Here is a 45,887-nt window from a genome sequence, read left to right on the forward strand (position 1 = left end):
AAACTAATAAAACGGAGAGCCTATGGCTTGAGAAACTTTCGGAATTTTTGGGTTAGAAGTATGTTGTCTTGGCATCTTGTCTGTTGATTTAGCATAAAGAGTAACGAAGAGCCCGATAACTTGGGAGTTAATCACACTATTAAAAACAAATTTGGCTCTTCTAGGTTCTGTGTGATAAGTTTAACTTACATAGGATCGATCGATCTTCGTGTCCTTTGTGTCTTTGTGGTTCGTTCCACGCACTCGCCAGCAGCACTGTATCTTAGAATACATTTTACCCACCAAACCGAAGGGAGTCGGTCTTCGGTCGGCGATGGCAAATTAGGTTAGACTTCATCTTGATGAGAAAGGCTGTAAATATTCCACATTTGTTGATAAGCAGTTTCTAAATCTCTGGTAAATTGTTTGGCATTCCAGAGGGGAGATGTATGACGAGATTGACGTAATTGATAACGGACTTCTTCCCGCAAATTTTTATCCAATCCTAGCTTAATTCCCCACTGCACATATTCCTCATCACTCCAAGCTATACCCTGACTAATGCCAGCATTTTTCATAAAAGTATAGCTATTGCGGGCTGCGAATTGTTCACCAACCCTAGTGACTAAAGGAATCCCCATCCAGAGGGTTTCTAGGGTTGTGGTAGCACCATTATAGGGATAGGTATCGAGAACTATATCAGCAATTCCTAGATTAGCGCGATGGGTTTCCTCATGCAAATCATTGGGCAAAAATCTTAATCTATCTTGACTAATTCCCAATTCGTCAGCACTTTTGAGAAATAATTCTCGAATGGTTTCTTTGTCGGCAAAACCTTTGATTAAAAGATAGCTATTAGGAACCTGTTGGAGAATCTGCAATTGCAGATAAATCATGTTTAAGGTGCGTTTTAATCCCGATTGCACGGTCAGATAAATAATAGCATCATCGGGAATATTTAAATCAGTTCTTCTCCTGGTGGGAACACCCACTTCAAAACCATCCACGGATAAATAAGAGTTAGGAAGTCGGATGATTTTTTCTGAATAAATTTCTTCAGCATTTTCGGGTAAAACGTAGTTATCGGCAATAAAATAATCAATCGCAGGGATTCCCGACGCATCTAATCCTAACCAAGTTACCTGTATCGGTGCGGGTTTTAATGCCATTACTAGATAAGTTGTATTATTAGTTAAGCTATCAATATCCACTAAAATATCTAATTTGTCTTGACGAATTTGGGTAGTTATTTGTTCAATTTTTGCGGGCAAGTTATAGCTATAATCTGAGTTATTTATAAACCATTTTTCAGTAATTTCGTCTGCTCCTTGGTTGACAAAATAGGTGTAAATTTCAAATTTATCTCGATTATGATAGTGAAATAACCAGCGACTTAACCAACCCACAGAATGGCGACGGAGAGTATAGGCAATATAACCAATTTTTATTTTTCTTGCTGGAGATTTTGGAGAATAAACAGGAGCAATATAGTTATAGCGGGTTCTTACATCTGCTTGAAAAATTTCTGCTAGTTTACTTTGTAAATAGCGATTAATTTTCGGATTATCTTGATAGTAGGGAAGACAGCTAGTAACGCCTAAAATAGAGTCGATAATAAAGGGACGTGCATTAAATTGTTCGGCATTAATTTGTCGCTCGATTAGTTGTGTTAATTCATCGATAAATTTAGGTAAATTTCCCCAGTCTCCCTTAGCTTGTAAAATACCAATCACTAGAGAAATTCCGAACAGCTTTTCAGTATTTGTTTGGCAATTTTTATAAAAATTATCGGCGATTTCTAGAGCTTTTTTATAGTCAAAAGTGGTGGTTTTATAAAGATTAAACAAACTATTTTGTAAGTATAAATCCTCTGGTAGAAAGCGCAAACAAAGTTCTACTAAATTAATGGCAAATACACTTTGTTTTTGTTGATAACCATAATTGACAATTGCTGAGATAACTTTGGCCGCAATTATTTCTGGATTATTGATATGTAAGGCTGCTAATTCTAAAAAGTGGATGGTATTAGTGCAGGGGTAGATTAAAACTTTTTCCGTCACTCGCAGCAGTAAATCAAGATTAATTGCTGCTGTAGCTGTATTCTCTAACAGTTCAAATACACACCAATCATTGCACTTTTCCATAGCAAAATTTTGGAATTGTATTTCTAATTCCATCAGATGCAGGAGATTATTTAAAAAACTAGGATTAAGATTTTGTAGCTGCCATCGAATTAGATAACTTGTCTCTAGTCTTTGGGAATTTTCTTGTCTGGTTGCCTCTGCATCTAAGATTTGAGTTAAAGTTTCTATCCACCCCGATAATTCTGATTCAGCTGCTTGACTCAACACCAGTAACCAAGTAGCTTGTGCGTCTTCTTCTCTATCTTGTAAAAGATAGGCTAATCCTAGATAAAAATAATCCTCAATTACAGGAGAATTGTTTTCAGTTAATTGTTCATAAAACTGCAATACCAGTTGATAATTGTTGTCGTTTAAGTGTGTTTGTATGTCTTGATGCCATTGCATAGTTTTTATCCGCTAAGATTGACAATAAATATTCCACATTTGCCGATAAGCAGTTTCTAAATCTCTGGTAAATTGTCTGGCATTCCAGAGGGGAGATGTATGACGAGACTTTCGGAGTTTCCAACGGACTTCTTCTCTTAAATTTCTATCCAATCCTAACTTAATTCCCCACTGCACATATTCCTCATCACTCCAAGATATACCCTCAGTTATTCCCGCATTCATCATTAAAGTATAACCGTTGCGTGATGACCATTGTTGCCCCACTTTAACCACGAGAGGAATTCCCATCCAGAGGGTTTCTAAGGTGGTTGTACCACCATTAAAGGGATAGGTGTCCAAAACCACATCAGCGATGGCTAAATTTGCCCTGTAGGTTTCCGTTTTATAGAGAGGAAGCATCTTAATTCGATTAGTTTCTACCCCAACTTCTGCGGCAATTTGACAGAATAAATCCCAGAGAGAATTATCATCAGCAACTCCTTGAATCAGGAAATAACTATTAGCTACGGATTTGAGGATTTGCATTTGTAAGCGAATCATCGCAGGATTACGCTTAATTGCTGTTTGAGAACTTAGATAAATAACCGCATCGTTATTAATATCTAAATCTTCTCTTCGCAGAGTAGGAACGGCTATTTCAAACCCATCTACAGCGACAAAAGCATCAGGTAAACGCCAGATTTTTTCTTGATAATATTCTTGGGCATTTTCTGGTAGTACATAAGGGTCCGCTAAAAGATAATCCACTGCGGGTAAACCGGAACCATCAAAACCTAACCAGTTAACTTGAATAGGGGCAGGTTTTAAGGCAATAACTTGGGCAACGATTGCCCCAGTACCACTATCTAAATCCACAAGAATATCGATGTTATCTTCTTTAATTTTGCGGTAGGTTGCCAGGGAATCAGCAGTAGCATGATAGATTTTATCTGCGGGATTAGAAAACCATTTTTTAGTTATTTCATCCACAGGTTGACTCACCATATAAAGGTGAATATCAAACTGCTCACGATTGTGATAATTAATAGTCCAACGACTCAATAAACCTACGGGATGACGTTTTAAGCTTTGGGCAATGTAACCAATTTTAAGTTTTTTGTTGGGATTATTTTCTCTGGGTTTGTCAAAACTTTCCTCCTGAAAACCCAGCATTGCTTTGTAGGTTTCTTGGAAAAAACTGCCAATCTGATTTAAAAGCGTTCGATTCTCTTTCGGGTTATCTTCATAGTAAGAAATCGGATTCATAACTGTTAGTAAAGCTTCTCTAACTAAGGGATGTATGTCTTGGGGCTTTTTTTCTATAAATTCTTTAATTAAGTGTTTATACTCTTGACAAATACTAGGAATGTTATTCCATTTTGAGGCTCGCAAAGAAGCATTAAAAAGGAGAGATTGACTAAACATTTTTAAATCAATCGTTTGACTTTTCTCTTTCAACTTATTGACTAAATTTATTGCTTTTTCATAGTCAGGTACAGCAACATAAAACCAGAATAAATTAACGGCTAAGTACCAACTTTCTGGATAAAGGGAAAGAAAAGCTTCCGCTAAGTCAACGGAATAAATAGGTTGATATTTCTCAAAAGCAAAGTGTCGGGTGACAGTGATGACGTGATTAAGTAATTCTAGAGAATTGCCAAGATAGGATAAACTTAACCGAACTAATTCTATGGTATATTTATGAGCGTAAGGTATGACGGCAATTACTACCTGTTCCAATAATTGAGAGTTAACTGAACCCTGAGTAATTAATTCTAGTATTTGCCATTCTTGCAGTTGTTGAGGATGAAATCTATTTAATTTAATTTCAATGAGGGTTAAATGCAGTAAATTATCGAGATAACTGGGATTAATTTCCTGTAGATGTTTACGAATTAACCAAGAGATTTCTAGATTTTCTAACTCTAATTGTCGGTTAGCTTCGTCAGCTAAAATATTGCTTAATTCTAGCAGCCATGACTCGGTTTCCTGTTCTTCTCCTTGAGTGAAAACAAATAACCAAGTAGCTTGTGCTTCTTCTTCTCTTCCTTGTAAAAGATAGGCTAATCCTAAATACCAATAATGACTAATTTCTAGGGTTTCTCTTTCTATCAGTTCTTCGTAAAACTGACTAACAATATCGTATTGATTGTTTTCTAAAGCGGTTTTTACTTCATTTTGCCAAGACATGATTTAATTCTCCCTAATTAACTTTCACAATAGATTTGCCACATTTGACGATAGGCGCTTTCCACATCTTTAGTAAACTGACGTGCATTCCAAAGCGGGGAAGTTTGTCTAGATTCATCTAATTTAGCGATAACTTTGCGTCTCAGGTTTTCATCCTTACCTAACTTAATTCCCCAATCGATATACTCCTCATCACTCCAAGCGATACCCTCACTAATTCCCGCATTAACCATTAAAGTATAACTATTTCTCGATGACCATTGTTGACCAACTTTTGTCACTACAGGAATACCCATCCAAAGAGTTTCTAGAGTAGTGGTTGCACCACTATAGGGATAGGTATCGATTACCACATCGGCAATTTGGAGATTAGCGCGATGAATTTCTTCGTTAGCAACTCCTGAGAGAAAGCGCAATCTATTTTCATCGATTCCTTCCTCTTTAGCAATGCTGATAAATAAATCTTTGATAAGCTTTTCACTCCCCGCACCTTTGATTAATAAATAACTGTTGGGTACTGCTTTAATAATCTGCATTTGTAAGCGAATTGTGGCAGGATTTCTTTTTAATCCCACTTGCAAAGTTAAATAAGTAATTGCGTCTGCTGGTATGTTTAAATCCTGTCGGGTTAGCGTTGGTGTTCCGATTTCAAATCCATCCACGGCAAGATAACAATTAGGTAAGCGCCAAAGCTTCTCTTGATAAAACTCCTGAGCATTTTTTTCTAAAACTAAATTATCTACAAGGAAGTAATCAATAGCAGGTATTCCCGTGGCATCTAATCCTAACCATGTTATTTGAATCGGTGCAGGTTTAAGGGCCATAACTCGACAGGTGCTATCACGAGTTATACTATCTAAATCTACTAAAATATCGATGTTATCTTGATTAATTTTATCGGCAATAATTTGGTGGTTTGCTGGTAAATTATTATACTTATGCGCCTTATTTTTAAACCATTGTTCCGTAATATCGTCCTCGACTTGATTGACTAGGTAGAGATGAATATTAAAGTTATCTCGTTGATGATAATGAATTAACCAGCGACTTAGAAACCCGACAGAATGTCGCCGTAAAGTATGGGCAATATAGCCAATATTTAGCTTTTTATTGACATCTTTAGGTTTCTGAGACTCGATAGTAACTTGATTAAATTTTTTTCTAACTGCCTCTTGAAAAAGTTTGGCTAACTGATTAGTTAACCTGCGATTACCTACTAAGTCATCTTTTAAATAAGCTAAGGGAGAAGTGATAGACATAACCTCAGCTTGATTTATCATGGGACATTGACACCGTTCTAAATTATTTTGAATTGCTTGATAATATTCTTGGGTTTTATTGTCAATATTTAACCAATTACCTGCTAAAAGTTCCGTATAGAGGAGCAGATAAATACCAGCTATTTTTGATACTTTATCACTGGATAAATTCTTGATTTTATTAGCAGTTTCTAAGGCCAACTCAAAGTTACCAGTCTCGATATAGTATTGATGAATTTTGTACAAAAGTAGTAAGCGATCGGGTATAATATCTAGACAGCTAAGAGTCAAAATAACAGCATTAGTTTTATCGGTATAATAAATTTTGTCAATATGTTGTTCGATAATTTCCAATATCGCTGATTGTTGTGACTCTATTTTTAAAATGGTTATGATAATATCTAAAACTTCTTGCGCTGGCCAATCTAGAAGTTTATAGATCGTGTGTAGGAGTAAATTTATATCGAAATTTTCTAACTTGTCCGAATTAATTAAATTAACTATTTGCCAATCTTTAAGTTTTTGGGGATAAAAATATTCTAGCTTAATTTCTAACAGCACTAGATATAATAAATTTTCTAGGTTATCTGGATTTATCTGGTAGATATGCTGACGAATTACCCAGCTTAATTGCCAATTTTTTAGCTTAACTTGTCTTCGCGCTTCCCCATCCAAAATATTGACTAAATCTGCTGTCCACAGCATCACCTCCTGTTCATCCCCTTGACTGAGGACGAATAACCATGTGGTTTGTGCTTCTTCTTCCCTAGCTTCCAAAAGATAGGCTAATCCTAAATACCAATAATAACTAATTTCTGTGGCTTCTCTTTCTATCAGTTCTTCGTAAAACTGACTAACAATATCGTATTGATTGTTTTCTAAAGCGGTTTTAACTTCATTTTGCCAAGACATGATTTAATTCTCCCTGATTAACTTTCACAATAGATTTGCCACATTTGACGATAGGCATTTTCCACATTTTTAGTAAACTGACGTGCATTCCAAATCGGGGAAGTTTGTCTAGATTCATCTAATTTAGCGATAACTTTGCGTCTCAGGTTTTCATCCTTACCTAACTTAATCCCCCAGTCGATATACTCCTCATCACTCCAAGCAATACCCTCACTAATTCCCACATTAACCATTAAAGTATAACTATTTCTCGATGACCATTGTTGACCAACTTTTGTAACTAAAGGAATTCCCATCCACAGCACATCTAAAGTCGTCATTCCTCCCGTAAAAGGATAGGTATCTAAAACCACATCAGCTATTCTTAAATTTGCTCGATAAATTCCTGTGGGATAGAGGGGTAATATTTTTAATCTCTCATAATTAATTCCTTCTTCCTCGGCAACTTTGAAAAATAATTTTTCCACTGATTTAGCATCACTTAACCCTTGAATACTCAAATAACTATTAGGAACTGCCTTTAAAATTTGTAGCTGAAGTCGAATAGTTTCAGGGTTACGTTTAACCCCCGTTTGTACGGTTAAGTAATTAATTGCATCCTCTGGAATCCCTAAATCATCCCTTCGGAGAGAGGGGTAAGCAACCTCGACACCATCCACACAAATATAGGAATTAGGTAAGCGCCAAATTTTTTCTCGGTAATATTCCTGTGCATCTGCTGGTAAAACGTAATTATCAGCAAGATAGTAATCAATTGCGGGAATTCCTGACGCATCAAAACCTAACCAAGTCACTTGTATTGGTGCGGGTTTAAGTGCCATGACTTGACAAGTTGTGTTATTAGTGATACTGTCTAAATCTACCAAAATATCAATATTATCTTGACTAATTCTTTCAGCAATCATTTGAGGATCGACAGGTAAATTATAGCAAGCATTTACCTGATTTCTAAAACTATTTTCAGTGATAAGGTCTTCTTTTTGAGATACTAGGTATAAAGATACATGAAACTGGTTATAATCATGATACTTCATTAACCACCTAGAGATTAATCCGATAGAATGATTATATAATGTATGGGCAATATAGCCAATTTTAAGAACCTTATTGGTATCTTTAATAGTCGATTTTTGATAGTAATTATAGTTAGAGTTATTGCGAACATACTCCTGAAAAAGTTGACCAATACAATTATTAATGTAACGGTTTTTTTTGGGGTTATCTTCTAGGTAAACTAGAGCAGATAAAATTGTTAGGGATGGTTTCTCCAAAAATCTGGGACATTCTCGATTAGCGATACTTTTTTGCAAGGATTCTGCATATTCTTCAATATCTGTCTTAATATCGATCCAATTACCACTGAATAATTTGACATAAAGAGCAATATAATCAGCGACAGCTTGAGAAGGCAAACCTCGACAAATTGTTTTTAATTGATTAGCTACTTGCATAGCAGCGGGAAAATCTCGATTATCAAAATAACATTGATAAAGTTCAGCTAACAGATAAATTTGCCCCGGTTCTACTGCTAAACAAGTATTAATAATATCAATAGCCAATGGTTTATTATTAATGACTAGAGAAGTTACTTTAGCTTCTACTACTTTGATAAAAGTTTGTCGCTGACAGTTAGATTGAAATATTGCCTCTAAGTAAGGGACGGTTTCTGGTATCTGATAATCGATAAATTTTCCGAAAACTTCTGCTAATAAACTTAACTCTAGACTCTGGAAATTATTTGTTTTTAACACATCAACAAATAACCAAGATTGTAACTGCTCCTGCTCGAAATAATTCAAATTAATTGCTAATAAAATAAACCGCAGTAAATTATCAACATTATCGGGACTAATCTCGCGAATATGTCCTCGAATTAACCAACTGGTTTCTAAATTGCCTAACTCTAATTGTCTTCGCGCTTCCCCATCCAAAATATTGACTAAATCTGCTGTCCACCCCATCACTTCCCCTTCATCCCTTTGACTGAGGACGAATAACCATGTGGTTTGCGCTTCTTCTTCCCTAGCTTCCAAAAGATAGGCTAATCCTAAATACCAATAATGACTAATTTCTAAGGGTTCCTTTTCTATTAATTCTTGATAAAATTGGCTAACTTGCCAGAAATCCCCTTGGATAATTGCCGATTCAACTTGGGAATGCCAAGACATAAGTATTTATGGTTAAGTGTTTCTACTAGCGTACCCAAATAGAAGCAAAATTTTTCTATATAAGTAAAATTTATCAGTTTCTCAGGGGTTGGGTTTTGGGGTGGTCACTGCGTGCGCGTTGCGGGGGGTGTTGGGGTTTTAGTTGAAATTCCCCATTCCCCCATTCCCCCACTTCCCACCTGTCACTCTCCACCCAGTTTCAACGCGTCCTAAGTAGGTGGGTGGAATTAAATATAAGATGAACGTAGGTTGGGTTGAAGCATGAAACCCAACGCCCGCATGGGTTACGCTACCGCTAACCCATCCTACAAATAATTGTGCCTCCCTACTTAGCTTATCATCAATCTCAGCCAAGAGTCAGTCCCGATGAAAAAGTTTTCACCCCCACAGATGAAAGAGGTTTCCTTCCCTACACCCCACACCCCACACCCTACACCCCACACCCTCTTTCAAGTCAGTTTTTTGAAAGATTTTCTAAATAAACCAATAAATCAGCCATAGCTTGAGGATCGGGCTGAAATTTGGGCATTGGCGGGGTTTTCCCACTAATTACCTGTTCAATCAGACTAATTCTCGATTTGCGATGGGAAACGTCCTCTAAACTTGGTCCGACGATGCCATCAGCAAACTGACCGTGACAAGCAGCACAGTTAATCTGAAAGATTTCGTAACCGCGACTGACATTACCTTGTCGGGATAACACCTCTTTAATGTAGGGATCCGACATCTTAGCCAGATGAAAGGTGATTAAAAAGGTGCTAATCAGGAACAAAACCACGATTATAACCATTGAGAATCGATAAATCCCGAATTTGGGTTTAACTAACTGACTATTCACGAAGGCCGCCGAAGAAAAGATGAGTTTCTCTTTACATTTTGCAACTTTTTGCCCGAAAATTCCACCGCCGCTGCTAGAGATAGGCAAATGGAGAATAATATAAGACAAAACTGCATCTTTTTCTAACCCTCTAGCAATGAACCTATTAACCAGACTGGAAGATTGGCCCTATATTATCCTACCTATCACCATCATCCTCAGTTTCCTGCTGTTGGGATGGCTCGTAGAAAAGCGCGTTGTCAGTCAACTTTTATCGATTGCCAGAGAAAAAAACCTGCGTTTCTCGGAAGGGGTTTTACGTTCCCTTCGTGGATTAAGCATACTTTGGTTCGGACTTTTGGGGTTAAATATTGCCCTCTCCCTTCCCAATCTTCCCCTCTTTCCCTCCCTGATTCTCCTGAGCAAAACATTTCTGCTAGTGGCTTTTTTAGCTTCGGCTACTTGGGTTGTTGCTCAATTATCCGTGGAAATATTACGAGTTTATACCACGGGAGATGATGGCATTTCTTCCCTAACTTCCCTATTTGAATTTCTCGCCAAAGTTCTGATTTTTAGCTGCGGTTTTTTGCTGATTTTAAGCTCGATTGGCATTTCGATAACTCCCCTGCTTACTGCCTTTGGTATTGGGGGTGTTTCCCTCGGTTTAGCTCTCCAAAATACCCTAGCTAATTTAATGTCAGGTATTAATATTATCACTTCTAAAAAAGTTAGACCGGGAGATTATATTGAACTGAGAACGGGAGAAGCTGGTTATGTGCGAGATGTGGATTTAAGATGCACAGTCATCGAAGAAATTACCAATAATCTTTTGGTTATTCCCAATGCTCAGATCATTTCTTCTAGTTTCCGTAACTATAGTTTACCAGATAACTCCCTCCTGGTTCCCGTGGAAGTGGGCATTAGTTACGATAGTGACTTAGAAAAAGTCGAAAAAGTTACCCTAGAAGTCATGCAAGAAATCGCCCAGTTATTGCAACCTAACCTCGGTGACTATCAACCCTTGATCCTTTATCGTAAATTCGATTACTATAGTATCCTGCTGACGGTTTATCTCAAGGTGGTAGAAGAAGAATTTTTTCAACACCTCACCATTAAACACGAATTTATTAAACTCCTACACCGACGCTATCAGCAAGAAGGAATTAAAATTCCCTATCCGATTTTTTTTCCCTATCCCCCCAGTAATCCCCCTAGTTAACCTCAATTTGCTATCGCAACCAACAATTGAAATGCGCGGACAACTTACAATTGATAATTCTCCTCAAAAAACTTACGAGTCATCGGTTGGGCAACTTCAATACCGTGGCCTTCTCCTAGTAATTCTAGGGGTTTTCCTTCCACTTGAATCCAGACTTTGGCATTGGGATCCTCGGTAGTAGTAGTATAGATGATTTGTGCCAAACGACCGATCAACATATCAGGACCATCATCAGTGCCAAACTCCCGCGAGAGATTAACTTTAATTCCCGTTTTATCTACTTTTAAATCAAGTAATTTAGTCCCGGGGGGAATAGTAGTCATATCCTGAGGATTACTTGGACCTGCTAATAGAGTTTGCAATACTGCTGTTAACTCTCGGTCGTCGCTATCCGCTTTTTGAACGGTAATTTCTTGGGTGACTAATTGATTACCCCTATCGGTCACTTTTAACCAATAAACCTGTCGAGTTTCCCTAACAGGAATAGCTGCAGGAGTTGCTGTCGGACTTGTCTTCACTGGACCGGGAGAAATCGGTTCAACAATTGGCGATTGACTTATCGGCGCCGGACTGGGAGATTCAATCGGGTTTTCGCTGGTTTTCTGGGAGAAAGATAGGTGATGGACGGCAAACCAAGCAGTGGCACCACCAGCAGTAAATAAAGCGAGGCCGATACCAATTATCCAAGGCAAAGAGATTTGATCACTAGAGCGAGAACTAGGCATAATTCAGTTATCAGTTATCAGTTATCAGTTATCAGTTATCAGTTATCAGTTATCAGTTATTAGTTATCAGTTATCAGTTATCAGTTATTAGTTATCAGTTATCAGTTATCAGTTATTAGATTTGAGTTTTAAGTGAGCAGTATTAAATAGCAGTTTCCCAGTGTCTTTTCACTTTTTACCGATCACTGAAAGAGAAATTGCCGTTTTCTTTTCACTGATTACTGATTACTGATCACTGATCACTGAAATATCTCCTCTTTTCTGACCGTTAAATTTAATTGGGGTTCCCCGATCGAGGTTCAATTCTGCCAAAGGCGGCTATACTCAGCTTATCATCGTCGATCTGCAATTGGAGAAGGCGGGCGATAATTCCTTGTTTCTCGAAGTTTTTTAAATCTAACTGGGTGGATATACCCTCAGCAAACCCCTTGAGAAGGCGCGAGGAGATGCGACGACCATTAAGAGTAGCTGTGGGGTCAATAAGCTCGATTTTTCGCCCCTGCACTAGCTTAAATCCCACTTCTAAGCTCAGATCGAGGCTGGCTGCCGGTTCGTCTGGCCGTTGGGTCTCTAGCTGCAGGCTGAGGGCGACTCGATTATTATTAAGAAAGTTAAAATTTGCTTGACTAAGTTGATATTTTGTGCTACCAAATTCTTCCCTAGAGGGAATCAGATTATTAATCAGGGTCTGAATTTGTTCTTTGACCGCTGCCGATTGTAAAGCTTGATTAACATTAGTTTCCGTGAGGACAAGATGCAATGCTCCCGCAGCCGGTCGGCGCAGTGCGGCGGCTAAACTGCTGTTTTTCTGCTGTAATTGCCGCAAATCGAGGCTAATTGGCTCAGTTTCTAGCTCGATCTTCTCAATGCGAACATCAGCAAGGGGATAAATTCCCCGTGCAGAAATGCGAACTCGATCGATTTTGCCTTGCAGAACCTGATAATTGGGAGTATTATCGACCCTCACGGATAATTGTTCCACTTTTTGGACTTGAGAGCGAAGGGTATGGGCTAAAACCGTATCAATAATTGCCCCTGCGGGAGTTAACAGGGTCAAAACACTAGCGAGAGTGATTGTTAGCCATTCCATCGCTCAATTACACCCATCCAGCTAAATTTTGCCAAGCATTAGTCAAAAGCTGACTTAACCAACGTCGTTGCACTTGATCTAAAATCGGGTCTTCTGCGAGAATTTCTTCAGTCAGATCATCGAGAGATTGACCCTGAGCGCGGGCCATTCTAATAATTCCCGCAATCACGGCAGCGATCATCTCCTCATCGACGGGACGCTGTCGGAGGGCGGCAATTTCTTCGGGGGTAGTCGGGATGGGATAATTCATAATCAGATGGTCCTGGCTGTGTATTAATCTAGGTATGTAAAGTTTTTTAAACTTTTTTCAGAAAAAACTTTTTGTGTAGTCTAGCGTAATCAGACGATTTTTAGGTGTAATAGCTAAATCAAGATGAGAGAAATACTTTACAGAGAAATTCCGACTCCTGACTCGATCGCCGTTTGTCAGTGGTTACAATCCGATTGGCAACCCGCAAACGGTGTCAAGACAAATACACCTAACGGGGTGAGATTGCGCTTATCGGAGGCGATCGAATTGTCGATTTTTGTCTGGACGCTGCAACGGACTACTTATTTAAAAGTTTTCCGCTGGGGTGAGCGATCGCATGATCAAGAAACATCCCTGACTCGGCAGCTCGATCGAGCTTTACAAAAGCGTTTTCCGCCGCAGTTTAGCACGATACCAAACATCGATCAAAAAAATCACTCAATTTTTACAGATTTAGAAGCGGACTATCCCCTAACGGTTCACTACTTCCGCAAAATGCCCCAAGGAGAGGCAGACTTAGAACGTTTGTATTGGTGGGAAAAACGTTGGCGCGACAGTGCCAAAAATCCCCAACAACCGCAGCCAGTAATTTTCTCTAGTAGTGAGGAAAATGATCATCCCATCACCTACGACTTAATTTATATTGGTGGTGCCTTGGGGGCAATTCATGCGGCACAGATGGCCAAATTAGGTTATCGAGTCCTCTTAGTAGAAAGACTGCCTTTCGGACGGATGAATCGGGAATGGAATATCTCTCGATCGGAGTTTCAAAGTTTAATTAATTTAGGCCTATTTACCGCCGAAGAATTCGAGGAATTAATCTTCCAAGAATACATCGATGGCTTTAATAAGTTTTTTGATGGCAATAATCCCCCCCATTTGAAGGCGGAGATTCTCCATACTCCCACGGTTTTAAATATCGCCATTAATTCCGATAAATTGCTGCAATCCTGCGGTAAAAAAATACAGGATCATGGCGGTAAAATTCTCGATCAAACGGAATTTATCAAGGCTGATATTACTGCCAATAGTGTTACTGTCACCCTTAATCATGGTGGAGAAATTCAACAGATAAAAGGCCGTTTATTGATTGATGCTATGGGTTCCGCCTCCCCCATTGCCTGGCAATTAAACGGAGTGCGTGCCTTTGATAGTGTCTGTCCGACGGTGGGAGCAGTAGTAGAAGGATTCGATCCGGTGGTGTGGGATTCTCACTATGGTGATGTCTTAAATTCCCATGGCGATATTTCTAAAGGCAGACAACTAATTTGGGAATTATTTCCGGGGGAAGGAAAAGAATTAACCTTTTATCTATTTCACTATCATCAAGTCCATCCCGATAATCCCGGTTCTCTGTTAGAAATGTACGAAGATTTCTTTACTATTTTGCCCGAATATCGACAGTGTGACCCAGAAAAATTAACTTGGAAAAAACCCACATTTGGTTATATACCGGGGCATTTTAGCGCAGGAAAAAAAGATCGAATTGTCTCCTTTAATCGCATTTTAGCTATTGGGGATGCCGCCTCCCTGCAATCACCGTTAATCTTTACTGGATTCGGTTCTTTGGTGCGTAATTTAGAGCGCTTAACCGATCTTTTGGATACGGCATTGAAACACGATTTACTAACAGCTAAAGACCTAGAAAACGTGCGGGCCTATCAAAGTAATGTGGCGGTAACTTGGTTATTTTCTAAAGGAATGATGGTGGCCACGGGAAAAACTTTACCACCCCAAAGAATTAACGCCATGTTAAACACATTTTTCGGTTTATTGGCCGACGAACCGCCGGAGGTTTCTGAAACTTTTATTAAGGATAAAACCGATTGGTTGACTTTTAGCCGTTTAGCAATTAAAGCGGCCAGAAAAAACCCCGCTTTACTGTTGTGGATAGCAGAAATGGCCGGCAGTAAGGATTTAATACGTTGGTTGGGTTCCTATCTCGATTTTAGCCTTGATGGAGTCAAAAATCTGCTTTTTGGTTCCTGGTTTCCCCAATGGTTAGAAAACTCCCAAAGCTGGCTAGAAAAAGACAATCCTCGCCTCTGGTTAAAGTTATTGAGTTTTAATTATAGCTTAAGAAATTAGAGGATATTTATCAGGTAAACTTTGATATAAAGGAGAGTGAGAACTGAGAAGTGGGTTTTTAAAGTTCGATTGGAAGTTAATCACACTATTAAACGGGGGAATATTCGGTAGCAGTTAAATAATCATAACAAAAACCACTCCAGACACAGAGGACACAGTAGCCGCTCTTCTAGGGTGCGTTAGTGATAGCGTAACGCACCCATTTTCTTAAGATGGTGCGTTACGACGCAATAATAATTTAATTATTAACAAATTTCTTTTAAATACGCGCAAACACGCACCCTACAAGCTGATTTAAGAGAAGTAGAATCCTTTATTTAGTCAATAAGTTAACATATAATTGAGTTAAGACATTCTCATTCAACAATTTTCCCTATGGCACAAGCTCAGGAACCGAACGATAAAAATTATGAAGTGGAGCGTCAATTGAGGAGTCTTAATCGGCGCCTGGAGCGTCTGGAAGATACCCAAGTGACAGGAAGAGAGCTAAACCGGAGTTTTGATCGGGTCTATGAGGAAATTGATCATCTTGAAGATAAAGTTGATCGGCTTCAATCGAATTTTGAAGAGTTTCGTGATGAGATTAACCAAAAATTAGATACGATTTTACAACATATTACGGGCATCAATTAAATTGACAGCGATCATCAATAAAGTATTATCGTAGGTTGGGTTGAACGATAGTGAAACCCAACACTTTTAAATAATTAGATTGGGTTGAGGAACGAAACCCAATCTACAGATTACTAAAAATTGTTGATAAGTAACAATTTTAGTTATTCCAAATTGTTGCAAAATTAATAAATCTTGATCGCCTGTAATTAAAAAGTCGGCTTGACTATCTTTGGCTAAGGCTAAAAGGTAGTTATCTTTAGCATCTCTACAGATATTAATTTTTGATTTAGTCTCAATACATAACCCAATTATGCTTAAAAGTTCAAGTAATTCTTGAACTTTACTTTGGGAAAAATGCTTTTGTAATTTTGGTCTTTTGGTAACAAGGTTAATCTCATTAAGTAGCTGTGGAGAAAAAATCGGCACAAGAGTTTTTTCAATCAGTAGATATTTTAAACCAGCTAACTGTTTACCAATAAGAAAGCTAATCCAAAGGTTAGTATCAATAATAACTTTAATCGGTGGCTTGTTGTCCATAAATTTCAGCCCTAACTTCCTCCACTTCTTCGGTAATTGTCTCTAGGGAAAGCTCATCAGTTTTAAAGGTTTCTAAAAGTTGGGTTAATTTGTGATTTAAAGTTTCTTTTTCGAGTTCTTTACTGAGTTTTATTTTGTCACTTTCTGGGAGTTGTTTAACCAAATCTAAAATCTGGTCAAAGTTTAAGGTTAGTTGGTAAGTTTTTTGGTTCATTTTCTCAAATTATTGTTTATTGATAAAGTTTAATTGCTCGCAGTGCATACTCAAAACAACGTTCCCGAATATCTATTTGTTTCTTCTATTCTTTTTGATAATTCACTTTTTGGGACATCTATTACTACTCTTTGCGAATTGTTTCTAGGTTTATCATTGTCATTGTTTAAATGCGCGACAGCTTATTCTCATTGCAGCAAATTACTGAAACAATTAAGCTAAAACTAATTCTAATTACTAATAACTTTTTCTCATTAATCTTCTCTTTCATAGTTCATATATCTAACCGACAGAAGCTAGGAGATTGATACCAATTCAGCAGTGGTGTCTTCTGAAATAAATTTTCGGAAGTCTAAGACTTCGATAAGAACTAGCATATCGTCATTAGAATAGTGCAAGATAACCTGTCCATTGTCTTCTGCATAACTGATAGGTTTATCCGATAACTCAATTAACAGGATATCAACATCTTTACTGTATTTAATCTTTTTCATATCTATTTGTCCTTCCAGGGTATAAAGTAATGATCAAGATAAAAGCACTAAATTCTCGACAAATAACTCGTAGAACTAAGTTTTCATTTAATCTCCTTTGAAAGATGACTTTGGATTCTGGCAATATTTCTATTTTATCAGGATTACAAATCGTATCAATAATAAATTCTGGAGAAATATTTAGTTCGTGATTAGCAAGGATGTCGATTTTAAATTTCGCATGATCGCTAAATCGAATCTCTTTCATAATTCATAATTCATAATTTATCTATCGAGTTCCTGAAAAGCTGATGTTTCCGTGAGCAAAACCCCTAAAATTAGACTTAACAAAAGACCTGAGATCGCTATATTCTACAGGTTACAAGCCTTGGCACGAGAGAGCCACGCCCCAGGCAGCAATTATATCATTCATTCTACCTAAATAGCAAACAGGAACTAGAAACCTGTTACTAGGGAGAGATTGCTACGGGGGGATATTGATTGAGAGATCAAGGTTAACTCTGGTATCATACCATATAAAGCTTTTGTCGGGTGCGTTAGTAATAGCGTAACGCAGCAATTTTCTTAAGATGGTGCGTTACGGCGCGATCATAATTTAATTATTAACAAATTTCCTTTAAGTACTCGCAAACACGCACCCTACAAGCTATCAAAAGAGTCAGGCTTATCCAAAGAATGGACGATTTTATGGATTGGATTAGGGAAAAAATCTATAAACTTCTCTTCTGTGTAAGAATCGACTAAAGATCAGTTCATCGTTAATAATTGCAACACCAATGCGATAATCTCCTATTTTGATACGATAAAAACCCTGATAACCTTTAAGCTTTTTGAGGTTTTTTATATCATCCAGTGTTTGAGCTAATTTGCATTCATTGACAACAGTTTTGATCTCAGATAATAGTTTTTGATCTTTAATTTTTCTTAAGTCTTTGGAGAATTTAGCTACAAATTGAATTTTCATTCAGCTTCTCCATTGAGAATAGCAAAAACTTCTTCTTCTGGAACAAATTCACCATTTAATCCTTCCGTAATAGCATTAGCTAAACCAATATCTTCTAAGGCTTCGATAACAATTTCATAAAATAGTTCCCGTTTGTTTTGCATCATTTCAATGAGGATTTCGGTTAGGATTTCTTTGGTTTTTTCTTCGGTAATGATCGATGACATTGCGGTTAGTCCTTTGAATTATGAATTATGAATTATGAATTATGAATTATGAATGGGGAGCGAGGTAACAGGTAACAAGCCAGAAAATCGGCGTACTTCATGACTTTGAATACCGCTATATATATTACAGGTTACAGTAACCCACCATGTCAAGTTGGCTGGTGCGTTACATTAATATTAACGCACCTTACGAGATCGGTGATCGCTGCTTGTTTGAGTTGATCGATGAGAGCATTATCATTCACAGATTCACTATGTAATAAAACTAGGTTCGTTGTCGAGGCTCTAGCCCGATTTTCCCCAGAAGTTGGCGAATTCAGCGCAACTACGAACCTTAACTTAACCTACAGATTACTACCTCAATTTTTTCAAAAAAAATCGACCCGCCGCTAGGCGGGAAAAAGAGAAAAATTGAAAAAAGTAAAAAAGGGTAAAAAGGGTAAAAAGAAAATAAGGGTTACAGAGTCCTCCCAGCACTGCACACCACCCGAAAACCGTTGTTGACGGTGTCGTCGCTGTTGCGGCGGTAGTGGGGGTTGCGGTAAGCGGAACGGCAGTCAGAAGGAAAGTTGAACCAAGAACCGCCCCGCAGTATTCGATCATCATTATCATTTGTCAGCCAAGCACTGCCATCCCTTGGTGCATTCTCATAGTTATAGTGCCAATTGTCTTCGCACCACTCCCAAACATTGCCACTCATGTCATAAAGCCCCCAAGCATTTGGCTTTTTCTGACCAACAGGATGAGTTGTATACTGAGAATTTCCGTCATACCAAGCATAATCTCCTAACTGATTGGCATGATCACCAAAATAAAAGCGAGTGGTTGTCCCTGCACGACAGGCATATTCCCATTCCGCTTCTGTGGGGAGGCGATAGGTTTTCCCGGTTATTTGACTCAATTTTTTACAAAAGGCTTGAGCATCGTTCCAATAAACCCATTCTACCGGATTTTGGGGATTGTTTTTAAAATTAGAGGGATTTTTTCCCATTACTGCTTCATATTGTGCCTGAGTCACCGGATATTTGCCAATCGCAAAACTGTTTACTTTAACTAGATGTTGAGGCTTTTCAGACTTGTCAGCATCGGGATCACTGTCAGGAGATCCCATGAGAAATTGACCTGCTGGTAAGCCTACCATCTCCAGTGTTACTCCCTTGGGTAGTTTCTCTGTAAATGGAGTTAGATTTATCGGTTGAGGACGAAATTGAGTAATAGACTGACATGAAGAAACAACACTAGCGACACTCCCGGCTGTAACTAACCCCAACTGTTTTAAAACTTTACGGCGCGACCATCTTTTTGACATTTTTTCAAGCCTCCCAAATTTTTGAAGTGGGTGAACTATGGGAATCTTAAGAATTAGTAAAGTGTAGGGTGGATTAGGCGGTTACAAATCCGGTCAAAAAACCAAAATTAACAATCCGCCGTAACGCACCAATTCTATCATTAATTCTACCTGAATATCAAACAGGAACTAGAAGCCTGTTCCCCAGCAGTGGGAGTTAGGGGTTGCTAACAGGGGGAACAGTGATGACAAAGCGGATAACAGTTCCGATAACTGCTGTTGCCAAGATGGTGATTAATGCCCAAATTTGGGCTTTCTGGGAGCCTTTAATCTCTTTTAAATCACCTTGTAAGGTGTTGAATTCTCCCTGTAATGCCTTGAGATCTCCCTTGACTTCGGCCTCGAATCTGACTTGAACAATCCTGATCTCTGTGACATCTTTCTGGAGCGCGTCTAGCTTCTGACTGGTCTCTTTAAGATTCTGATTAATCTGGTCTAGGATTTTTCCTAAATCGGTTTCGATGGTGGGGCCGCTCATGGATTAGACTCCTAATTAATTGGTGCGCTCACCAATGATTGTAGATTGTAGAGTGCGTGTTTGCGGTTAGTAATTCGGTCAAAAAAATAAAATTAACAATCCACGCACTAGGTACTAATTATATCACTAATTGTCCCTGAATATCAAACACAGGAACTACAAGCCTATTCCACTCGAACTTTAAAAACCCACTTGCCACTCTCCTATACTTTTTAAACAGTATTTAGCATCACTCCCTCATAATGACATTCAATAAACTAGATAGCATAGCGACTTTTTCTGGAATTATCAAAGTGAGCAAGCGTAATTTTTTTGGCGAAGATAGAAGTTTTTCGAGGCAAAAAAACATAACGTTGCCGGAAATATTCGCCAAAATATTGACGGTAGAGAGGACAACTGACTCGGCAAAACTTACCTTGTCGGTGAATTAGTCCGAGACTTTCTAGGTGAAAAGCTGCCATTAAATCAATTTCTATGTCTTTTTCTGCCATCACCACCTTAGCAAAGATAGCCGCTAAATTGCCCTTTAAGTATTGCAGATGCCAAAGTAAACGTTTAAGATGCCCTGCAAAAATATTACTTTCCTCGTCGATAGAAGTAGCCAAAATGCTTTCTAGGGTACAATTGCCTCGATCAATATGATAGCAAGCAAGACGAATTAAATAGGGATTACCCCCTAGAAATATCCGTAATTTTTCGCAGTCAAAATTCTGATCTAATCCCTGTCTTTGACTTAATTCTCGTACTTGTGCGCTGGTAAAATTAGGCAATTCGATCGGTAAACCAAGACTAAAAGGAGATTGATAGATATCTGAGGTTTTATCAAGCTCCTGTGCAGGGGAATAGGCAACAATTAAACGTAATTTTTGCCAGAGGGGTTTGTTTTTGCCTTCCTCGTGCCAGAGGTGCAGAATACTGAAAAATTCTTCCCTTAGCTGTGGATAAGGGAAAAGATATTCAAGATCATCAAAGGCAATCACTAAAGGTCGATCGAGATGGGAGAGAATATGCTTTTCTAGATAGATTTTACAGTTAATTTTACCCCCTAAGAATTCATCCCAATCCTGTGGGAGATGATTATCTAAATCTAACTGGCGACTAATACTAACACAAAGCCAACGCAGCCAGTGATTTAAGTCTTGAAAAATTGATCTTTCTGCTAACCGAAAACTGAAATAAAGTGTATGATATTGCTGTTGTTGTGCATGATTAATAATTCTGGTTATCAGGGAAGTTTTTCCCATTTTTCTGGCCGCATTAATCCGGATCAGACTGCCCCCGCGCAAAATCTCTTGATAACAAGTCTGTTCCAGATTATTTCTGTTGATATAAAAGGGGGAATCGAGAGGGACTTGTCCCTCTGGTAACTCAGGCAATAGTTGAGGATTAATAGTATCAGTTTCTGGTAAGTTAGGACGATAATAATCGCTATTTTCTAAAGTTAAATTAAAAGCTTGAAAACAATGTTTTAGGGTTTGTTTATCCACTCCCGATTCACAAGCAAATACCTTCATCAGAGTATCTACCCCTAAAAGAGTTTTCTCGCTGAGGACTTCTAGGGTGAAACGATAACCACGATTATCCCGATATTCCGCTTCTTGTTTAGCAGTAAGTAATTTTTCTAGTCCCGTGGGGGTGAGGATAATCCCGCGTCTGCGGCGCTGTTTTTCTGGTTTTTTCATGATAGTTTTTCCCTGTCCTGAACTCAAACTCTACACCCCTAGAGGTTTTGAGTTTCCTATAGACTTCTCCTCAACAGGGAAACAATCGATTCCGTAATTTTTGCCGACATTCCGCACATCTTCATATACTTGTATATATTTTTACATTCCCCAAGATGTTTTAACGAAAAACCTTCATTGTAGAAACTACTATTGAGAACATTTTCAATAATTGATTTTTTCTGATAAAAAAGTTTACAATCCTTTACATTGACAGAAATCGATGATTGTAGCTATAATCCTTACTGGCAAAGGGTTGTAAGCAATATTTGAGTAAAATCATTAATTGAATGTTAAGAAGTGCGGAAAGTGGGTCACTGGTTTAGCGATGGAGAGGATCGGGACAATAACCAGACCACTTATTTTCTTCCCCGTCTAAGTTATTTCTGGGATAGGGGTAAATCTTAGCCTACTTGCTGACGATAGCTATTCATTTCTAGGCTATCTTCCCCATAAAGATCCTCAATGTGTTCATGACAACAATCGATCGCAAATTGCTCAAATTCTCCCGGTTCAATTTGATACATTTTGGCAAAAATATCGGGTTGAACACGACAAAATTCTGGTCTCTGGTCATAAATGGTACAGAGACGGGTTTGGCGATCAAAGTTTATACACCAACCTTCTTCCCCCACCATGCTGAGATATTGACTTAATTGTGCGGGAGTCAGATATTCTTCTAAGTCAGGACGCTCATCGGGATTTAGTTGACAACAAGCTCCACAATTTTTAATACATTTCCAATTGGCCATATATAGCGTTTTTCAGTCTGCTGAGGTACAAAAGTTATGGGTTTTAGGCAAAAGGCCAGAGGCAAAAGGCAAAGGGGAAGAAAAACAGGTGTACCTCACTAGCTTAGGAAACGCTATAACTGGTGTGCCACGATGAATTAATCCTAGTACCTACTGACTAGCTTACTAGCAAATAGTCGCAATTTTGCCTTCCAGCAGCAATTACCCTCAATAGTTTTAATCTAAACCGGCGATCGGGAGTGAGAGCTTGACTAGGCAAGGATCGAATAAAATGGGCGTTGTAAGGGTCGAACTTACGGCATCCTGCTTGTAAGGCAGGCGCTCTACCACTGAGCTAAACGCCCGAATCAATTTCGTACTTTCTCAGTATAACATATATTTTCAAAAAAGTATATTATTTTTTTGAGCGAGTTAATTTTTTTCCGATGCCCTCTGGTCGAACTCACGATCGCATTACCCTAATTCTGCTGCCACCGATTGCGGGGGCGAGTTTTTTGGTCAGTGGCAGTGGGAAATTAACCCTGTTACTGTTGGCCAGTTATTTGTTTAGCGGATTTCTGTTTGGACCGGATCTTGACATCCACTCGGTACAATACAAACGTTGGGGTTATCTGCGCTGGTTGTGGCTACCCTACCGTTCCATGATCCGTCATCGCGGTTGGTTATCCCACGGTTTATTGATCGGCACAATTTTTCGGTTATTTTACTTCGGTAGTTTTCTTTTACTAGCGGCGATCGTCATCATTCCGATCCTGCAAAGTTTCTGGGGTATAGACTGGGATTGGCGACTGTGGCCGCAGCAAGCGATCGCATTATGGCAACAGTATCCCCGGGTAGCGATCGCTATTTTCCTAGGTTTAGAATTAGGGGCGATGAGTCATAGTTGTAGTGATTGGATCGGATCGGCCTACAAACGTTCTCGAAAAGTGGCTCAAAAACCGGTAAAAAAGAAAAAACGTTAATAGTCCCCGTCCACAATTTCTCATTAGGGTTTGCGGCAAAAAGTTGTTCGTGGGGGCAGGGTGTGGGGTGTGGGGTGTGGGGTGTAGGGTGTAGGGTTTTAGCGATTTTGAGGGGGTCAATTACCTAATTTTCAGGGAAAAAGTACCTGAAGCCGATCACTCCCAGATCTGGTACTTTTTGATTGACAAAAAGTCTAAAAGTCTTACCCAACAAGGTTTTTAGATTTATTCAGCAAGCCCTAATTAGCCTTACTTTTATATTCTTGCCAAGTTTTCGGACTGATAAAGAGAGTTCCTTTTTCTTGCTTGTCGGGAAACTGGATATAATTTTTCTCTAAATAATCCTTGAGTTTTGGTGATTGCAGAAATTCCTTTTCAAATCGATAGAGAAAAACCAAATCGGGCTGTCTTTTTTCGATGACTTCTAGGATAAAATCCCCATCAAGATTCTGATTGATAAATCTCTTTCTGGTGATGACAGCAGTTTCTGGGGGTGTTTTCAAGAAATATTTATATATGTAGTGAGGATTATCGGTTAACAGAAGTTTATCGGAGTTTTTAAATTTTTCAAACACAGCTTCTGCTAAAAGAGGTTTATACTTTTTATTATATTGAACGTAGGCATTAATTGCTGGATCACGATTGCTGATTATTCTCAAGGTATTAAAGAGAAATTGACCAGAAAGGGGGAGAAAAATCAGCATTTTGAGAACTAATTCCTGGGTTATTTTTCGATTTTGCCTAAATTCCCCGAGACTATCACTAATTTTTAACTGTTCGACAAATAAGGCAATTATCCAAACGGCAGGAATGATTAAATGGATATAATAATAGTGCCAAATTGGGGCGACCGTGGCGAATCTGAATAGATTAGAACCTAACCAGACCAAGGGCGGTAAAAGTGGTATTATATTGCGAGTAAAAACCATCGCTATAATAGCGATCGCTGTGAATATTATATAAATTGGTTCGTGCTTCAGTCCGATTTGTAAGAGATTCAATAAGGTGAGATTTTCTTCAGCGAAACTAGCGGCAACACTGACATGAGATTTAATAATATTTGCGTAGGAAAAAGGAAAAATAGTCAGGGAACCCAAGACAAAGACTAAAACAACAGCGACTAACCAAATAACAATATCAATGATTCTTTTAATAAAATTATTCTGTTGATTGAGAAAAATAATTAAAGCTACAGTTGGGATAATAGTAATGCCTGAAAGTTTAATTTGCAGGGAAAAAACAAAAGCAATGGCACTGAGTAAGTACAGTCCATACTTAAGCTTACCCGTGAATTGAACGGCTTTAAAGATGATAAAAATACTTAGGATTGTAAAAAAAAGTGCGGGTAACTCCCGCAACATTGTCGTTGACAGGGTAATATACACTAGACAGGTTGAGAGAATAAATACCGATAAACAAGAAGCTAATATTCCGCAATTAACTCTCAGAATTAGATAAAAAATTCCTAACATAATTGTGGATAAAGAAAGCACCATAAGGCGCGCCGCATGGATGGTAAATCCTGTCACGCTTAACCAACCATTTAGTAAAAGAGATAAACCCGATAAATGATCGTGCCAAACTTGTTCGTAGAGACGATAACCTTGTTTAGTGACGTAGGCAAGTACCAGGGCCACCGCTTCATCAAAATTAAGGATATAGGGATAATGAAGCGGGACTTTCCAGAAAACAATTCCTAGGAAAAAAACAGCAATGGCAATTAATGCCATTAAATCAAAACGATAAGATTTCTTATTCATAACTTTTTCTGGACAAGAATTGCTGCGTATCTTATCACAGATTGAGACACCAGTTAAGTAGATGGTTATAATTAAATTAAAAATGGATTTTAGGTTCGATCCCCCCTTAGTCCCCCCTTGATAAGGGGGGTGTCTGATAATTTTTAACGCCTACCTAATTATGGGTTAAAAAAGATACAAAAATTACTTTTCGGAACTACGCCCTAAATCTTTAGATCTATGATAGGCCGCCACTACTGCCTCGATAATAGTCGATCGAAAAGAGCCTTTTTCTAATTGTCTCACCCCAGCAATCGTAGTTCCCCCGGGGCTAGTGACGCGATCCTTTAATTCCCCAGGGTGTATGGCCGATTCTTTTAATAGGGTTGCCGTCCCTAAAACTGTTTCTATGGCCAATTGAGATGCGATCGCTCGTGGTAATCCCGCCGCCACACCACCATCGCTTAAAGCTTCCACCATCAGGGCCACAAATGCCGGACCCGATCCCGATAATCCCGTTACCGCGTCCATCAAAGCCTCGGGAACTTCCACCACCGAACCGACCGCAGCAAAAATATCTCTGGCTACGGCCAGATGTTCTGGTTCCGCATGACGACCAGATGCGATCGCTGTAACCCCTTGTCCCACCGTGGCCGGGGTATTGGGCATCGTCCGGATTACGGGGCGATCGGGAAAGCCCATTTCTAAGCGATTGAGGGTAACTCCCGCCAAAATCGAGATAATTAGGGGTTTTTCGGGTATTCCTAGCAAACTATTCACTACTTGCTCTAAAATTTGCGGTTTTACCGCTAAGATTAACACCTCAGTTGCTCTAGCGGCTTCCCGGTTATCCTCGCTGACTTGCACTCCGTAGGTGTTAACCCAAAAGTTGCGCCGTTGGGATTGGGGTTCACTGACTAACACCGTTTCGGGACTATAAATATTTTTTTTTAATAAACGGCTGAGAATGGCCTCGGCCATCACGCCACCGCCAATAATTCCTAAACGAATAGACACAGTATTATTGAAAGTAAAAAGTAAAAAAGAGAGATTTAGCTATCCTACCCAGAAAAAACACATCCTCTCGAGCAATCGAGCGATTTCCAACTTCGACAAACTTGACGAGAGGACTATGGGCGGATTCATTGAGCTAATCGATTGATTTCAGCGCCCCAAGCAGGTGCGGAGGAAACGGGTCGAGCCATTTTCGGATTGTCGGCGATATCGTGAATAGTTCCCGAAAGGGTGCTAACTTTAACGCAGCTGGGGGTAAATAGGAAAATACTCTCACCGATGCGTTCTTGATGACCATCAATTGCGTAAGTGCCACCGGCGACAAAATCCACGGCTCTTTGTGCTTCTTCGGGATCCATGACGTTGAGGTTTAAAACCACCGATTTGCGTTCTCTCAGGGTTTGGATAACTTGGGGCATTTCCTCGAAGGAATGGGGTTCGATCACGACTACTTCTGCATTATTGTTGTTAATACCTGGCATACCGATCACGTTGCTTCTGTTGGGTCCCATAGATGTGGCTGTGTTGAGATTTAAAGGTTCGCGTTGACGACGATTAAGCGGTTCTTCTTCTTCGTTTTGATCCTTCTCTTGGGGGGAAGACTTTTCCCAGTTCATTTCTTCGTAGTCGGTTTCGTCTTCGTCTTCTGGTTGTTCGGAGATGCCGACAAAATCTTTGAGTTTGGTAAAAATGTTGTTCACAGTCTAAGGTCCTTCACAAGATTTTTTTGGGTGGTCTTGTCTAGAGTCGGGGTTATTTATTGGCCTTTAACAATTTTTGCTCTAACTTAGTACAGGGGAACTATTTTGTTAAGGGTTCGTCATTTTAGTCGTCTGGAGGCAGCGGTTAGTTCCCAAATTAAGCTATCAGTTATCAGCTGCTGAAGGCAAGAGGCAACAGGCACTCGTGCAGAAGACAGAATCTGGCAATTCTCCTACCTAAAAATAAGGTTAGAAACTAAGCACATCAAAGCTTTTAGCTTAACCAATTAGGTTTTAGATTCGGTCTTTGTGATCAGGGGATAGTTTTCAGGGATTGGGAAAAAGTCAATTCCTCATTTCTAACCACCAGCTTCTAGATTGGGCGCTGCAATTCTAATATATATTATCACCGATCATTAAATTTTCTAGGGGGGTTTTTCTGTAAATTTAGGGAGATAGTTTAGTAAGTGCGATCACCAAAAATGCTGGTTCCCACCCGGATCAAAGTGGCTCCAGCCTTGATGGCGAGAGGATAATCGTTAGACATCCCCATGGATAGATGAGGCAGGCGTAAACTAGAGCTATTCTCGATTATTTGGGCTAAATCGCTGGTTTTTTCAAAGGCGGCCAACTTTTCCCCAGCGGATAATCCCCGGGGCAGAATTGTCATCAAACCTTGAATTTTTAGCTGTTGACAGTTGACTAAAGCGGGAAGAGCTGCTAGTAATTCGGCCTTGTCCCAACCGAACTTATCGGGATCGGGGACAACTTTCACCTGTAGCAAAACTTGGGGATTAATCTCTAATTCCCCAGCTAGGCGATCGAGTCTTTGGGCTAATTTTAAACTATCGAGGGAATGGATTAAATCGAAAGATTCTAGGACTTTGCGCGCTTTATTTGCCTGTAGATGCCCAATAAAGTGCCAAGAAATATCTGGCAGGTCTTTTAGTTCTTGCTGCTTCGAGATTGCTTCCTGTAGCTTACTTTCAGCAAAATCTCTCACTCCTGCTCGGTAAGCTTGACGGATATAATCGCCAGATACCTGTTTACTGACGGCAATCAGACGCGTGCAGGGGGGTAGGGTAAGACGGATTGACTCGATACGACTAGCGATCGTCATGAACTAGACTTAAAAAGTTTGTTGATAAATTTGGTTGAGACTGTTAAATTCTTGCACATTACTGCCCCGGCGCAAATTCCGCAGCCGGTTTTCCACCAAAAGACGAGCATCGGAACGACTAATCGGATCGAACGAGACTTTTTTGGGTTCCACCGTCACCAGAAAAAAAAGACGTTGGGCATAAAGAGTGGTGAATAATTCCCGATGTTCTTCTAATAGACACACTCTGTATAATAGACCGAAAGTAGGATGATTGAGATAGGTTTCGTTACTCATTCAAGCGATCGCTAAAGGAAAAGGATGGAGCGAACTAGAAAGTTTTTCAACAACAAAATCAAGCGGATGGCTCGAAAACAATTGATTTTCTGGGTGTTTCCCCTAGCCTGATTCTACCAGAATCCTTCAATGACAACTAACGATGCCAGTCTATGTCATGATTTCCTGAGTTTTCACTTTTTCCCTGTTAACTTGGATACATTTCGGTGACAAGTTGTCATCATCAGAAATTAGCTCTGCTGCAAAAATCAAAGATTTTCCCTTAGCTGAGGAGACTCCGAGACAGGAAGATAAAAAAGACAAGAGAGAACTAAACTAACGATAAAAACTAAGATTATCTCAAATTTATCTGGTTTTTTAGAAATTTTGACCCGATAGCGGCGATCAGTGAACTAAAAACTCACATCTGATCACTGATAACTGATAACTGATCACTGAATCGCTGATCAAATGCCCTAAGCTTGTATTAAGCCTTTTTTAACTTCAAATTCCTTTAACCTCAATCAATATGGATTTTTCTAGTCTTGTTGCCAGTCAGCTAAACGCCGGCGTTATCTGGCCCGAAGGAATCCTGATTATTACCCTGATGGTGATTTTAATCGGCGATTTAATCGTGGGACGAAGTGCCAGAAGTTGGCTGCCCTACGTTGCGATCGCTGGTCTGCTCGCTGCTGTGGTTGCTCTCTATTTTGCCTGGGACAATCCGAAACCGGTGGCCTTTTTAGGGGCTTTTGAGGGGGATAATCTCAGTATCGTCTTTAGGGGGATTATTGCCCTTTCTACCGCCTCCACAGTGCTGATGTCTATCCGTTATGTGGAACAAGCGGGAACCTCCCTGGCGGAATTCTTGGCCATTATGCTCACCGCGACCCTCGGGGGAATGTTCCTATCTGGCGCTAGTGAATTGGTGATGATCTTCATCTCCCTAGAAATGCTCAGTATTTCCTCCTATCTAATGACCGGTTACATGAAGCGGGATCCTCGATCGAACGAGGCCGCCTTAAAATACCTGTTAATTGGAGCTTCTAGTTCGGCGATTTTCCTCTATGGTGTTTCCCTTCTCTACGGTTTATCCGGAGGTGAAACCAGTTTAAGTGCCATTGCCCAAAAATTAACTGATGTTAACGGTGGTCAGTCCCTGGCCTTAGCGATCGCATTAGTGTTTGTGATTGCTGGTATCGCCTTCAAAATTTCGGCGGTTCCCTTTCACCAGTGGACTCCTGATGTGTACGAAGGTTCACCCACTCCCGTGGTCGCTTTCCTCTCGGTGGGTTCCAAAGCGGCCGGTTTTGCCCTAGCAATTCGCTTATTAGTGACGGTTTTCGGTCTAGTGAGCGAACAATGGCGGTTTATCTTTATCGCTCTAGCAATTTTGAGCATGATCCTCGGCAACGTGGTCGCCTTGGCCCAAACTAGCATGAAACGGATGTTAGCCTATTCCTCGATCGGTCAGGCGGGTTTTGTCATGATTGGTTTAACCGCCGGTACTGACGCGGGTTACTCTAGCATGATTTTCTATCTGTTAATTTACCTGTTCATGAACCTAGGGGCTTTTGCCTGTGTGATTCTCTTTGCTCTGAGAACCGGAACCGATCAGATCGCTGAGTATTCGGGACTCTACCAGAAAGATCCGCTCCTAACCCTATGTTTAAGCATCTGTCTGCTTTCTTTAGGGGGAATTCCGCCTCTAGCGGGCTTCTTTGGTAAGATTTATCTATTCTGGGCCGGTTGGCAAGCGGGACTTTATGCCCTCGTCCTCGTTGGTTTAGTCACCAGTGTGGCCTCGATTTACTACTATATCCGTGTGGTCAAAATGATGGTAGTCAAGGAACCCCAAGAGATGTCCGATGCGGTGAAAAATTACCCCGTTATCAATTGGACTCTTACTGGGATGCGTCCCCTACAGGTGGGTATTGTCCTCTCCCTAGTGGCGACTTCCCTAGCTGGTATCCTTTCCAATCCTCTCTTTACCCTAGCGACGGATTCCGTCACCACTACCCCCATCCTACAATCGGCGGCCCTGGCGACGCATATTTCCCGGGCAAATTGAGAATCTCTGTTGATTTATCGGCGTTGTCAGATCAGAATAACAACGCCGATTTACACCTAATCCGTTTTTAATAATGTGATTAACTCTCATCTTCTTCTAAAATAGAGGCGAAAATATCTGGAGTTAATCCGTTAGCTTCTGCTTCATCACTAGCTTGATCCATAATTGGTGATAATCTTGCCGCTGCTTTTTGACGATATTTTTCTAATTCTAATTGAATAGTTTCAGTTAATTTGTTTTCTATGTTCGCTCGGTCATTGGGTTTAATTTTAGCGTAATATCTAGCAATTTCTAAAGGAACTTGAATAGTGATTTCTGTCTTGCTATTCATGGTAATTGATTGTTTTTTTTACTTTTAACAGAAAACGGGTTTCTCGGAGAAACCCGTTTTCTGTGCGTTACTCAACGGATTTAGTATGATTTAAAAGTTGCCATTGGATCAAAAAAATCAATGAATAGGGCTTGCTGAAAAAGTACGGGCGAAGCATTCGGATAGAAAATCTACGGTTTCACCGATAGGTTATTGCTCGAATGCTTCGCCCCTACAGGACGCGGGCCGATGAAGACGCAAGGTTTTTAAGCACGATTGTATCAAAAGTTACAATTTAATAAATCTTTACATTTTTCTCCTCGACTAGCGACTCATACTAAATCCGTTGAGTATAGGCTACATATCAGGACAGACAAAAGGGTGAATAAATAATCAGTTTTTAATAACCAGATTTAGCGTTGGGTTTCATACTTCAACCCAACCTACGTTCATCTTATATTTAATTCCACCCACCTACTTAATCAGTCTTTAATAACCAGATTTAATATTAAGACTTGTTCTAAGCTTAACCTGCTTTTTGCCTTACTCAAATTGGCCAAGTAAAAGACTGATTTCGTTAACAACATTCTCACTTGCTTTTAACGCTTCTTTTCTAATTGCTTGAATTTCGGTCATACTTTTGGCGATTCTCTGCTGTTTAGATTTGGGTGGAATAGGCACTAAAACTTTAGACAAATCATCTACTAAAATAGTAGGAATAGCATGACCTGTCATGTACCTTTTAATCTGACGCAAAAAAAAGTCTGTTCGCATATATACTAATAAAAACAAAGGCTCGACTCCCTGAATATTTCTTAATACTGAAAATCCATTTGAGCAAATTGCTCCGTCTTCATCTTCCGTGATTAGGGCTGTTGCTTGGCGTGGTGTTCCTGTACTTGCTCCTGAAATTGCTGTAATAATATCGCCTTTGTACAATCTATAAGTTGCGCGAGATGGGGCCTCATGTGCCTTAATTATTTGTTGAGAAACAACTTGCATTGTACGGTAATCAACATCGGAAATGGCGATATATCTAATTTCACTGTCCCTAGCTAAACGAAAATCAGCTGAATCTCTCAAAATATCGGCAATTTCACCTAAAGGTTTCGCCCCAATAGATTTTAGATGTTCTAATAATTTTTGGTCATTGGGTAAATAATGTTCGGCATCCAGTCTCGAATTGAGCAGGGTATTCTTAACTGTATAAATACAATCGCTGTTTTGTGCAAATTCCCCATTGATAAATGACCTAAAAGATTGAGAAATATCATCTATATCATCGTCAACTATTGGCAAACCTGATTTTGTTCGGGCTATAACTCCCGACTCGTTGCGCTTATATATTGTTTGTCCTTTAACGTCATAGCCTATTTTTTTGATTTGTGCCATAAAACAAGAATCATGGTTTGCTGGTAATTTTTGAACTACCAAAAGTGATGTCTTGATTCCAGTGCCGTAGGGTACAAAGGCTTCCGGCGGTATGGAAACAACACCTAATATTTTTGTTTGGGAGCGCAACCAATGGCGAATCGGTCCATTAGAGATATTTTGTAATAGACCATCGGGCAGAATAATCGCCATGCGCCCACCTACCCGCAATAATTTTATAGATTTCTCAATAAATAAAATATCGGGCGACTGACCCGCTAAAACGGTTGGGGAAACTTCCCAACCATTGGACGCTGATTTATGCCATTTCCGGGCAAGAAGATATGATTTAAGAATTTTCTGGTCTTCTACTTTGCCTTTATTTCCGAAAGGAGGATTGGTCAAGATAACATCAAAAGAATTATTTAATTTTTCATCTTCGATAAGCGCATTAGTGCAGATAATTTCTGAACCTGTGCCACCTTCAAAAACTAAACGAATCATTCCCGAAAGGGCGACATCGGGATTAAATTCAATTCCTGTAATACTTTCTTGCACAAAACTTGCTATATTGAACTCTGGATTATTTTGTCGAACATGGTTGATTGCTTGAATTAAAAAACCACCACTTCCGCAAGCAGGATCTATAATTTTTTCGTTTGGTTTGGGGTCTATCATTTCAACCGCAAGACGGACAATTGGATGAGGCGTAAAAAATTCTCCCCTATCTCCACGCTGGTGTCTATTTACAAAAGTCTGAAAGGCTTCACCTTTTATATCGCCAGATGTTTTAGTTAAATTAATGTACTGTAACCTGCCTACAATATAAGCAAGAGTCAAAGGTTTTAACTTGAATTTGTCATCGGTGAAAAATCCCCGATAATGATTCTTGATGGAGGTAAATAATTGACTGAGACGCGACATAAATTCATCGGACTTATTGGCGACGATGGCTTTATATTCACTTGCTGTAACGCCAAAATTTACAGATTGCTTGGCAGATTTTTCATCATGAAGTTTGATGATGATTAGTTTAACCATCTCGTGAAAAATCTTGTCTTTGAGCATTCCTTCGTTGGCGTAAATATAATTATGGCACTCTTCAAAAACTGCGGAAAGATTGTTAGAAGGTCGTAATTCCTGAATTTGCGGGAGTTTTTCAGGTAACAGGCTATCTTCGGAAAATAACAATCCTTGCTCTTTCATTTTTCCAGTTTGATTTGACCGTTTCCCCTTGCGGGTTGTTGAATAGATAAACTATTTTTAGCCTCGACTGCATTCCTACCAAACCAGTCTTTTAGTGGACAGAGATCATCGCCATCTTGATTAAACAAGAACTTGCCCCTATACCTAATTATAGAATATAAATTAGAGTATGTCAAGAGATAAAAAATTCAGTTTCATGTTAACCAAAGTAAGTAAAAAAAGCTGAGAGATTGTTGATGACAGAAATTCGGAGCATCTTTCAATTTGATAACGCCAATTGTAGGGCTGATTCCGGAATTAGCGCCAATTGTAGGGCTAATTCATGAATTAGCCCTACAGCTATTGACAAGGCCTATTGTTTAGCCTTTTGATCAGGTGAGTGCCACCCACCTGATTTATTTTTAGCTATACATTAAAACGGAATAGTAAAACATCACCCTCTTGAACAATGTATTCCTTGCCTTCACTTCTGACTAAACCTTTTTCTTTGGCTGCGCTCATCGTGCCACTATTAACTAAATCCTGATAAGACACGGTTTCTGCACGAATAAAACCCCGTTCAAAATCCGAGTGAATAACTCCGGCTGCTTGGGGTGCTTTCATACCAGAAATAATCGTCCATGCGCGGGTTTCTTGGGGACCGGTGGTGAGATAGGTACGCAGTCCTAATAACTCGTAGGTAGCTTTAATTAAAGATTTTAATCCCCCTTCTTCTACTCCTAAAGAACCAAGAAAATCTTTTCTTTCTTCCTCCGACAATTCCACTAATTCCGATTCTACTTGAGCAGAAACGATCACAACTTTTGCCTGTTCCTCTTGGGCAATTTGACGGACACTTTCTACCCAATCATTACCCGTGGCCAGATCATCTTCGCTCACATTAGCGGCATAAATAATCGGTTTACGACTCAATAAACCGAGATTTTTAATTAATTCTTCTTCCTCTTTGCTTAAATCCACTTTTCGCGCCGAAATACCGTCATTAAGACAAATTAGGATTTTTTCAAGGATAGCCAATTCTTCGGCGGCTTCCTTGCTATTTTTCGCCTGTTTGCGTAAACGTTCCACCCGCTTCTCCACCTGTCCCAAATCCGCTAGAGCTAACTCTAGATTAATCACCTCGATATCCCGGGCCGGATCCACGGAACCGGAAACATGAATAATATCATCATTATCAAAACAGCGCACCACATGAACGATCGCGTCCACTTCCCGGATATTAGCCAAAAATTGATTACCCAATCCTTCCCCGCGACTCGCACCCTTGACTAATCCGGCGATATCGACAAATTCAATCCGCGTCGGCACGATTTTCTCAGAATTAGAGATTTTAGCCAAAACCTCCAGACGTTCATCGGGGACGGATACCACACCCACATTCGGTTCAATGGTACAAAAAGGGAAATTAGCGGCCTCGGCCTTGGCATTAGCCACCAGAGCGTTAAATAGGGTCGATTTCCCCACATTTGGCAGTCCCACGATTCCAGCTTTTAACATAAAAATTGCTTGATAAACATCATCCCGACCTCTCACTATATCAGGCTGCATCTCGTTTTTGTGAGTCCAGTTGATGAGAAAGACTCTCGATAGTCAACAGCTTAGTTAACATTTGCTGAAAAAATTTTTCCTGGAGGTAGGAGACTCCGATTCAGGAGACTCCGATTCAGGAGACAGGAGATTATTTTTATTTATTCTCCCCATTTCCCCATTTCCCCATTTCCCCATTTCCCCATTTCCCCACACCCCACACCCCACACCCCACACCCCACACCCACGAAAAACTTATTTAGCAAACCCTAGTTAACATTTATTCAAGTTCCTTAACTAAAAGTAGGCGAGACTTTACAAGAGATTGCGAGAATAGGATGTAATGCTTGAGACTGAGTTAGGGTGAAGAGTAGGAAAGAATACACCTGTAGCACTGGGCAAAATTATGGCAAGACAGGCCTTTCACTTCTAAATACGTCCTGAGAGTAATTTTCAGTGCTATGACAGTATATTTTCTAGGGCGATCAAGTGTAAATATCGTCCAATCGCCACAACTAATCACTAAATCATTGTTGGGGGTATCTGTATGAATCAAAGTATCGGAGCAAACACCCGTAATGTGGCCCTTGTCGGCCCCTACTCCAGTGGAAAAACCTCCTTACTGGAAAGTTTACTTTTCGTAACAGGAGCAATCACCAGAAAAGGCAAAATCAGCGATCGCAACACCGTCGCTGATAGTTCCACCCAAGCGCGGGATCGACAGATGAGTGTAGAAGTTTCCGTTGCCCATAGTCAATACCAAGACCTAAATTTTACCTTTCTCGATTGCCCTGGTTCGATCGAATTTGCCAGTGAAACCTATAATGCCCTCGTCGGGGCCGGTGCTGCTATTATCGTTTGTGAACCAGTAGTCGATCGAGTTCTCACCCTGGCTCCCTTGCTAAAATTCCTCGATGATTGGGAAATTCCGCATCTAATCTTCATCAACAAGATGGATCGCTGTAATAGTCACTTTAACGAAGTCCTACAAGCTATCAAATCCGTTTCTAGTCGTCCCCTCGTTCCCCAGCAATATCCTATCCGTCAGAACAACGAAATTATCGGATTCATCGATTTAATCAACGAACAGGCTTATCATTACCATGCTAACAGTCCCGCCGACCCTGTAGCTTTACCCGACCACCTCAAGGAAGAAGAACAGATTGCTCGACAAGAAATGCTAGAAACGATCGCCGAATTTGACGATCATCTTTTAGAAGAACTCCTCGAAGATATTAACCCCTCCCGGGAAGAAATTCTCCAAGACTTAAAACAAGAACTGGGAGCCGATCAGATAGTACCCGTGTTCTTCGGTATGGCGGAACGGGATTATGGTGTGCGTCATCTCCTCACCGCTTTAGTGGAAGAAACACCGGCCCCGACAATTACTGCCAACCGTCGCGGTCTCGATCCCAGTGCGGATGGAGATGCAGTGGTACAAATCCTCAAAACCTATTTTACTCCCCAGGGCGGTCGCCTGTCCCTAGGGCGAATCTGGCAGGGAACCCTTAACGATGGCATGGCCTTGAACGGTGTGCGGATTGGTGGTATCTATCGTCTCATGGGACAACAACAACAACCCTTACAGCAGGCCCAAGCGGGGGAAATTATCGCTCTCGGTCGTTTGGAAGGAATCGCCACCGGAGACGTGGTTAGCAGCGGTAGTCAAAAACCCGACCTTCCCAGAGGATTACAGCTTAAACCCGTCTTTGCTCTCGCTATTGCCGCCGCAAATCGCAAGGATGAAGTTAAATTAAGTTCAGCTTTGACGAAACTGATCGAAGAAGATCCTTCCCTCTACTGGGAACAACACGGCGATACTAAAGAAGTGATTCTCTGGGGACAGGGAGAAATTCATCTGCAAGTGGCTCTCGATCGCCTAGCGCGCAAGTATAATCTACCGATGACCACCCATCTACCCCAAGTTCCCTACAAGGAAACGATCAAAACCAGCACCAAATCCCACGGACGTTATAAACACCAAACCGGCGGTCACGGTGCTTTTGGCGATGTGTATCTCGATATTAAACCCCTGGCCCGGGGGGAAGGTTTCCAATTCCATGAAACCATTGTCGGTGGTGTCGTCCCCAAACAGTATATCCCCGGGGTGGAAACGGGAGTGCGGGAATATCTCGGTCATGGTCCTTTGGGTTTCCCCGTGGTGGATATCGATGTTACTCTCACCGATGGTTCCTATCACAGTGTCGATAGTTCCGAACAAGCTTTTAAACAAGCGGCCCGTCTAGCGATGACGGAAGGACTGCCTAAATGTCATCCGGTCTTATTAGAACCAATTCTATCGGTGACGGTTCTCGCTCCCTCGGAATACACCGCCAAGGTTTTACAGTTAATCAGTGGTAAACGCGGTCAAATTCAGGGTTTTGAAGCTTCTGGGGAGTGGAAAGGTTGGGATCAGGTGACGGCCTATCTCCCCCAAGCGGAAATGCACGATTTGATCGTTGAATTGCGTTCTTTGACTATGGGTGTCGGTTTTTTCCAGTGGGATGAGGATCACCTGCAAGAAGTGCCGGATAAACTGCGCGATGCGGTTTTAGCTATGCAGGGTAACGGTCAAAAGTAAGCTGCCCGCGCATTTAAATTGCTTGTTGAGATGAGGCAACAGGCAAAAGGCAACCCCCCCGACATCGTAGGGCTGTTTCATTCTCGCAAATGTCATTCAATCAAATCCTTATCTGGCAAGGTTTTCAGTCAATTTCTCAGAACAAATATCTGAAAAATTTTTAAAATGCCTTGCTTTGCTTGCCCCGTAAGCGATTGAAGACAGACAAACAAGGAATCAAACTAGAGAATGAATCAGCCCTAGGGTTGGGGGGGGTTGGGGTTGAGGAAAATTAACCATCTCTGCCATTACTTTAGAAAAATGCTATTAGCAAAGTCCTATTCACGTTTGATCAGGATTATCCTCTATATTGTTGACTTTCGTTAATTGTGGAAAAATATCTCGTACTGCCTCTTCAAATTTTTTGTAGGAAGATAAGGATTCTAATTTCGACAATGGGATTTTTGTACCAAGCGGTGAATATAAATCGTCAATTTTTAGTTTATTTCGATACCGTTTAGTTATACCTTCTCTGGCTTTATTGATGGCATTTTTAATCGTTTCTTTCGGATTGCTAAAAGATTCGGGATCTTTATCGATTGCCAACTCACTATCACTTTTATTTGTACACAATTCTTTTTTTAGTAATTCTTTGTCTGCTAATATCCAAGCTTCAGTCATTTGTATTGGAACGATAGCAACTAAATTTTTACATAAGTCTCGCTCGTCTAATTTAATAGCATTAAAAGCCGGATTAATTCTTTCCTTAAATGCGTTTTTATCTGTTTTATCATCTGCGTCTGCATGGAAGCACAAAACCATTGCTCCCTTCTCCACCGCTTGAATTGCGTATTTTTTAGCTTTTTCTCGGATATTTTCGCCAGAGATTTGTGGAAGACAAATTGGTTCAAAAATTTCTATTTCTTGTTTATCGTCAAGAGCAACTCTCTCGAAAGTGCGCTGAATAATATTCGGTAAAAATCTATGATCAGAACTGCCTTCTGTAGCTAAGGCAATAATTATTTGTTTGATTTTTTTTGCCATCTTAATTGATTTACGTTAATTGGTTTGGTTGATTTTTAATATTTTTAATCGCACTTTCAGCATCAGCAGTTTTTAGATATTCGACAACTTCCGAGAGAGTTAGCTTGGCCTCATTTTCGGAGTAAAATAAGGTTAATTGCTTTTTATTCTCTTTGATAACAGGGTGAAAATTACTGCTTTTCATCTTAATTCGTTTCCCTTCAATAGTGGATATTCGATTGGTAAGTTGAGAAAGCCAAATGCTGACATTTTCATCATCTTGCCAATTAATTAATTGACTCACCAGAACTGGAGAATGAGTGTTCACTATTACTTGGCGTAAAGGCATTTCAGTATCTTTAAAATCGACAGTTAGCTCTTTTAATAATCTTGCCATTGCTTCAATACGAAAAGGATGAATGCCATTTTCTGGCTCTTCAAAACACAGTAATCCTGTGTGTTGTTGGTCGTATTGCAGGACACATAATGTTAATAAACGTAGGGTTCCTTCCGAAAGCACTCTCGAAGAAAACTCCCGACCATCATCACCTTTTACCTTGATAATAAATTGTCGATTTGCTTTGTCATCATAAACATTAACTTCTGTAAGATTCGGTAGCAGATTATTGAGATCACGGGAAATTGCTGTGAGGGTATATTCATCATCTTGTTTAATGCGAAATAAAGCAGCGGCTAAATTCTTTCCGCTTGCTGTTATTGTATCTCTGATGCCTAGATCTTGACGAGTAGGTTCTCGCAGATCTTCGGGATTAAGCTGCATAAACTTCCAACTCAGCATTTCTTGTTTGGCGGCTAATATATGTTGAAAATCTATGGTATTAATGCTGCTTAAAACAGTTTGTGATGCGTTTTTTGCGGGAAATACTTTTTTATTCCCCGCTTGACCGTCTTGATGTACAACAATGGTAGCAATACCACTCTTATCTTCAGTCTTAATATAAGGAATCGCTCTCCTACCCGTTACTTTTGGTCGCCAAGTTTCCAATACTGTCTTAGGAATATAATTTTTTACCCAATTATCTTCATTGTGCTTTAAGTTTTCTAAACGTTCATCAACAATATACAAGTTTTCAAATCCACTTATATTAGACTCTCGTTTAATTTTTAATTGATAGCGCAACCTTGTATATTTAAGATCGACTTCCCCACCCCAATTATCTTTTACCTTGCGATTGACTAACATTTCAACTATAAATTCCATTTCCGTGGCGTAGTCGTCCTCATCATACTGGGTAAAAAGTTCGCTAGGATGTCCTCTTTGCTCGCTAAAAGCCGTCTTCAGATCCACTTCTGCCAGCCGCGCCAACAATTGCAAAGCATCAAATAAATTACTCTTACCAGAAGCATTAACCCCAGCAACTACAGTAAGCGGCGTGAATACCATTTCAAAATTATGAAAGGATTTAAAGCCATGAATTTTAATATAAGTAATCATAGTTTTAGTCGATAAGTAATATTAAAACATCAGCGCGACATTTAACCATACTGGACAATCTTCTCAACTTTCGCCCGATACTGTCCTACTATAATCTAGATATTGGTGGCTCTTCGGTTTATGTTATGCAATAGACGGGGGTTATAAGGGATGGAACCCTTATATAGAAAAGCATTTAGCGATTTTTGTCAATTGTTTTTGATCTAGAGCGAACTAATCAATTAAGTCTCTTGCCAGATAAGGATTTAGTCGATTTATGCTCCCCTATCGAACCATACCAAGTAACGAAGAGCCATATTGGTTTACAGGAGGTAGTGCGATTACGCTGATTTTGTCGGGTGCGTTCCCTGCTGCAACGAGGGAGAACGCACCTTACCGATCGATTCCTGAGAGTATGGGATATTAGTCTAACAAAGCCCATAGACAACAGCTTATCTAGCTGGCGGCCGACGGCTGATGGCTGACGGCTAAAAATATAACTATCTCAAGGTCGCGAGAGGACTCCCGTTAAACTGCGTAGCGGTTAACGGGAGATAAATCGCCACCAGAATAAAACTAACGCGGTAGCGTTTCCACTTTCGGGGAGTTTTGATTCTCAACATATTTTTTTAGTTGTTCAACAGTTACTCCGCCACAACTGGCCACGAAATAACCTCCCGTCCAAAAATAGGGTTTGTTGTAGAAATACTTTGCCGCCAAATCCAGAAATTCCTTTCTAATTAAGCGACTACTAACTGTTTTAAGGTTAGCGATTAATTTGGATAAAGCAATGTCAGGCTTGTCATCAATAATCAGGTGAACGTGATCCGATTCACCGTTGAAATCAAGTAATGTGCTGTCCCATTTTGTGACGTTGATACAAAGATTTCTTTAAGTCGGGCTAAGATTTCATTGTTAATAACTTTTCGTCGGTATTTGATGACAAATACAACATGAGCAGTAAGTTTGTAAACAGAGCGAAATCCATGATTGTAATCGGTTGACATATTAGGCAGTAAGTGTTAGAATTTAATTTTACATCACGAAACAAACGACAGTGATAACGCTTACCTACCAGTACAAACTAAAGGTAAACAGGCAACAGGAACGGGAGATCGTCCACATTCTTGATGTTTGTAAGAGCGTTTATAATTACGCGCTCTCGGAGCGAAAAGACTGGCTAAACTCTCGAAAGTCTCTTGCGGATCGCTGTTCTTTAGTTTCCGAGTATATAATTTCCGCGGATGAACCTTATCCTAATTACTTCGTTCAAGCCAAAAATCTAACGGAAGCTAAAAAAATCTATCCGATATTAAAGACGGTTAACGCTCAAGTTTTACAGCAAGTTTTAAAAACTGTAGATAAAGCTTTTTCTGACATGAAATCGAAAGGCTTCGGCTTTCCTAGATTTAAGAAAAAGATGCGGAGTTTTGTTTTTCCTGCGCTGTCAAAAAACTTCTTAGGTGACGAATACTTAAATTTTCCACAATTGGGAAAAATTCGGATTAGGAAATCTAGGGAGTACCCGTCTGGGTTTGAGCCTAAACAAGCTCGAATTATCCAAAAAGCGTCGGGATTTTACGTTTCGGTTTCTTTCCAATCTCCGGAATTAGTTCCCGATATGACAGTTGGGAAGACCTGTTTAGGAATTGACGCGGGAATTGAAAGTTTTGTCGCTACTTCACGAGGAGATTTAATCAAAGCCCCTCGATTTTTGTTGAAAGTACAGAGTAAGCTTAAATTGCTACAAAGACGCTTAAAACATCAAGTCAAAGGCTCGAACAATTGGTTGAAACTCCAAGAGAAGATAGCGAGATTACACGAAAAAGTGTCTAATACTCGTAGAGATTGGCACTTTAAATTAAGTCATTACCTTTGCGATCTTGCTGATAATATTTTCGTTGAAGATATTAACTTCGTTTCCTGGTCTAGAGGGATCGTTAGAAAACAATCTCTAGATTCGGGTATCGGTAGTTTTATTAACGAGATACTACCGTTTGTCGCTTGGAAACGGGGAAAATATTATCTTAAAGTCGATAAAAACGGAACCTCGCAAGAGTGTCCGAATTGTGGCGCGATTACTGGCAAAAAGTCGTTATCGGAAAGAGTTCACCGGTGTGATTCTTGCGGTCACATCGAACCAAGAGATACAGCATCAGCGAAGGTAATCGAGAATCGAGGCAAAAACGCGGTCGGACTGACCGTGTTAGAAAATGCTCGCGGAGGCGATTTGACGGGGATCGACCGGGTTAAACCCAGTCGATCTAGTTAAAAGCCTATGAACCGAGAATCCCCCGCTACACCGCGCTCCGCGGTTAGCGGGGGAGAGTCAATATTAGGAATAACCCTAGGAGTGTTAACGATGATTACAATCCTAGAGAGGATTCTTTTTTCCTATCACTGCATAGAAGGGATCAGCGACCATAATTCCTAACATTTGCAGGAAACTGGGGGTAGTAGCAGGACGAACGATCCCCTGTACTTCCCTAAATCCCGCCACCGATTTAAAATAGGATTTCACTAACGCTACCCGGCCTAAATCGCTATTATCGCGCCAAACAGCGATCGCTTTTTGGTAAAACATACGATTGGAAAAACTGACCACCACCAGACCATTAGGCTTTAAAATGCGGTACAGTTCCGCAAAAATCGCCTCTGGATACTGCAAATACTGCACCGACACCGTTATTAACACCGCATCAAAAGAACTATCCTCTAGGGGCAATTTTGGCTGTGCATTGAGGTCCTGGACAAAATAACTATGCAAGCGGGGATTTTTGGCTAACTCCTCCCCATTCATCCCGTGACCTTCGATATGCTCAAATTCCATCTCCTCCGGTAAATGGGACACCCAGCTGCTCATCAGGTCTAAAATGCGCGTATTCGGCGATAAGATCTCTCGGTAGAGAGCGGTTAATCGATCGATAAAACCCTGATCCACGTGGGTGACAAAGCGGGGAAAAGCATAAAAATCGCTGTCTTTCGTCGGATCGAGTTTAGTTCTTTCTTCGGGTCGGAGCATTTTTGTCAAGTTAATTTTATTCTTAACATACCCCACAGACAGAAAAAAGGGTTAACCGAACTGGTCAACCCCTAGGCTTGGGAACGCGCTGTAAATCTTAGCTTTGAACGACTAGCTTAACGTTAGCGTTTTGCAGACCGCGCTGTTTCACTTCGGATAGGGTTTTGTTCACAGCGTATTTTTGGTTGATCGAGTTGATCAATTCGGTTTGATTGTGTTTTTTGGCCACACCCCAGAGGTCAGCGATTAAATCGAAACTGCCGTCGCTATTGCGGGACCAACCGAGATCATATTCGCCATCGAGAACAGCAACGATGTCTGAGCGAACCCGTTGACCGTTGTAACCACGAACGTCGGCTTCGGTTTTTACGCTAATGCCGAGGTCGCGGAGAGAAGCTTTGAGGATTTCGGCATCGGTGATTTTGGTCCGGAGAGTGCTGAAATGAGACATTGGAATTTCCTCTTTGTAGATTAAGAATTAACAACAACAGATTGAGAGTTAAAGAGTGCCGCCAAGCGGCTTTTCGAGGCATTGCTAGTCCCTGAGAACTAGCCTTTCATCCCGTTGGGAGCGGGCGAAAGTCTGTTAGAACTCCAATCGCTGGTACTCAGCGACGGAGGCCGAAGCAGGTCGGGCGCGTTGTCTGGCCCAATCACGCAGGGCTGTCACCTGTTCGGTCATGGTGCGAGATAGGGGCAGAGTCGCCTTAATCGCCGCAATAATGTCCAATTGCGTGAATTCGCGATCTTGGGCAAAGGCCTCATACATGGCGGCAATCAGCGCCTGTTCTATTTCCGCACCGGAAAACCCATCGGATACCTTGGCTAACTGCTCCAAATCGAAGCGAGAAATGTCGGAGCGTCGTTTAGTCAGGTGAATATTAAAGATATCTTGTCTTTCTTCGGAATTGGGCAAATCGACAAAGAAGATTTCATCGAAGCGCCCCTTGCGGAGAAATTCCCCCGGTAGCCGTTCAATCCGGTTAGCTGTGGCCATGACGAAGACGGGCGAGGTTTTTTCCTGCATCCAAGTCAGGAAGGAGCCGAAGATGCGGCTAGAGGTTCCCCCATCGGAATCGGCGGATCCTGTACCACCGGCAAAAGCTTTATCTAATTCATCGATGAAAAGAATGGCCGGAGAGATGGATTCAGCAGTTTTTAGGGCATTACGCAGGTTGGCCTCGGACCGTCCCACCATGGAACCATCGTAAACCCGTCCCATATCTAGGCGCAGGAGCGGTAAACTCCAGAGGCGCGAGGTGGTTTTAGCGATTAAGGACTTACCACAGCCTGGTACTCCTAAAATTAGCATTCCTTTCGGTTGGGGGAGTCCGTAACCTCTGGCTCTTTCTGTAAAGGCATTTGAGCGCTGTTTTAACCATCTTTTTAGTTCTTCCAGACCGCCGACGGCATTGATGGTCTCGTCCTCTTCAATGTATTCTAAAATTCCGTTGCGGCGAATCAGTTGTTTTTTCTCGGAAAGGACGATTTCTACCTCGTCTTCCGTCAATTTGTTCGCTTTTACATAGGCCTTGCGGTACACCTTTTCGGCTTCATCTTTGGTTAAGCCCAAGGCCGCTTTCAGGAGTTTTTCCCGGACCTCTGTGGTGGTACGACGATTTTTATTTTTGCCTAGGTGTTGCGAGAGAACCGTATCTAACTCTCCCATGTCCGGCAGGGGAAAATCTAGAACTACCACGTCTTTCTCTAGTTCTATGGGGACTTCTTGCAGGGGAGACATTAAAATAATGATTTTCTCGCTGCCCTTAAAGCTGGCGATCGCATCTCTTAACCAACGAGTGACCGGGGCGGAAGTGATGAACGGATGCAGGTCTTTGAAGATGTAGATGCCCGCTTCCCGTTGACGCACTACCCATTCGATCGCCGCTTCTGGCGACACGGTATTATGTTGACTGGTTTGGCGCGGTTGACCCAGTTCGATCATGCCGTGGGTGACAGTCCAGACAAACACCCGTCGATGTTGTGTATTTAGTTGGGCTATTTTGCTGATGGCTTCTTCTGCCCTTTCCTCCTCGGAGGTGACGAGGTAAATCAGGGGATACTGAGCCTTGACGAGAATTTCTAGCTCTTCTTTCATAACATCGACCCTATTTTTGGTAACGGTTTAGACCTTGGGCGGCTGATGGCTGTAGATGCCTTGTTCGGCTACTGCGAGTTTAGCAGGGAACTAAGGCTGCTTCTCCCTCTGTGGTTCCTTGAGCGCCAACGGGTTCGGGAACTTCGATCGGGAACTCATCGCCCACTATTGCGGGCTGGCGTTTGATCGACCTTAGCCGATCTTCTTTCATCACTAACGCGGCATCACACTCGGGACAGACATGAACCTGATAGGTTTTGCCATAGGCGGTGGCTTCGATTTCCTCTACCTTTTCGGGGTATTTCAGGTAGAAAGCGATCGCTTTCTCCACCAGCCCTGACATCGATTCTTCATTGATCGCAGCTTTTATCTTTAGTTGACGATGGACTCCAGGGGGAAGGTACAGTGTGACTTTTTGCTTGTCTTGCATATCACTAAATTGGTTTACCCGGGTATGTGTCTCTACTATAACCACTGTCTTTCTCTCCTGTCAAGATGGTAAGCTGTTATAACGGCATAATTGTAATATTTCTTTACAATTGTTGGGGAAGTGGGGTGTGGGGTGTGACCCCCCCCAACCCCCCCGACATCGGTAGGGTTGATTCATTTAAATTAAGTACAGCTGATTTTGAGTCAATAAATTTGAATGAAAATTCTCAAGTTTATCTTTTTCTAATCAAAAGAGTTAGTCACAATAACTAATATTTAATCTTCTGCCAATATTTATTATGAATAGATTGATAAAGCCTGTTCCCAAGCCACTAAAAGCCTATCTCTCTTGAAATTTTCTGAGAGTACATCCTGTTAATTTAGCTAATTTTTCCGCTTCTTACGTCGATAAAACTATCAGTTTTTCCCAACGTTCAGCTAACCACCTCTGTCCCTCTGTTATTGAGAGAAAACCCAAACCTCTGAAAAGATTCAATCCTATAGTTGT

General features: G+C 40.6%; 39 protein-coding genes, 1 tRNA gene and 2 pseudogenes. 8 read left to right on the forward strand and 34 right to left on the reverse strand.

The features are described 5' to 3' along the window. Positions 1 to 138: 138 nt before the first annotated feature. Positions 139 to 330, forward strand: coding sequence for a hypothetical protein (locus H6F92_RS26070; protein ID WP_265795850.1), 192 nt, complete (start codon positions 139 to 141; stop codon positions 328 to 330). Here H6F92_RS26070 and H6F92_RS13940 read toward each other — a convergent pair. From H6F92_RS13940 to H6F92_RS13960, 5 genes are all read right to left on the reverse strand, one after another. Beyond that, complete coding sequence (locus H6F92_RS13940) at positions 327 to 2,507, reverse strand: O-linked N-acetylglucosamine transferase, SPINDLY family protein (RefSeq protein ID WP_190358394.1); 2,181 nt, start codon at positions 2,505 to 2,507, stop codon at positions 327 to 329. The genes H6F92_RS26070 and H6F92_RS13940 overlap by 4 nt on opposite strands. Positions 2,508 to 2,519: 12 nt before the next feature. Beyond that, on the reverse strand, positions 2,520 to 4,679 hold the full coding sequence (locus H6F92_RS13945; RefSeq protein WP_190358395.1) for an O-linked N-acetylglucosamine transferase, SPINDLY family protein: 2,160 nt from the start codon (positions 4,677 to 4,679) through the stop codon (positions 2,520 to 2,522). A 17-nt stretch (positions 4,680 to 4,696) separates the two neighbouring features. Beyond that, positions 4,697 to 6,850: an O-linked N-acetylglucosamine transferase, SPINDLY family protein gene (locus tag H6F92_RS13950; protein WP_190358396.1), complete on the reverse strand. Its 2,154-nt coding sequence runs from the start codon at positions 6,848 to 6,850 to the stop codon at positions 4,697 to 4,699. Between the two features lie 17 nt (positions 6,851 to 6,867). After that, positions 6,868 to 9,018 carry an O-linked N-acetylglucosamine transferase, SPINDLY family protein gene (locus tag H6F92_RS13955; protein ID WP_190358397.1) on the reverse strand — a complete coding sequence of 717 codons (2,151 nt, stop codon included), beginning with the start codon at positions 9,016 to 9,018 and terminating at the stop codon, positions 6,868 to 6,870. Between the two features lie 454 nt (positions 9,019 to 9,472). After that, the gene (locus H6F92_RS13960) at positions 9,473 to 9,964 is read right to left on the reverse strand and encodes a c-type cytochrome (RefSeq protein WP_190358398.1); all 492 of its coding nucleotides are present in this window, start codon (positions 9,962 to 9,964) and stop codon (positions 9,473 to 9,475) included. A gap of 28 nt (positions 9,965 to 9,992) precedes the next feature. Here H6F92_RS13960 and H6F92_RS13965 point away from each other — a divergent pair, with 28 nt between their 5' ends. After that, positions 9,993 to 11,054, forward strand: a complete 1,062-nt coding sequence (locus tag H6F92_RS13965) for a mechanosensitive ion channel family protein (protein ID WP_190358399.1) — start codon at positions 9,993 to 9,995, stop codon at positions 11,052 to 11,054. Between the two features lie 44 nt (positions 11,055 to 11,098). Here the strand turns inward: H6F92_RS13965 and H6F92_RS13970 are convergent, their stop codons facing one another. The 3 genes from H6F92_RS13970 to H6F92_RS13980 form a co-directional block, all read right to left on the reverse strand. Continuing rightward, positions 11,099 to 11,779: a GerMN domain-containing protein gene (locus tag H6F92_RS13970; RefSeq protein ID WP_190358400.1), complete on the reverse strand. Its 681-nt coding sequence runs from the start codon at positions 11,777 to 11,779 to the stop codon at positions 11,099 to 11,101. 274 nt (positions 11,780 to 12,053) lie between these two features. Beyond that, on the reverse strand, positions 12,054 to 12,869 hold the full coding sequence (locus H6F92_RS13975) for an LmeA family phospholipid-binding protein (RefSeq protein WP_190358401.1): 816 nt from the start codon (positions 12,867 to 12,869) through the stop codon (positions 12,054 to 12,056). A gap of 7 nt (positions 12,870 to 12,876) precedes the next feature. After that, on the reverse strand, positions 12,877 to 13,119 hold the full coding sequence (locus H6F92_RS13980) for a hypothetical protein (RefSeq protein ID WP_002763591.1): 243 nt from the start codon (positions 13,117 to 13,119) through the stop codon (positions 12,877 to 12,879). Between the two features lie 123 nt (positions 13,120 to 13,242). Here H6F92_RS13980 and H6F92_RS13985 point away from each other — a divergent pair, with 123 nt between their 5' ends. Both H6F92_RS13985 and H6F92_RS13990 read left to right on the forward strand, forming a co-directional pair. Next, positions 13,243 to 15,207, forward strand: a complete 1,965-nt coding sequence (locus H6F92_RS13985; RefSeq protein ID WP_190358402.1) for an FAD-dependent monooxygenase family protein — start codon at positions 13,243 to 13,245, stop codon at positions 15,205 to 15,207. Positions 15,208 to 15,582: 375 nt separating this feature from the next. Continuing rightward, positions 15,583 to 15,840 (forward strand): hypothetical protein, encoded by a 258-nt coding sequence (locus H6F92_RS13990; protein ID WP_002762931.1) that lies wholly within the window; start codon positions 15,583 to 15,585, stop codon positions 15,838 to 15,840. A gap of 66 nt (positions 15,841 to 15,906) precedes the next feature. On the opposite strand, the gene H6F92_RS13995 is transcribed toward H6F92_RS13990, so the two are convergent. The 11 genes and pseudogenes from H6F92_RS13995 to H6F92_RS14045 form a co-directional block, all read right to left on the reverse strand. After that, the gene (locus H6F92_RS13995) at positions 15,907 to 16,359 is read right to left on the reverse strand and encodes a putative toxin-antitoxin system toxin component, PIN family (RefSeq protein WP_190358403.1); all 453 of its coding nucleotides are present in this window, start codon (positions 16,357 to 16,359) and stop codon (positions 15,907 to 15,909) included. After that, entirely contained in the window at positions 16,337 to 16,573 is a 237-nt protein-coding gene (gene vap15, locus H6F92_RS14000) for a type II toxin-antitoxin system VapB15 family antitoxin (protein ID WP_061432407.1), read from the reverse strand. The genes H6F92_RS13995 and vap15 overlap by 23 nt, the downstream gene beginning before the upstream one ends. 296 nt (positions 16,574 to 16,869) lie before the next feature. Beyond that, entirely contained in the window at positions 16,870 to 17,067 is a 198-nt protein-coding gene (locus H6F92_RS14005; protein WP_008198105.1) for a DUF2283 domain-containing protein, read from the reverse strand. Beyond that, positions 17,054 to 17,314 carry a DUF4258 domain-containing protein gene (locus H6F92_RS14010; RefSeq protein WP_002793552.1) on the reverse strand — a complete coding sequence of 87 codons (261 nt, stop codon included), beginning with the start codon at positions 17,312 to 17,314 and terminating at the stop codon, positions 17,054 to 17,056. The genes H6F92_RS14005 and H6F92_RS14010 overlap by 14 nt, the downstream gene beginning before the upstream one ends. A 450-nt stretch (positions 17,315 to 17,764) precedes the next feature. Then, positions 17,765 to 18,031, reverse strand: coding sequence for a type II toxin-antitoxin system RelE family toxin (locus tag H6F92_RS14015; RefSeq protein ID WP_002734670.1), 267 nt, complete (start codon positions 18,029 to 18,031; stop codon positions 17,765 to 17,767). Further along, positions 18,028 to 18,237: a hypothetical protein gene (locus tag H6F92_RS14020; protein WP_002771197.1), complete on the reverse strand. Its 210-nt coding sequence runs from the start codon at positions 18,235 to 18,237 to the stop codon at positions 18,028 to 18,030. Before H6F92_RS14020 ends, H6F92_RS14015 begins: the two co-directional genes overlap by 4 nt. A gap of 457 nt (positions 18,238 to 18,694) precedes the next feature. After that, positions 18,695 to 19,426: pseudogene (locus tag H6F92_RS14025) on the reverse strand (formylglycine-generating enzyme family protein); the annotation flags it as partial. Positions 19,427 to 19,742: 316 nt separating this feature from the next. Further along, positions 19,743 to 20,063: a hypothetical protein gene (locus H6F92_RS14030; RefSeq protein ID WP_190358405.1), complete on the reverse strand. Its 321-nt coding sequence runs from the start codon at positions 20,061 to 20,063 to the stop codon at positions 19,743 to 19,745. Between the two features lie 257 nt (positions 20,064 to 20,320). Beyond that, on the reverse strand, positions 20,321 to 21,745 hold the full coding sequence (locus tag H6F92_RS14035) for an AAA-like domain-containing protein (protein WP_190358406.1): 1,425 nt from the start codon (positions 21,743 to 21,745) through the stop codon (positions 20,321 to 20,323). Between the two features lie 443 nt (positions 21,746 to 22,188). Then, the gene (locus H6F92_RS14040) at positions 22,189 to 22,536 is read right to left on the reverse strand and encodes a YkgJ family cysteine cluster protein (protein ID WP_046662392.1); all 348 of its coding nucleotides are present in this window, start codon (positions 22,534 to 22,536) and stop codon (positions 22,189 to 22,191) included. A 272-nt stretch (positions 22,537 to 22,808) separates the two neighbouring features. Then, a tRNA-Val gene (locus H6F92_RS14045) sits at positions 22,809 to 22,880 on the reverse strand. 81 nt (positions 22,881 to 22,961) lie between these two features. Here H6F92_RS14045 and H6F92_RS14050 point away from each other — a divergent pair. After that, positions 22,962 to 23,498: a metal-binding protein gene (locus H6F92_RS14050; RefSeq protein WP_061432401.1), complete on the forward strand. Its 537-nt coding sequence runs from the start codon at positions 22,962 to 22,964 to the stop codon at positions 23,496 to 23,498. Between the two features lie 239 nt (positions 23,499 to 23,737). Here H6F92_RS14050 and H6F92_RS14055 read toward each other — a convergent pair whose 3' ends face one another. The 5 genes from H6F92_RS14055 to pipX all read right to left on the reverse strand — a co-directional run bounded on the left by H6F92_RS14055 (position 23,738) and on the right by pipX (position 28,348). Continuing rightward, positions 23,738 to 25,258: an ArnT family glycosyltransferase gene (locus H6F92_RS14055; RefSeq protein WP_190358407.1), complete on the reverse strand. Its 1,521-nt coding sequence runs from the start codon at positions 25,256 to 25,258 to the stop codon at positions 23,738 to 23,740. A gap of 183 nt (positions 25,259 to 25,441) precedes the next feature. Further along, complete coding sequence (proC, locus tag H6F92_RS14060; protein WP_043997650.1) at positions 25,442 to 26,254, reverse strand: pyrroline-5-carboxylate reductase; 813 nt, start codon at positions 26,252 to 26,254, stop codon at positions 25,442 to 25,444. Between the two features lie 125 nt (positions 26,255 to 26,379). Next, positions 26,380 to 26,952, reverse strand: a complete 573-nt coding sequence (locus H6F92_RS14065) for a cell division protein SepF (RefSeq protein WP_190358408.1) — start codon at positions 26,950 to 26,952, stop codon at positions 26,380 to 26,382. A 460-nt stretch (positions 26,953 to 27,412) separates the two neighbouring features. After that, the gene (locus tag H6F92_RS14070; RefSeq protein ID WP_190358409.1) at positions 27,413 to 28,072 is read right to left on the reverse strand and encodes a YggS family pyridoxal phosphate-dependent enzyme; all 660 of its coding nucleotides are present in this window, start codon (positions 28,070 to 28,072) and stop codon (positions 27,413 to 27,415) included. A 9-nt stretch (positions 28,073 to 28,081) separates the two neighbouring features. Then, a complete protein-coding gene (gene pipX, locus H6F92_RS14075; RefSeq protein ID WP_190358410.1) occupies positions 28,082 to 28,348 on the reverse strand; it encodes a transcriptional coactivator PipX in 267 nt (88 codons plus the stop codon). A 508-nt stretch (positions 28,349 to 28,856) separates the two neighbouring features. On the opposite strand from pipX, the gene H6F92_RS14080 reads away from it, so the two are divergent. Continuing rightward, positions 28,857 to 30,398, forward strand: coding sequence for an NAD(P)H-quinone oxidoreductase subunit N (locus H6F92_RS14080; RefSeq protein WP_061432396.1), 1,542 nt, complete (start codon positions 28,857 to 28,859; stop codon positions 30,396 to 30,398). A gap of 79 nt (positions 30,399 to 30,477) precedes the next feature. Here H6F92_RS14080 and H6F92_RS14085 read toward each other — a convergent pair whose 3' ends face one another. From H6F92_RS14085 to ychF, 3 genes are all read right to left on the reverse strand, one after another. Continuing rightward, positions 30,478 to 30,729 (reverse strand): hypothetical protein, encoded by a 252-nt coding sequence (locus H6F92_RS14085; protein WP_190358411.1) that lies wholly within the window; start codon positions 30,727 to 30,729, stop codon positions 30,478 to 30,480. A gap of 522 nt (positions 30,730 to 31,251) precedes the next feature. Further along, complete coding sequence (locus H6F92_RS14090) at positions 31,252 to 33,285, reverse strand: N-6 DNA methylase (protein WP_190358412.1); 2,034 nt, start codon at positions 33,283 to 33,285, stop codon at positions 31,252 to 31,254. A 405-nt stretch (positions 33,286 to 33,690) separates the two neighbouring features. Continuing rightward, positions 33,691 to 34,782, reverse strand: coding sequence for a redox-regulated ATPase YchF (gene ychF / locus H6F92_RS14095; protein WP_002732084.1), 1,092 nt, complete (start codon positions 34,780 to 34,782; stop codon positions 33,691 to 33,693). A 577-nt stretch (positions 34,783 to 35,359) separates the two neighbouring features. On the opposite strand from ychF, the gene H6F92_RS14100 reads away from it, so the two are divergent. Further along, a complete protein-coding gene (locus H6F92_RS14100) occupies positions 35,360 to 37,393 on the forward strand; it encodes an elongation factor G (RefSeq protein WP_190358413.1) in 2,034 nt (677 codons plus the stop codon). Between the two features lie 321 nt (positions 37,394 to 37,714). Here H6F92_RS14100 and H6F92_RS14105 read toward each other — a convergent pair whose 3' ends face one another. The 3 genes and pseudogenes from H6F92_RS14105 to tnpA form a co-directional block, all read right to left on the reverse strand. Beyond that, positions 37,715 to 38,416: a DUF4276 family protein gene (locus H6F92_RS14105; protein WP_190358414.1), complete on the reverse strand. Its 702-nt coding sequence runs from the start codon at positions 38,414 to 38,416 to the stop codon at positions 37,715 to 37,717. Positions 38,417 to 38,426: 10 nt separating this feature from the next. Then, complete coding sequence (locus tag H6F92_RS14110) at positions 38,427 to 39,851, reverse strand: AAA family ATPase (RefSeq protein ID WP_190358415.1); 1,425 nt, start codon at positions 39,849 to 39,851, stop codon at positions 38,427 to 38,429. Positions 39,852 to 40,406: 555 nt separating this feature from the next. After that, positions 40,407 to 40,837, reverse strand: a pseudogene (tnpA, locus tag H6F92_RS14115) (IS200/IS605 family transposase). A 50-nt stretch (positions 40,838 to 40,887) separates the two neighbouring features. On the opposite strand from tnpA, the gene H6F92_RS14120 reads away from it, so the two are divergent. After that, entirely contained in the window at positions 40,888 to 42,102 is a 1,215-nt protein-coding gene (locus H6F92_RS14120; RefSeq protein ID WP_190358416.1) for an RNA-guided endonuclease InsQ/TnpB family protein, read from the forward strand. A 102-nt stretch (positions 42,103 to 42,204) separates the two neighbouring features. Here H6F92_RS14120 and H6F92_RS14125 read toward each other — a convergent pair whose 3' ends face one another. From H6F92_RS14125 to H6F92_RS14140, 4 genes are all read right to left on the reverse strand, one after another. Further along, positions 42,205 to 42,852 (reverse strand): class I SAM-dependent methyltransferase, encoded by a 648-nt coding sequence (locus H6F92_RS14125; protein WP_190358417.1) that lies wholly within the window; start codon positions 42,850 to 42,852, stop codon positions 42,205 to 42,207. A 97-nt stretch (positions 42,853 to 42,949) separates the two neighbouring features. Beyond that, on the reverse strand, positions 42,950 to 43,303 hold the full coding sequence (locus H6F92_RS14130; protein WP_190358418.1) for a DUF1257 domain-containing protein: 354 nt from the start codon (positions 43,301 to 43,303) through the stop codon (positions 42,950 to 42,952). 135 nt (positions 43,304 to 43,438) lie between these two features. Beyond that, a complete protein-coding gene (gene ycf46, locus H6F92_RS14135) occupies positions 43,439 to 44,950 on the reverse strand; it encodes a stress-responsive protein Ycf46 (protein ID WP_190358419.1) in 1,512 nt (503 codons plus the stop codon). A 79-nt stretch (positions 44,951 to 45,029) separates the two neighbouring features. Continuing rightward, complete coding sequence (locus tag H6F92_RS14140; RefSeq protein WP_199308223.1) at positions 45,030 to 45,380, reverse strand: slr0373 family blue light stress response protein; 351 nt, start codon at positions 45,378 to 45,380, stop codon at positions 45,030 to 45,032. Positions 45,381 to 45,887 lie beyond the last annotated feature (507 nt).

Origin of the sequence: Microcystis wesenbergii FACHB-1317, from assembly GCF_014696875.1 — a bacterium.
In the GTDB taxonomy this organism is placed as follows: Bacteria; Cyanobacteriota; Cyanobacteriia; order Cyanobacteriales; family Microcystaceae; genus Microcystis; species Microcystis wesenbergii_A.

Bases quoted from the DNA above. Each gene is read 5' to 3' on its own strand.
- H6F92_RS13940 (WP_190358394.1), bottom strand. From the start codon at position 2,507: ATGCAATGGCATCAAGACATACAAACACACTTAAACGACAACAATTAT.
- H6F92_RS13945 (WP_190358395.1), bottom strand. From the start codon at position 4,679: ATGTCTTGGCAAAATGAAGTAAAAACCGCTTTAGAAAACAATCAATAC.
- H6F92_RS13950 (WP_190358396.1), bottom strand. From the start codon at position 6,850: ATGTCTTGGCAAAATGAAGTTAAAACCGCTTTAGAAAACAATCAATAC.
- H6F92_RS13955 (WP_190358397.1), bottom strand. From the start codon at position 9,018: ATGTCTTGGCATTCCCAAGTTGAATCGGCAATTATCCAAGGGGATTTC.
- H6F92_RS13965 (WP_190358399.1), top strand. From the start codon at position 9,993: ATGAACCTATTAACCAGACTGGAAGATTGGCCCTATATTATCCTACCT.
- H6F92_RS13970 (WP_190358400.1), bottom strand. From the start codon at position 11,779: ATGCCTAGTTCTCGCTCTAGTGATCAAATCTCTTTGCCTTGGATAATT.
- H6F92_RS13975 (WP_190358401.1), bottom strand. From the start codon at position 12,869: ATGGAATGGCTAACAATCACTCTCGCTAGTGTTTTGACCCTGTTAACT.
- H6F92_RS13980 (WP_002763591.1), bottom strand. From the start codon at position 13,119: ATGAATTATCCCATCCCGACTACCCCCGAAGAAATTGCCGCCCTCCGA.
- H6F92_RS13985 (WP_190358402.1), top strand. From the start codon at position 13,243: ATGAGAGAAATACTTTACAGAGAAATTCCGACTCCTGACTCGATCGCC.
- H6F92_RS13990 (WP_002762931.1), top strand. From the start codon at position 15,583: ATGGCACAAGCTCAGGAACCGAACGATAAAAATTATGAAGTGGAGCGT.
- H6F92_RS13995 (WP_190358403.1), bottom strand. From the start codon at position 16,359: ATGGACAACAAGCCACCGATTAAAGTTATTATTGATACTAACCTTTGG.
- vap15 (WP_061432407.1), bottom strand. From the start codon at position 16,573: ATGAACCAAAAAACTTACCAACTAACCTTAAACTTTGACCAGATTTTA.
- H6F92_RS14005 (WP_008198105.1), bottom strand. From the start codon at position 17,067: ATGAAAAAGATTAAATACAGTAAAGATGTTGATATCCTGTTAATTGAG.
- H6F92_RS14010 (WP_002793552.1), bottom strand. From the start codon at position 17,314: ATGAAAGAGATTCGATTTAGCGATCATGCGAAATTTAAAATCGACATC.
- H6F92_RS14015 (WP_002734670.1), bottom strand. From the start codon at position 18,031: ATGAAAATTCAATTTGTAGCTAAATTCTCCAAAGACTTAAGAAAAATT.
- H6F92_RS14020 (WP_002771197.1), bottom strand. From the start codon at position 18,237: ATGTCATCGATCATTACCGAAGAAAAAACCAAAGAAATCCTAACCGAA.
- H6F92_RS14030 (WP_190358405.1), bottom strand. From the start codon at position 20,063: ATGAGCGGCCCCACCATCGAAACCGATTTAGGAAAAATCCTAGACCAG.
- H6F92_RS14035 (WP_190358406.1), bottom strand. From the start codon at position 21,745: ATGAAAAAACCAGAAAAACAGCGCCGCAGACGCGGGATTATCCTCACC.
- H6F92_RS14040 (WP_046662392.1), bottom strand. From the start codon at position 22,536: ATGGCCAATTGGAAATGTATTAAAAATTGTGGAGCTTGTTGTCAACTA.
- H6F92_RS14050 (WP_061432401.1), top strand. From the start codon at position 22,962: ATGCCCTCTGGTCGAACTCACGATCGCATTACCCTAATTCTGCTGCCA.
- H6F92_RS14055 (WP_190358407.1), bottom strand. From the start codon at position 25,258: ATGAATAAGAAATCTTATCGTTTTGATTTAATGGCATTAATTGCCATT.
- H6F92_RS14070 (WP_190358409.1), bottom strand. From the start codon at position 28,072: ATGACGATCGCTAGTCGTATCGAGTCAATCCGTCTTACCCTACCCCCC.
- pipX (WP_190358410.1), bottom strand. From the start codon at position 28,348: ATGAGTAACGAAACCTATCTCAATCATCCTACTTTCGGTCTATTATAC.
- H6F92_RS14080 (WP_061432396.1), top strand. From the start codon at position 28,857: ATGGATTTTTCTAGTCTTGTTGCCAGTCAGCTAAACGCCGGCGTTATC.
- H6F92_RS14085 (WP_190358411.1), bottom strand. From the start codon at position 30,729: ATGAATAGCAAGACAGAAATCACTATTCAAGTTCCTTTAGAAATTGCT.
- H6F92_RS14090 (WP_190358412.1), bottom strand. From the start codon at position 33,285: ATGAAAGAGCAAGGATTGTTATTTTCCGAAGATAGCCTGTTACCTGAA.
- ychF (WP_002732084.1), bottom strand. From the start codon at position 34,782: ATGTTAAAAGCTGGAATCGTGGGACTGCCAAATGTGGGGAAATCGACC.
- H6F92_RS14100 (WP_190358413.1), top strand. From the start codon at position 35,360: ATGAATCAAAGTATCGGAGCAAACACCCGTAATGTGGCCCTTGTCGGC.
- H6F92_RS14105 (WP_190358414.1), bottom strand. From the start codon at position 38,416: ATGGCAAAAAAAATCAAACAAATAATTATTGCCTTAGCTACAGAAGGC.
- H6F92_RS14110 (WP_190358415.1), bottom strand. From the start codon at position 39,851: ATGATTACTTATATTAAAATTCATGGCTTTAAATCCTTTCATAATTTT.
- H6F92_RS14125 (WP_190358417.1), bottom strand. From the start codon at position 42,852: ATGCTCCGACCCGAAGAAAGAACTAAACTCGATCCGACGAAAGACAGC.
- H6F92_RS14130 (WP_190358418.1), bottom strand. From the start codon at position 43,303: ATGTCTCATTTCAGCACTCTCCGGACCAAAATCACCGATGCCGAAATC.
- ycf46 (WP_190358419.1), bottom strand. From the start codon at position 44,950: ATGAAAGAAGAGCTAGAAATTCTCGTCAAGGCTCAGTATCCCCTGATT.
- H6F92_RS14140 (WP_199308223.1), bottom strand. From the start codon at position 45,380: ATGCAAGACAAGCAAAAAGTCACACTGTACCTTCCCCCTGGAGTCCAT.